This window comes from Clostridium prolinivorans (assembly GCF_004011155.1).
GTDB classification, from domain to species: Bacteria; Bacillota; Clostridia; order Clostridiales; family Clostridiaceae; genus Clostridium_AT; species Clostridium_AT prolinivorans.
This window is the reverse complement of record NZ_RJWG01000003.1, coordinates 57,277-114,947: the sequence shown is the minus strand read 5'-3', so window position 1 is coordinate 114,947 and position 57,671 is coordinate 57,277. Positions and strand designations below refer to the sequence as shown.

The following is a 57,671-nucleotide window of genomic DNA, read 5'->3' as shown; positions in this document are numbered from 1 at the left end:
TCTTCTTATACCTATAATAGTTGCCCCTGTGTTTTGCCAAAATTTCACTTCTCCTATAGTTTTACCTATTAATTTTGAATTATCAGGTACCTCTACTTCTATAGGCAAAAATGGATTAGAATTTTTAAATCTTTCTGAATAATCAATAAGCTTATCTATATATAAATTTAACTGTTCTTCAACCTTTTTTCTTTCATTTTGTAAATTTTTTATATCTTTTTTAAGTGATTCCATTGAATCTTTATCTTTAAATTTTTCTATAAATTTAAATGCTTCTTCTTTTGATTTTACAAATATGCCACTTCCTTGAACAACTTCTACTATTTTCATATCTTCTAATAGTATAACTGCTCTTCTTATAGTCTCTGGTGATACATTATATTGACTTGCAAGAGTAGATCTTCCATAAATTTTTGTACCAATTACAAATTCTCCCTGAGCTATTCTACTAGCTAAATCTATAGCAATCTGTTGATATACAGGCTTAATTATAGTATCTTGCGGCATTTTTACTCCTCCGTATTTTACTTGTATCTTATTTAATAATATTATTACCACATATTAAAATTATTTTCAAATTATATATTTATAAGATTATTAAAATACTGTATAATATAAATGATTTTATTTAAAAAATAAATAATATTATATTTATTTTTATGCTTTTAACATATTAAAATTTTTAATATGTTAAAAGCAATATTTGATAATGGACTTATTTATAAAAACTAACGAACTAAATATCTAATTTACTAATTTGAGAAAGAAGTGAACTATATGAATTTTTTTAAAAATAAAAACACTAAAAAGATTTTATCTATTTTTCTTGTAATTATTTTATTTTTAGGGCTTTTTTTAGCAGGATATGGTTATTATCAATTAAACAAAATTAAAATAACCAAAATATCTAAAAGTAATGAAGATTTAGGCATAAATACAGATACTGAAAATGACCAAAAGGTAGAAATGGATGATGATATTGTAAATATTGCTTTATTTGGAACAGATAGAAGAAGTAAAGAAGAAAGAGCTAGAACTGATACTATTATGATAGCTACAATAGATAAAAAACATAGAAAAATAAAACTTTCTTCTATAATGAGAGATAGTTATGTAAATATAAATGGACATGGAATGGACAAGATTACTCATGCTTATTTTTTCGGGGGCCCTCAGCTTGCTATAAGAACTATTAACGAAAACTTTAAAATGGACATAAGAGATTTCGTTCTTGTAGATTTTTTTAGTTTAGAAAAAATAATTGATGCCTTAGGTGGATTAGTTGTAGATGTAAAAGATTATGAAGTAAAAAGTTTAAATGAATGTGTAAAAGAATCTGCTGCTTTGCAAAATGTTAAGCCTCATTATGTTACTTCTGGAGGAGTACAGCTTTTAGATGGTATTCAGGCAGTTGCCTATGGCAGAATAAGAAATGTAGGTAATGGTGATTATGAAAGAACTGATAGACAAAGACTTATTTTATCTTTAATTTTAGATAAAATTTCTGATGCAGGCTCATTAAAGTTTCCTTATATTGTTTCTCAAATGTTGCCTTATGTAGAAACAAGTATGGATAAATCAACTATGTTAAAGCTCGGTTCTCAGGTTTTTGCAGGAAACATGATGAATATAGAGCAGCAGAGATTTCCTCTTATTAAAGCTTCAAGGGATATGACTATTGGTGGAGTTTATTATCTATGGCTTGATATAGATGCTACTGCAAAGCATATACATGAATTTATATATGCTGATGTAATACCTGAGGTTAAACCTTCTGATAAAATATCCTCACCTCCATCATCGTCTTCTTCAAAAAATAAAAAAACTACTTCAACTTCTAAAAAAACTACTTCTAGTACGTCTACATCAAAAAAAACTAATACACAAACTAATAATTTAAATACAAATAATGAAGTCAATACCCAAAATAATAATAATGAAACTACTAATACTGAAATTAAAAAAACTACAGAATCTACTAATAATACTTTAAAAGAAGAACCTGTAGATAATACTAACTCTTTAGATCAAAATCCTGATACAAATTCTGGAACAACTTCTGAAACAAAAACTCCTTGAACTTAAAATAAAAGTATGCAAATTTGCATACTTTTATTTTTTACAAGAATCTCTTTCAATTATTTGATGATTTAATACAAAATGATGTTGTACAAGTTCTGCTCCATTAATAAGCTTTATTAACATTCTCATGCCTACAGAACCCATATCATACATTGGTTGAACAACCGTTGTAAGTTTTGGATAAAATATAGATGCACTATATATATCGTTAAAACCCATTACATCTACATCATCAGGAACTTTTATACCCTTTTCTCTAAGAGCATTTATAGCTCCCATTGCAAGTTCGTCACTTGCACAAAATACAGCATCTAATTCTACATCTTTACTGCTTAATATAGTATTAATTCCTTCATAACCATCATCAGCTTTTAAGCCGCCGAAATAACACAGTCTTTCATCAAGTTCTAGTCCATGTTCTTTAAGCGCATTTTTGTATCCAGAAAATCTAAAAGCAGAAGCATGAACAGCATCTTCATGTGTACCTATGTATGCAATTTTCTTATTGCCTCTATCAATAAGATACTTTGTAGCATCAAAAGCTGCTTTATCATTATTAATAGTTACACTAGGGAAAGTATTTGCCTTATCAGTAGTTTCAACTAAAACTACTGGAAGTTCAAGGTTCTTTATAAGATCAATTACTGCTGGTTCTAGTGAATTACTCATATAAAGTGCACCATCTACCATTTTTTCTTTTAATACTCTTAGATATTCCATTTCTTTATCTATATCTAAGTCAGTATTACAAAGTATTATATTGTAGTTGTATATGTTAGCAACATCTTCTGCACCTCTTACTATTTCTGGATAAAATTGATTGGATATATCTGGTATTATAATACCTATAGTTCTACTTTTTTGTGTCTTTAAACTTCTTGCAACTATATTAGGTCTGTAGCCAAGTTTTTTTATTGCTTCTTGAACTTTCTTTTTAGTTTCTTCATTAACTACATCAACATCATTTAAAACTCTGGAAACAGTAGCAATAGATACCCCTGCTTCTTTTGCAACGTCTTTGATTGAAGCTGCCACAATATCAACTCCTAAATTATATTATATGTATATTATAAATTATAACCATAAAAATATTTTGTTACAAGTTAATCTAAACTATTTTTTATATATTATTTTATCCCTTTATATAAAATTTATTATAAAATTTTATATAATAAAATTTTTACTCAATTACCAGAACCTTAAACGCAGCAAAAAATATTTTATCATGATATGGCATAAAATCCAATACTTATTTTACTTTTTTTATAATATGTTATTAACATTAAGTATATTTAATATGTAAATTAAAAGCTTATGCTAAAATTTTTTAGCATAAGCTTAAATCCTATATTCCATTATAAATTTATTTTGAACTTGATTTCCATTTGTCTATTTGATTTTTCATCAGTATAAATCATGTATTATTAAATGATAAATCCACTCCTTCATGAGTAAGTAGTTTAATCTTTTTATCAATACCGCCGGAATAACCAGTAAGTCTGCCATTTGTTCCAACAACGCGGTGGCACGGTATGATGATGGATATAGGATTATGAGCAACAGCTCCTCCAACAGCCTGTGCAGACATTCTTTTCTTTCCCTGTTTTTCCGCAATTTGCTCTGCAATCTTACCATAGGTTGTCGTACTTCCATATGGGATTTCTTTAAGGATTTCCCACACACTCTGTGCAAAATCACTTCCAATTGGAGCAAGCTTAAGTTCGCTTATTGCTGGATTTTCTCCTGCAAAATAGCGATCAAGCCATTTCTTTGTTTTTTGGAATATTTCTAGCTTATCTCTCTTAATAATTTCTTCTTTCAAAGATCCAAGATAATATTTCTGTCCTTCAATCCATAAACCTATCAGTGCATTATTCTTAGCTGCAAGTAACATTTTCCCTAAAGGTGATTCATAATATGTTTTATATATCATTTTTTCACTTCCTTTATTTAGCATAGTGTTTTATTTTAAAAATTGCACCTGCCTATTAGCCATTCTAATACTTTCTTTTTAATTTATCATGGTTTTATGAATTCATTGCTTGAATCTTTAATACATTTGTTTATTGTTATTATATCAATGTGTGTAAAATTTGACGCTTACATAGAATAGAACTTTCACAAGCATAGGCACACAAAAGAAAGAGTATACAGCATCTTTGCTATATACTCTTTCTTTTTTATTTAACTACTTCAACAGCTAAATTTATTTTTTCTCCATTAATATTAGCTTTATTATATTCTCTATCAGCATCATAAATTACTTCTACTGCAAGAGTTTCTTTTTTAATATGATTTTCAAACTTTTTAATTATATTTTCTAAATTTTCGTTATTAGCTACATAAAGCTTAATTTTATCAGCTACTTCAAAGCCGCTCTCTTTTCTCATGTTTTGAACTTTACTTATAATTTCTCTTACATGGCCTTCTTCTTTAAGTTCTTTAGTTATATGTGTATCAAGAACAACTCCTATCTGCCCTTCTCCTGCAAAAGCATATCCTTCAAGTCCTTGCATAGTTATAAGCAAATTATCACTGTTAAGTTCTATTTCTGTTCCTTGAACATTTATAACTACATTGCCTCCATTTTGAATTGTTTGAGCAAGCTCCATCTGATTTCTAGATGCAATTTCTTTTCTTATAAAAGGTATAAGTTTACCATAAGTTTTACCAAGCACTGGGAGGTTTGGCTTGATTTCGAAGTTAACATATTTAGAAAGATCTGCTCCAAGCTCAAGTTCTTTTATATTAAGTTCATCCTTTATAATATCGCTATAATATTCTGGAAGTATTTTTGTGCTTAAAAGCATCTTTGATAAAGGCTGTCTGTTCTTTATGTTAGCAGAATTTCTTGCACTTCTTCCAAGTTTAACTACACTATAAGCTAAATCCATTTCTGCCTCTAAATCTTTATCTATAGCATCTTCATTAACTTCTGGCCAATGACAAAGATGAACACTTTCTGGAGAATTTTTATCTAAATTTACAACTAAATTTTGATATATTTCCTCTGTTATAAATGGTACAAACGGTGCTGCAACTAAAGTTAAAGTTTTAAGAACTTTATAAAGTGTTACATAAGCTCCTATTTTATCATCTGTTAACTCTTCAGTCCAATATCTTGATCTATTTCTTCTTACATACCAATTAGAAAGTTCATCAACAAAATTTTCTATAGATAAAGCTGCTTGAGTTATTCTATAATTTGATAAATGCTCATCTACAGTTTTAATTAAAGTGTTAAGCTTAGATATTATCCATCTATCCATTACATTTTGGCTTACAAAATTTTCATATTTTGTTGGATCAAATTGATCTATTTCAGCATACAAAACATAAAAAGAATAAACATTCCAAAATGTGCTTAAAAATTTTCTCTGAGCTTCTATAACTGCTTCTTCATAAAATCTTGATGGAAGCCATGGTGCACTTGCGGTATAGAAATACCATCTTGTAGCATCAGCACCTTCATTATCGAGAACAACCCATGGGCTTAATACATTCCCCTTATGCTTAGACATTTTAAGCCCATTCTTATCAAGTACATGACCTAAAACTACGCAATTTTCAAATGGATTTGTATCGAAAATTGCAGTTGATATAGCAAGCAGTGTATAAAACCATCCTCTTGTCTGATCAACAGCTTCTGATATAAATTGTGCTGGAAAATTAGCTTCAAAAATTTCCTTGTTTTCAAAAGGATAATGATGCTGTGCAAATGGCATAGAACCTGAATCAAACCAGCAATCTATAACATCTGGTACTCTCTTCATTTCTTTACCACAATGAGGGCACTCTAAATATACATTATCTATATATGGCTTATGAAGCTCTATATCTTCTGGTACATTTTTACCTTTAGCTCTTAATTCTTCCTTGCTTCCTATCATTTCTCTATGGCCACATTCACATTCCCAAATTGGAAGTGGAGTTCCCCAATATCTTTCTCTTGAGATTCCCCAGTCTATAACATTTTCAAGGAAATTGCCCATTCTGCCAGTTCTTACATTATCAGGGAACCATTTTATTTTATTGTTATTTTCTAAAAGTTTATCTCTAAGAGAAGACATTTTTATAAACCAAGATTCTCTTGGATAATATAAAAGCGGAGTATCACATCTCCAACAAAATGGATATGAGTGAGTAAAGCCTTCAGATTTATAAAGTATATTTTTTTCTTTTAAATATTCTATTATTTTAGCATCAGCTTTTTTTACAAATAATCCTGCCCAAGGCTCTACTTCAGGTACAAATTTCCCTTCAGAGTCTACTAAATTAATAAGTGGCAAATCATATTTTTTACCCATTAAATTATCATCTTCACCATAAGCAGGTGCTATATGTACTATACCAGTACCGTCTGTTAAAGTAACAAAATCTCCATGAATTACATAAAAAGCTTTTTTATCAACTTTAGCAAACTTGAACATTTGCTCATATTCAAGTCCTAAAAGTTCCTCTCCTTTAAATTTTCTAACTATTTCATATTCACAATCAAGCTTGCCTAAAAGTGCTTCTGCAAGTATTAAATGCTCATCATGATGAATAACTTCTACATAATCATAAGATTTATTTACGGCTAAAGCCACATTACTTGGAAGTGTCCATGGAGTTGTTGTCCAAACAAGTATATACTTATTTTGTCCTTTAACCTTAAATTTAACATACACAGAACTATCTTTAACATCTTTATATCCTTGTGCAACTTCATGAGAAGATAATGCCGTTCCACAACGTGGACAATATGGAACTATTTTATGACCTTTATATATAAGCCCTTTTTCCCACATTTGTTTAAGTGCCCACCATTCTGATTCTATATAATTATCATGATAGGTTACATAAGGATTTTCCATATCTACCCAGTATCCAACTCTTTCAGTCATTTCTCTCCACTGCTCTACATAGGTAAATACACTGCCTTTACATTTTTTTATAAAATCTTCAACCCCATATTCTTCTATTTGTGGTTTCCCTGAAATTCCAAGTGATTTTTCAACTTCAAGCTCTACTGGAAGTCCATGAGTGTCCCATCCAGCTTTTCTTAAAACTTTATAGCCTTTCATAACTCTATATCTTGGTATAAGGTCTTTCATAACTCTTGTTATAACATGACCTATATGAGGTTTACCATTTGCTGTTGGAGGTCCGTCATAGAATGTAAAATATTCACCATCAGGATTCATATCAAAATTCTTCTTAATTACATCTTTTTCTTTCCAAAGCTTTAATACATCTTTTTCCATATCAACAAAACTCTTTGAAGAATCTACCTTTTTATACATAACCTCGACTCCTTTCACATATTATTTAGATTATTTACATATTTGGCTGAAAAAACTCATATAAAATAAAAAACCTCATCCCAAAAGGACGAAGTTAAACTTACTATACCACCTATGGTTCAAGCACTGACATACTCTATCCTTTAACGCAGGATTACGGATGCACTTACTATTAAGAAAATACATATATACTTATACTAAAGCATTTTCTAAAACATATTTCAGCTCTCAGCTCAGAGGTGATTTTCCTTAAAACTTCCCTGCAGGTTTTCACCTTAAAAGCACAAATCATTATAAGATAAATAATATCAAAAATAAAGTGCTTTACTCCTGCTCTCTGTAAGTTCCGTAATTAAGTACTTTTCCTCTTCAAAGCCTTTATATTATTCGATATTATTTTATTACAGCTTAGGCAAATTGTCAAATTTTTTGTTAAATTTTTTAATTTATCACTTATTTTTATATTTAGTTTTAAATTTTTTATTTAATTAATAGTTTAAATATATTTATTATTGACTTTTAAATATCAATTTTAAGCTAAACTCTTATAAAACAAATATTTGATACACTTTTATTAAAATAAGAATTAATAAAATTTTATTTTAAAATATTTTTGGCATTTATGAAATCGGCTTTTAGGGTATAATATAAAGTATGTTGTATTTTAATATTAATAAAGGGGTGTTTTTATTATGGAGATAACATGGCTTGGACATTCTTCGTTTTTGATTAAAGATTCGAAAGGAAGAACTCTTTTAACAGATCCTTTTGATGAAAGTGTAGGTTATAAAGTTTTTGAAGGTCATGCAGATGTTGTTACTATAAGCCATCATCATTTTGATCATGATTATATAGAAAAAATAACAGGAAATCCTGCTATTTTAGATAAAGTAGGGTTTTTTAATTTATGTGATATTGATATAAAAGGTATACCATCTTATCACGATAATGTTGAAGGAGCTAAAAGAGGAGAAAATATAATATATGTTTTTAAAATGGATGATTATAGAATTTGTCATCTTGGAGATTTAGGGCATGTACTTTCTGTACATGATGCAGATGCTATTGGTGAAATTGATATTCTTTTTGTACCTGTAGGAGGGAATTTTACCATAGATGGTAAAGAAGCGGCTGCTGTATGTAAGCTTTTAAATCCTCATATAGTTATACCTATGCATTTTAAAACTTCTGCTCTTACTTTCCCTATAGAAGGAATTGAAAATTTTCTTGCTCATATGAAAAATGGGGAAAATATTCATAGTACAACTTTAAAAATCGAAGGAAATCTTGAAGATAGAAATATAGTTAAAATTTTAGATTTTAAAAATAAATAAATTTTATTTTTATTGTTTTTAATTTATTCATTTTAATACAAAATTAACTATTAAGCCTAACACTTTTTAAAAATAATAAGAAGGAGATTTACTCCTTCTTATTATTCATGTTCAACATGCGAAAGTGCTGAACTAAATATACTTTTTATATGGTCATCATCTAAAGAATAATATACTACCTTTCCTTCTTTTCTAAATTTAACAAGTCTGGCAGCTTTTAATACTCTAAGCTGATGAGATATAGAAGACTGACTCATTCCTAAAAGTTCTGCAATATCACATACACATAACTCTTTTATTAAAAGCGCGTATATTATTTTTATTCTTGTATAATCACCAAATACTTTAAAAAGTTCTGCAAGTTTTATAAAAGTATCATCTTCCAACATATTTTCTTTAACACAAGCTACACAATCTTTATGTATCTCCGTACAATTACATACTTCTATTTCATTACTTTTCATAGTACACCTCAAAGTGAAAAATATTTTTAAAAATATTATATTACTAATAAGTATTTACTGCAACTATGATGCTTTTCCATTTTTTATAGTAACTTCTATTCTTCTATTTTTCTGCCTGTTTTGTGCATTATCATTCGGTGCTATTGGTTTATGCTCTCCAAACCCCATAATTTCAAACTTTTTTGGATCAAGCCTTTTATCCTCTGGGAGTTCTTGAGTAAAATATCTTACAACACTTATAGCTCTTTCAGTTGAAAGTTCCCAATTATCTTTAAATTTACTATTTGAAATAGGTACATTATCCGTATGACCTTCAATTAATATTGTGTTATTATGTTCTCTTAATATATCGGCAAGTTTTTCTAATGTACTTATAGATTCACTTTTTAATACCGCTTCCCCTGAGTCAAATAAAACTTTATCTTTAAATCTTAAAAGAACTCCTTCTTCAACTTGTTCAACTTGTACATCTTGAGATAAACCTTTTTTATCTATAAGTTCTTTTACTTTTTTATATATATCATTCATCTCTTGCTCTTGCTGAACATCTATTGCATTATAAATATCTAAATTAGACATTGAATCTCCAGCACTGCTTTCAGGATTTATACTCCCTGATTGACCTATAATTCCCATAGAATTAAAAGCTGCAATAACCTGTTTAAATTTTTTATTATCTATAGTTGACATAGAATAAAGCAAAACAAAAAAGCAAAGAAGTAATGTAACTAAATCGGCGTAAGTATTAAGCCATTCTCCACCGCCTTCATCATCATCATCTATATTAAAATTATCATCTGCCATAACGCTACCTCCTTCCTTTATTATTCTTGTTCTTTGTTATTTTTTGTTTCTATATTTTTAGCAGTTTTATCGTCTAAGAAAGAAAGCATTTTTTCTCTTATAGTATTAGGATTTTCTCCAGCTTGAATGCTTAAAAGTCCCTCAATAATCATTTCTTTTTGATAAATTTCTTCTTCTGTTTTTGCTTTTAATTTTTTTGAAGTAGGTATAAATACTATATTTGCTAAAATAGAACCATAAAAAGTTGTAATAAGAGCAACAGCCATTTGAGGTCCTATAGTAGAAGGATCGTCTAAAGTTTTAAGCATATTTACTAATCCTATTAAAGTACCAATCATACCAAATGCTGGAGCAAGAGCTGCACCTGCATCAAGCATAGCTCTATTACTTTTATGTCTATTTATAATACCTTTGATTTTTAATTCCAAAACATTTTTTATAGTTTCTGGTTCTGCTCCATCTACTATCATCATCATTCCCTTTTGAATAAATGTATCTGATATAGATTGAATAGTATCCTCTAAAGACAATAATCCCTCTTTTCTTGCTTTCATTGACCATTCTACTAAATTATTTATTATTTCTTCATTATCTACTTTTGTTTCCTTAAATAATATTGCAAATAATTTAAAAAAGTTTTTAGCATTTTTGCCTTTAGCAGTTATTAAGAGGGTTCCTATAGTTCCGCCAACAGTTATATATACTGAAGGTAAATCTAAAAAAGTTAATAGTGAGCCACTTGATAATATTCCATAAACTGTAAATCCAACTGCTAAAAGCATTCCTATAATTGAAGTTAAGTCCATAGTTTTCCCCCTTGCATTTTTCAACAATTTTGTATATTCTACATATTATTATCGTAACAAAATATATTTTCTTTAGTATTTGTCGATTTGTAAATAAAAATAGAAACAAGTTCATTTTAACCTTATAAACGAACTTGTTTCTACAGCTTTTACCTGACAGATGAGAGTTATTGCTGTGCTAAATATAACATAAACTTTAAATATATAATTTAGCAAAATAATAATCCAAGAAGGGAATATCTTTTATCTGACCTGTGAGGATTATTATTCTGCTAAAGATATCATCTCAAACTTTAAATATATAATTTAGCAAAATAATAATCCGAGCAAGGAATATCTTTTATCTGACCTGTGAGGATTATTATTTTGCTAAAGATATCATCAAACTTTAAATATATAATTTAACAAAATAATAATACAAACAGTGAATATCTTTTATCTGTTTGTATTATTATTTTGTTATAAACCTACACTATATCTAAAGCTACAACTTCTAAACTCTCAATACTCTCTCTTACATCTATTATTCTTTGATTTGAAGAACCTCTAAATTTAAGCCCTTCTTCTTTTTTATCTTCCTCAAACTTCCCATCTACTAATACATCTATATATTTTAAAAGCTCACTCCAGCCCTTTCTTTTATGTTGATTTTCTAAAATATATTCAAATGTATAACCAGTATAGCACCATATATTTAAGCCCATTTTTTTTACTTGTTTTGCTATATAAGCAAATTTATCTGCTTGTTCGAATGGTTCTCCCCCTGAAAATGTAACACCTTTTAATAAAGGATTTTTTCTTATATCTTCTATTATATCGTCCATATTAATTAATACCCCATCCGTATAAGAATGAGTATGAGGGCTAAAGCAGCCTTTACAATTATGAGGACAGCCTTGGCTAAAAAGCACCCTCCTAAGTCCCGGTCCATTGACTAAACTTTCTTTTAATATAGCTGCTAATCTTATTTTTTTATCTTCCAACACAAACATCCCCTAATTTAAAACATCAGAATATATTTTTTTATGATCATCTTCATGAGATATTCTGTCCGCTCTCTCTGCTACCTTTCCTGCCCCAAATCTTTCATCTAAACTTAAATACCCAGTTACTCTAGATATACCTTGTATATTTAAACTCCCACACTTACATACTTGTTCTCCATTTTTTAAATAATTCCCGCAATCTCTGCAATATCTAATATGAAAATTTATGCCAATATAACTTATATTAGTATTTTTATAAGCATAATTTAATATATCCATAATTACATCATCTGTAGGATAATCATCAAGTTCAATATAACTTATATGCCCTGCATTACAAAGCTTATGATAAGGAGCTTCTATGTCTATTTTATCTTTTATAGATATAGGAAAGTTTACAGGAATATGATAACTATTTGTATAATAATCTTTATCTGTTACTCCTTTTATTTGACCAAATATTTTTTTGTCCTGAACTATAAATTTTCCACTTAATCCTTCTGCAGGAGTTGCATAGCAAGACCAATTAAGCTTAGTTTCCTGTGTAAGCTTGTCTGTATAATTTCTTATATGTGATACTATTTTTAATCCTAATTTTCTTGCATTTTCATCTTCACCATGATGTTTACCAATTAAAGCAATAAGTGTTTCTGCAAGTCCAATAAAACCTATTGACCAAGTGCCCTGTTTTAATATAGGTTCTATAGAATCCTCCAGTGAAAGTCCTTCTGATCCTTTCATAAGTCCTTGACCTGCAACAAAAGGTAAGTCCTTTACCTTAAGCCTTTTAAGAACATCATATCTATGCATTAAAGATTCCCTTGCTAATTCTAATTTGCTATCTAAAAGCGAAAAGAACTTATCTATATCCCCTTTAGCTAATATGCCTAATCTTGGAAGGTTTATTGTTACTGGAGCAATATTCCCTCTACCTTTAACTCCAGGTTCACCATTTACATTTGACATTAAATAGGTTCTGCACCCCATTGTAGCTGGCATATATCCTTTATCGTAATATTCTTTATTAAAATCAGCATCTATGTTCATAAATGTTGGGTTCATACGTTTAGATGCAACCCTGCAAGCTAACTTAAATAAATAATAATATGGATCGTTAGGTTCTCTATTTACTCCTTTTTTAACCCTAAAAATTATGTTAGGGAATATTGGTTGTTCACCTTTACCTAATCCTTTTTCGTATTCTTCAAGAAATGTTTCACAAATTAAAGCAGCATCCTTACTATATGGTATTCCCAAATTTATAGAAGAAAAAGGAACTTGTGAACCTGCTCGTGAATGCATAGTATTAAGATTATAAACTATTCCCTGCATTGCCTGATGTACAGTTTTTATAAGCTTTTTTTCTACTGCTTCTTCAAGCTTTTCTCCTTCTAAACCAAACTGTTTTAATTCCTCTCTTATCTCTTGTCTTGTAGGTTCTACAAACACAGCCATATCATTATCAAAGTCAGGATGGGATTGCCCTCCAAACATATCATTTTGTGTTGACTGCAATAATATACAAGAAAGTTCTGCTGCTGATTCTATTCTCTTTGGTTTATTAATAGTACCATATCCAGTATTAAATCCTCTTTCTAAAACTTCCTTTGTTGGTATATGTAAACAATTAGTAGTTAAATTATATGAATCTAAATCATGGAAATATAAATCTCCATTTTCATGTGCCTTAGCTAAGTGTTTTGGCATCATAGCTAAATTATGCCATTTATTTGATTCACTTGCTATTCTTAAAAGTTTTGAACTAAAATTATTACCAACATTAGCATTATCTCTATCCGTTTGTATACCAATTTTCTCTATAGCTTTCATTAAGTCAGATTTAATTTCTCTAACTTTATTTCTCTCTTTTCTATAATTGGAATATGTATTTTTTAAAATTTTATGATTACTTTTAGAAAGTACATCTTCTACTATGTTTTGTATTTCTTCTACTGCTATTTCTTCTTTATTTAAATTTTCTATTTCTTTTATAGCTTTTTTAGTAAGCTCTATAATTTCACTTTCTTTTATATTATAAGCAATTTCTTCTGCGGCTCCTTTTATGGCATTAGTTATTTTTATAGAATTAAACTCAACCCTTCTACCATCTCTTTTTACAACATATAGCATTTTAAAACCTCCCAATATACAACATATTGTCATTTGTTTATTATAATTCAGAAATTTTATTATGACAATTTTTTAAAAAACTATTTAATTAAATTACCTTCTTTTAGTATTATTTATCTTCCATTTTTATCATTTTTATAGTAAAAAGACTTGTTGCAAAAAATAAATTTTTATTTGCTATAATAAAAATACAAAATATGGAATATACTAATGAAATATTATATAATTTAAATATGATTGGAGTGATAAAAAATGAAAAAAAAGATAAGCATTTTAATTACAATATGTATATTCATAATATTATTTAATGGATGTGCAAAAAATAATGAAGATAAAAAGTCTGAAACTTCACAAACTTCTTCTAATAATTTAAATAAATCTTATAATGAAAGTACAAATAAATCTTTTGATAATGATGTTAAATTTTATGCTCCCTTTACAGGAGAAGAAGTAGATGAAAAAACTTTTGAAAATATACCTTTTATGGCTATAATTGAAAATTCAAAGGAAGCCAGACCTCAATCAGGTCTTGACAAAGCTGATATTGTTTATGAAACTATGGCAGAAGGAGGGATACCAAGAACCATTGCACTTTTTCAGAAAAATAGTCCTAAAAAAATTGGACCTATAAGAAGTGCAAGAGCTTATTTCCTTGATATATCCCGTGAATATAATCTTCCATTTGCTCATTGTGGGGCAAGTGATGAAGCTGATAATATAATAAAGGAAAATAACCTTATGTCTCTTAATGAATTCTTTTATACAGGTTTTTATTGGAGAGAAAAAGATAGAAAAGCTCCACATAATCTATATACATCAGCAGATAAAATAAGAGATGCCATTGTTTCAAGAAATTATAATAATTCTCCTAATGTTAAACTATCTTTTGATAAAAATTATTGGGATAATACTGCATTTCCTTGTGCAAATAACATATTATTAAATTTAAGTAATTATTATACAACAAATTATACATATAAAAATGGTAAATATTATAAATATATGAGCTCAAAACCTGCTTTAAATAAAGAAGATAACAATCCATTAGCTTTTACTAATATAGTAATTCAAATTACAACAATACAAAAAAAGAAAGAAAATATACTTATGGATATAAATTTAATAGGTGAAGGAACAGGTTATGTAATAAGCAATGGAAAATATATAAAAATTAACTGGTATAAAAATAATATAAATTCTCAAACTGTATTAAAAGACGAATATGGAAAAAATGTTCCTTTAAATCCAGGTAATACTTGGTGGAATATAATAGATAAAAATAATATAGTAAAAATAGAATAAAGGATTTTAGCCTCCTTTATTCTATACTAAATTTATTTTAATAATTTCATCATAATAACATAAATCTCTTATAATATCATTTGCCTTGATATGTCTTGGAACAAGAATGGTATAAAGACATGTTTGATGTTCTGTTTCTTCATCTTCTTCTATTTCAAATTCTATATTTTGAACCTTTATATTTCTTCCTTTAAAATATTCTTCTAATTTCTTAACCATTTCTCCTCTATTTTTATATTCAATTTCAAATTTAATAATTTTTGCTTTTTCAAATATCCGTGCTTCAACTCTCTTTAGTGAAACAAGTACTATAAAAACACTTACAGCTGAAAGTATGCTTAAAAAATAATATCCTAATCCAACTGCAAGTCCAATGCAGGCAACTACCCAAATGCTTGCTGCTGTAGTTAATCCTTTTACAGAACCTTTTTCATGTATTATAGTTCCTGCACCTAAGAATCCGACTCCTGTTATAACTTGTGCTCCAAGCCTTCCTATATCTGCTTTTAAAGCATTAGCTAATGTTGGCTGTGCAAGTATCATTTTGGAAGTTTCTTCTATAGCATAAAGCTGTATCATAGATGTAACAGCAGCCCCAATACATACTAATATATGAGTCCTAAAACCTGCTGGCCTATTTTTATATTCTCTTTCATAACCTATAAGACCCCCTACTATTATAGCTAATATAAGTCTTATGATAACTTCATACCAAGTCATTATACAATCCCCCTATTATAATATTATGTTGCTATTTTTAAAAGTAGAAGTGGTCTCAATTATTTTTATATTTAAATCTTTTAAATATTCTATACTTTTTTCAAATTAACTTCAATATCATTTTTATATTTTAATAGACAAAATTCAAAACATTGAAATCAATTTTTTATACAAAATTTCATAAAAATTAGAGATAATAAAAAGTAATATTAAAAACCTAATAACTTTTTATTATCTCTTTTATTGTTTTTATTATTGATTTTTACATATTTTATTTAGCTTTAATTCTCCATACAACGCTTTTAAAATCTCCTTGTAAATCTGGAATTGGAACACCTATATTCATTAATTCATCTCCACCATAAATTCCATCTTTACCTTCTATTACATAATTTTTATTTGGATCTAATCCTCTTAAAGTTAATCTTCTAACTGGTGCATTTGGCTCAGCAAGAATTTTAAAGTAAGCAGCAAATGCATTTTCTTTATCTTCAGAAACAAATATCCAAGCAGTTTCATTGCCTTCAAATGGACTTTTGAGTCTATACATATCACCAAATTGGATAAATTCTCTTAGTTCTTTATACATAGCTATTTGTTCTTTTACTTCCTTCTTTTCTTCATCTGTAAACTTTGTCAAGTCTAATTCATAGCCAAAATTTCCTGACATAGCTACATCTCCTCTCATTTTAAGAGATGTATTTCTAAATACTTGATGATTAGGTACTGCGGAAACATGTGCTCCTATAGTGCTTACTGGATAGACAATACTTGTACCGTATTGTATTTTTAATCTTTCAACAGCATCTGTATCATCACTTGTCCAAATTTGAGGCATATAGTACAATATTCCTGCATCAAAACGTCCTCCACCTCCTGAACATCCTTCAAATAAAACATCTGGGAAACTGCTTGTTATAGCATCCATAACTTTATAAAGTCCAAGCATATATCTATGTGCTGTTTCTCTTTGCCTTTCTGGAGGTAATATTGCCGAACCTATTTCAGTCATATTTCTATTCATATCCCATTTTACATAATTTATTGGAACTGTTTTTAAAATTGATGAAACTGCATTTATTATATAATCGCATACATCTTCTCTTGATAAATCTAAAATTAATTGACTTCTAGCCGTTGAACGAGGCCTGTTTAGAACATGTAAACACCAATCTGGATGCTTTCTATAAAGATCACTATCTGGCGAAATCATTTCTGGTTCAAACCACAATCCAAACTGAAGCCCTAAATTATGGACTCTGTTTGCTAAATCTTCTAATCCATTAGGAAGTTTATTTTTATCAACTACCCAATCTCCTAAAGAAGATGTATCATCATTTCTATGTCCAAACCATCCATCATCAAGTACAAAAAGTTCTATACCTAGTTCTTTTGCATCTTTAGCAATATTCTCTATTTTTTCTGCATTAAAGTTAAAATATGTTGCTTCCCAATTATTTACAAGAACTGGCCTTGTCTTATCTCTAAATTTTCCTCTGCAAAGTCTTGTACGATAAAGCTTGTGATATGTTCTAGACATTTCACCTATACCATTACTAGAATAAACCATTACAGCCTCTGGAGTTTGAAAAGACTCTCCTTTATTAAGTAGCCAAGAAAAATCGAAAGGATTTATTCCTATTGATAATCTTGTAGTTTTATACATATTAATTTCTGCCTGCGCTAAAAAATTTCCACTGTAAACTAAATTAACTCCATAAATTTCACCATATTCTTCTGTACAATCTTTACTTAAAAGTGCTACAAAAGGATTATGCTCATGACTGCTTGCACCACGTCTGCTATCTATAGCTTGTATTCCAGGTCTTAGAGGTTCTCTTACAATATGTCTTTCTCTTGCCCAAGATCCAAATAAATGCATAAAATCAAAATCATCTCTTGGAAAATCAACACTCATACTTAATCCGCGAAGAAGTTTCAAATTTTCTTTTCCTTCATTTATAAAACGAACACTTCTAGTTATAGCATTAAAATCTTCAAATGCAGTATATAATAATACTACTTTAAGTCCAATTAAATTATCAAACAAAACTATTTCTAAAGTTTCTGCTTCATCTTCATTTTCTACATAAGTAGCTGGCAGCCCTTGAAGTTTTGGTTTTCCTTTAAAAATTCTATGTGATTTATATCTTAAATCTGTTATTGTTGTTCCATTTTCAAGCTGAAATTGATAAGCTGGAGTACGAAAATCTGTATTCCCATAAGCAGGATACTCCTGAGGTAAAGTATCTAATGAAAATGTTTTGTCATTTATATCTGGATTAGCAGAGAAAGATGTTCTTTCTTTAAGCATCATGATATTATCAGAATTAATATTTTTTACTCTTTTACCCCAATATAAATGTGCTAAATATCCATCTTTATAAATTTGCATAGCATAACTTGTATTTCCTGCCTGTAGATGAAATATTTTATTTTCCTCATCATATAATATACTCATTTTTATCATTCCTTTCACAGAATATATTTTTAGCTTTTATTAGTTTATTTTATCAAACTTTTATGTAAAACGTATACATTAAAAATCTATGAATTATTATAATATTCTAAAAACATAAATAAAAAGGTAATGAAAAATAGATTATGTATAGCTTTAATTGCAAATTAATTTCTATTTTTCAATAACCCCATATTTATTCCAATATTATCTATATCTCCTTTTTTAATAATAGGTACATTAATTATAATATTAGTTCCTTCATTTAATTTACTAACAACTTTTATACCATATTTATCCCCAAAAAACAGCTTAATTCTTTTTATTATATTACTAAGACCATAGCCTTTATCAATATCTTTATAAGATGTAATGGTGTTAAACATATCTGCTATATCTTTTTTTATTCCTATTCCGTCATCTGAAACTACAACTTTTACTTTATCATCTTCAGTATAAATGCTTATAACAATAATTCCGCTTTTTTTAGGTTTTATTCCGTGCACCACAGCATTTTCTACTATTGGCTGAAGTAAAAGTTTAAGTGTATAAAATTCATAAATTTCTTCTTCTACCTCAAATATAGCGTCAATTTCTATATTATATACATACCTCATTAAATCAATATATCTTTTAACCATGTCTAATTCTTCTTTAAAACTTGATATAGTTTTACCTCTACTTAATATGCCTTTATAAAAATTAGAAAGATTCTCTGCTATATCTACTATTTCCATTTTCCCTTCTTTTTTAGCTGTATAGCTTACCATAGCAAGAGTATTGTAAAGCAAATGAGGATTAATTTGCTCTTGAAGAAGTTCAAGCTTTACTTTGTTTATCATTATTTCTGACTTATATTCCTCTTCTATTAAATCATTTAATCTTTTAACCATATTATCAAAATGTTTATCTAGTTGTCCAAGCTCATCATTTCCTTCAAGACTTATTCCTGTATTTAAATTATGTTCACCTATCATATTGGCTTTCTTTACAAGAGTTTTTATTCTTTTATTAAATATATTAGATATTATATAAGCAATAAAAATACATAATGTTAAAGCAATTAAAGTTGAAATTGCAGTTATAATAAGCATGGATTGAGTTTTTTTAGTTATTTCATAAAAAGGTACTAAATATAATATTCTCCATCCAGTACTACTGGATTTTAAAGAACCTACTAAAAATTTATTCCCGTTTATAGATGTTGTATTTATACCTTCAGGAAGATTTTTATTTTTTAAGCTTTCAATATAATTAACTTCATTTAATTCTTCATTACCTACTGAAATTATTTTATTATAACTGTCATCTACATAGTAAATCTTATGAAATTTACTTCTAACATTTGAAGTAATTACACCTTTTATTCTATTAACAGGAATATAAACTTTAATAAGTCCTTTAGTTTTGGAATCTTCAAAATGTATAAGTCTTCTACTTAATGAAATATATGAAACGCCATTTATTTTTTCACCAGATTGCCATTTAAAAGCTCTTGTTTCTGATTCAAATTCTTTATACCATTTTTCATTTTTTATTATGCTTAAAGGTTTAGTATCACCTCCAAAAGCATTTATGGTGTTATTATCCAAATATAATTTATATAATATATTACCTCCATAATAATAAGAATTTTTTATTTCAGGATATTTGTTATCATTTTCAATATAGCTGCATAAAAGTTGTATTTTTTTATTTATATCTGCCGCTATACCTATATTAGTAACTTGAGTATCCATTATCTTTTGCAGCTCATCACTCATAAAAACTAAGTTAACTCTATCCATATATATTTCAAAAAAATAATCTAAACTATTATTTAATTGCTCCATGCTTTGCTTAATGTTATTTTTTTCACTTTCTATAAGATACTTTCTTGAAAAATAAGTTGATGTTAACCCTATAAGCAGCGTAGTTAAAACAATTAATATAGAAAATGATATTATTAATTTTTTTATTATTGTTGTATTATTAATATAATTTATTATTATATTTTTAGCATTTCTTATTTTCATGATTTATACCTTTCTCTATATTCCTTTGGTGTTAAAGATGTATATTTTTTAAATACACTGCAAAAATACGCTGTATTGCTAAAACCTAAAGTTTCTGATATGTTATAAATTTTATTTCGTATATCTAAAAGCATCTCCTTTGCCTTTTCTATCTTTAAATTTGTTATATAATCTGTTATAGTTTCATTAGTTTCCTGCTTAAAAATATAACTTAAATAATTAGGACTATAATGGAGAAAATCTGCAATATTATCAATTGTTATTCCTTTTGTGTAATTTAAATCTATATATTTTTTTATTTCTTCAACAATAATTTTGTATTTACTACTTGCCTTGTTTTTCAAATATTTATTAACAGTAGTAAGAATTTCTAAAATCCAGCTTTTAGCTTCAAAAATAGTTTCAAATTTGGATAATTTATCCCATATTATTTTTTCATCTTTAAATATTATATTTAAATTTTCATTATTTTCATTAAGTACAAATATTACACAAGTTATTACAGAAAAGCAGAGATTTCTAACATATTTTTCTAAATCTTCATTATTATTTTGTTTTATAATATTATCAACAAATTTAATAATATCTTCTTCCTCACCAGAATTAAGCAGAAATTTTATATCCTTTGCCATTTTATTCATATCTATATCTTTACTAAATACGCCGTTTGGAATGTCTTCAGGTTCTAAAACTTTCCCTTTTCCAAGAGTAAATTTATACCTCATTGTATAAATACATTGCTCATATAAATTTTTAATTTCTTTAAGTTTTTCACATATACTGCTTTTAGAAACAGTAACACTTATATCAGATAAATTAAATTCTTCTATAATTTTTGCTGAGAGCATTTCTGAAATTTTACATAAATCATCCTTTTTTTCTTCACTTATTAGATATAAAAAATGAGAGTCATCAAGTCTTATAACAGGAAATTCTCCAAAATCTTTAGAAATTTCTTTGAGTTTTTCATAAACTTTTATTGTGAAAATTTGTTTTTGTTCTATAGTTTTGTTTCCTATAATATTTTCATAATCATCTATTTCTACAAAATTAACACAATAAAAACCTTTTTTAATATTTAATCCTAAGTACTGTACTTTATCCCACAAGTCTTTATAGTCTAATATACTTCCACTAATAATTTCTCTTATTAAGTTATCAGCAAGCTGAGGTTTACTGCTTTCAATTATTTTCTTTAATTCTTCATATTCTTTTTTAAAGTCAGTTTCGTTAGTTATATCGTTAATTGCATTTTTTAAAGCTTTTTCAATTTCAGTTTTATCAAGAGGTTTTAATATATATCCATAGGTATTTAAAAACAAAGCTTTCCTTGCATACTCAAATTCATCATATAATGAGCAAAATATAATTTTTATATTAGGATATTTTATATTAATATTTTTAGCAAGTTCAAGTCCGTTCATAAAAGGCATTTCAATATCACTTAATATAATATCAACTTTATTTTCTTTTAAAAATTCTAAGGCATTTACTCCATTATCACATTCACCAACAATATTTATATTAAGTCCTTCAATGCTCTGAAGCATTTCTTTAATATTTAATCTATCTATTTCAAAATCATCTACTATTAATAAATTAAACATATATATATTCACCTCTTATTCTTTTGAAACCACTTTTTCATATCTTCTTTTGCCTCATTATATTTGCCTTCTTTAATAAATAAATCATATTGTTCTTTCCAATTTTTCTCAAATTCTAATTCGTTTTTGGAACTCAATATTTTAGCTATACCATTATTTTGAAAATTCCCCCAAAAATATATGGAATTATTAGAAACGTTTATCCCTCCATCACCATAAGCTGCTATACCTTTTGTATCATATCCTCCAATTGCAACTTGTCTATTTGCCATATATTTATCTAATTTAATAGGATAATTTTTTCTGCTGTCAAGAGGATTAAAATCTGAAAACACAGGTGCACATACTGCAGCTTTTGATGTAAAAAAAGTTAATTCTGAAGAATTTCCAGAGGGAGCCCAAAGGCCATAATATTCAGGTCCTTTCTCTCCATCTTTTGTACCATTTATAAGAGAATTTGCAATTTCTTTATTTTTAAATGTTTTTTTACCATCTTTATTTTCCCAAAGTCCTGAACTTTCAGGGCCCCAAGTTAAAATATCCAAACCTTCATCAGAATAAAACCAATCGAAATACTGTGTAAGCCTTTTAATATCTTTAAAATCTTTACTTATAAGAAATCTATAAAATCCAGGCTGTATTATATCATAAAACCCCAAATCAGTATGTTTTTTAGGAAGAGGTATAAATCGTATTTTATACTCAGGATTTATCTTTTCTAATAAATTAGCCGCACTATTTATGTCAGGAATAGTTATACCTGCACAAACTTTACCTGAGGAAATCTTTTGCTGCATTTGCTCTTCACTTTGCAATAAAAAAGATTTATCTAAAAGTCCTTCTCTGTACATATTCCAAAGCATTTTCATATATTCTTTTGCTTCTTTAGTCCCAAGAAAACCAGATACATCACCTTTTGAATCTACTCTCCAATGCCCATAATCAAACATTGCACCCAAATGAAAACTACTCCATCCCATACTTGAAAATGGAATTACATCTTCTTTACCTTCTTTAATATTAAGCTCTTTTACTTTTCTTAAAAAATTCATAAATTTTTCAGGAGTATCTATGGGAGGTTCAATATTATAAGCACTAAGCGGTGGTTTTTTACCTTTATCCATATATTCCTTTGCAATTTCATCAAGAGGAGTAAATTTATAACCTAGCTTTTTGAGTATATCCTCTCTTACCCAAAGAGAATGCATATATGGTAAATTTAAAGGATCATCTTTAAAATTTTTATCAAAAGGAGTAATTTTTATCATAGGTATTTGATACTTTCTATCATTATTCATATATCTATACCACATATCTTGCGGGAAATATTTATTATAATTTTTCATATCTTTTATATATTCTGTAAGATCTTTATATCTTCCGGTTGACACAGCATAATCAGCTGTATCTTGAGCTGCTACAAGAACATCTGGCATATCGTTAGCAGCAATAAACATATTAAGCTTTTCTTTTGCAGATATTTGATTACTAGGCTGAAGCACTTCTTTTACTCTGATTTTAAACTTTTCTTCAATATATTTTGTAACAACATCATTAGGGTTATCTATAGCATTAGTTACTTGCATTGATATACCAAAAAATATTGAATATTCCAAAAATTCTTCTTCTGAATTTGATTTTTTTAAATTTGAAGTATTATTTTTACATGCTGTAAGAGTTATGCATAAAATAGAAAATATTAAAATCATATTTTTATAACTTTTTTTCAACATTTTAAAGCCTCTCTTTTCATATATAATCAAATATTGCTTTTAAATTTATATAAATATTAAAGTATCTTATAATATTTTATCATATATTTTATATTGTTCTAATATAAACCTTAAAAGCTGTGTTTTAGAAAGTAATTTTATCTAAAGCACAGCTAAGTATTGTTTTATTAATTTTTTGATCCAGTTGTTGCAATACCTTCAATAAATTGTTTCTGAAATATTATAAATATTAAAAGCATAGGCCATATAGCTATCATAGAACCTGCCATAAGCTGAGGGAAATTAGTTGAATATTGACCTTGAAGTGATGCAAGTCCAGAAGATAATGGCATTTTATCTATTGACATATTTACTATTAAAGGCCACATTAAATCTTTCCACGCAAATAATGAAGTAAATATTCCAAGAGCTACTAATCCAGACTTTGTAAGAGGAAGCATTATTTTATAAAATATCTGCCATCTATTACAGCCATCTAATATTGCAGCTTCTTCTAATTCATTTGGTATACCAAGGAAAAATTGTCTAAGTAAAAATGTACCAAATGCACTTACTACTCCAGGGACTATTAATGCTTTAACTGTATTTAACCATCCTAATTTTGAAACTAAAAGATACTGAGGAATTATAAATATTTGTCCGGGAACCATCATTTGAATAAGTACTATCATAAATAGTAGATTTCTTCCTGGAAAGTTGATTCTAGCAAAAGCATAGGCAGCCATAGCGCTAAAAAATAATGAACCTGCTATTCTTCCTATAAGCATTAATATAGTATTTATATAAAATTTAGGGAAAGGTAATAAATTCCATACATCTTTATAATTACTCCACTTCATACTTTTGGGAAAAATAGTTGGTGGTATTGTAGTTGATTCTGTAAGAGTTTTTAAAGAAGTTAAAATCATCCACAAAAAAGGAAGAAGCATTGCTACAGAACCAATTATAAGTATTATGTGTATAATAAAATTGTTTTTCTTAGACTTTACACTCATTAATTACACCTCCAATTTTTATTGATAATGAACCCATTTCTTTTGGAAATAAAGCTGAATTACTGTAATAACCATAATTATTGCAAGTAAAAATATTACTATAGTTGATCCATATCCTTTATCATTCATAACAAATGAATATTTGTAAAATAGATATACTAAAGATTGAGTTTTTTCTAAAGCTATATTTCCTTTATCAATCATCATAAATATATGATCAAAAACCTGTAGTGAACTTATAACAGTAGTAATCACAACAAAAAACATAGTTGGTGATACTAAAGGAAGTGTAATTGAAAAAAACTGGCGAATTGGGCTTGCACCATCAATTTCTGCTGCTTCATAAAAAGTTCCTGGTATTTCTTGAAGGCCTGCAAGAAGTATAACCATGTTGTAGCCTAAATTACTCCAAATACCAACAATTATAATTGAAATAAGCGCTAATTTAGGATCTGTAAGCCAATTAGGGCCTTTTATTTTAAATATAGAAAGTATATAATTAAAAAGTCCAAATTCACTATTATACATCCATCTCCAAACCATAGCTATGGCTGCTGGAGCTGATACCATAGGTAAAAAATAAATTGTACGGTATATTGATTTCCCTTTAATATGAGAATTTAAAAGTACGGCTATTATTAAAGATAAAATTATTCCTACAGGAACTGCTATTATTGCATATTTAAAAGTATTCATAGTTGCTTGTATTACAACTTTATCATGAAATAATTGTTTATAATTATCTAATCCAACAAATTGATTACTTCCAAAATCTCCAGTTTTATTTAAGCTTAACCAAAAGGTTTGAATTATGGGCCATATATTTAATATTATAAGTCCTATTATTGTAGGGGCAATCATAATATAAGCCCATCCATAATCTTTTAAATCTTTTTTGCTTAATTTAGGTGTTTTATATATAGGTACTGAAGTATTATTATTAACCTGTGCTTTCATCTTCCCATCCCCTTACATTTTTAGTAAAAAAACTTACTAATATCTTATTTTTTATAATACGATAGCAACCAGCAGATACCTCTACTAATTGCTATCAATTAATCAAACTATTTTTCAGTTGCTAAAAGTTCATCAATCTGCTTTGCAAGTTGATTACATCCATCTTCAACTGTAAGTTCTTTCATCCATACTTTCTTTAATATATCTGTTTCATATTCTTGCCATTTATTTCTTGTTTTTGAATTAGCCATAATTACAGCATAATCTAACATTTCTGGATAAACTTTTAAATTAAATTCTTTTGAAAAATCTATCCAAGGTTGTTCTGTTCCTTTAAATGCTGGTATTGCTGCACCCTTTTCAGCCTGAATTGTATTAGCTTCTTTAGTTCCTAAAAATTCTAAGAACTTCCATACTTGTTCTGGATATTTAGTTTTAGCATAAGCAGCATTTCCAAGTCCATTGTATATAGTAGCCTTTTGTTTTTCATGTGGAATTACAGCTACATCACAATTTTGTCTAACATAATCATTTGCTTTAAATTCACTTACCATCCATGAACCAAATAATCCCATAGCAGCTTTTCCTGACTCAAAGTATTGAGTAAAACTAGTATCTGCAAACTTATCTTGAGTTGGAGATACTTTATACTTTTGGCTTAAATCAACAAGCCATTGTATTGCTTCTTTAGATTCTGGTAAAGAATATCCTGATTTTTTCTTATCTTCTGAAATTATATATCCGCCATTTTGATGAATAAAATTATAGTATCCTTGTTGTGCATCTGCTGGAGCTAAAAATCCATAAACTCCTTTAGATGAGTCAGTTAATTTTTGAGCTGCTTCTAAAAGCTTATTCCAATCCCAAGTTTCATCTGGATAAGGAATTTTCTTTTCATCAAACATAGTTTTGTTATACCAAAGAGCTATTGTATCGTAGTCCTTTGGAATAGCATAATTTTTTCCATCTAATGTATATAAATCTACAAGTCCTTTGGGGAAATTATCCATATTAATATCTTTACTATTTTTGATTTTGTCGCTTAAATCTAATAATTGATTTCCTGAGGCATATTTTACAAAATTATTTGAATGCATCCAAAATACATCTGGCATAGCTCCGCCTGATGCAGCAGCATCTAGTTTTGTCCAATACTGATCCCAAGGTGTTACTTCTACTTTAACTTTTATATTTGGATTTTTAGCTTCAAAAGCATCAGCTATAGCTCTCATTCCTGGTTCCTGATTCTTGTCCCAAATTGCATAAGTAATAGTTACAGTGCCTGATGAAGAACTATTATTGGATTTATTGCTGTCTGCATTTTTAGAACTGCATCCTGTGAATGTAGTAATTCCTGCTGTTAAAGTTAATGCAATAGCAACTAATTTCTTCAAATTTTTTTTCATCCTTAAATCCCCCTTGTTTATTATATTTTGTTTACGATTACATTTTATCAACAAATTATGTATAGGTATACAATGAAATCCTATGAAAAATTATAATATTCTATAAAGATTATAATTTTTTATGGTATAATTTTCTAATGAGATGTTTATAATTTAATAAAGTTAGGAGTGATAAAAATGGAACATAAAATAAGAACAACAAAATCTCAAGAATTCATAGATATCACAAATATTGTAAAAAACGAAGTAATAAAAAGCAATGTAAAAGATGGAATTGCTGTAATATTCATTCCTCATACAACAGCTGCCGTAACAATAAATGAAAATACAGATCCTAATGTAGTATTTGATATATTATCAGATTTAAGTGAAGTATTCCCTAAAAAAAGTAGTCATAAACATTTTGAAGGGAATTCTCATGCACATATAAAAGCTTCTTTATTAGGAGCTTCAGAAAGCATAATAATTGAAAACGGAAGTTTAAAACTTGGAACTTGGCAGGGAATTTACTTCTGTGAATTTGATGGTCCCCGCAATAGAAAAATTTATATAAAAATTATAGAAAATAATAAAAATTAATATAATATAAATTTACAAATTAATATTTTGGATATTTTATGGAAATTAAAGAATGATTAAGAATATTAAAGAAAATTAAAGATTATCTGATAAGTATTTAATATTACTATTCTTTTGATATTTTAAATTATATTAAAAATAGTATATAATTAAATAAAAGAATAAAATTTAAGGTTGAGATTTTGAGAACCTTAGGTACGCTGTGAAGTGGTCCTAGGGTTCTTTTTGTCTTTTTACACTAATTAAGTTGGGGTGAATAATATGTATGATGTTGTCATTATAGGTGCAGGTGTAATAGGCTGCTCAATAGCAAGAGAACTTTCAAAGTTTAATCTAAAAACATTAGTTATTGAAAAAGAAGAAGATGTGTGTTCTGGCACAAGTAAAGCAAATAGTGCTATCATTCATGCTGGATTTGATGCAATTCCAGAAACACTTAAAGGTAAGCTTAATGCCAAAGCCAATCTTATGTTTGATAAACTAGCTGAAGAATTAGATTTTCCTTTTAAAAGAAACGGATCCCTTGTACTTTGTTTTGATGAAAAAGATATGTATAAACTTTATGAACTTAAAGAACGAGGAGAAAAAAACGGTGTACCAAATCTAAAAATCATTACTGGAAACGAAGCTAGAAAAATGGAGCCTAATATAACAGATAAAGTTGTTGCAGCACTTTATGCCCCTACAGGAGGAATAGTTTGTCCTTTTAATTTAACTATTGCTATGGCAGAAAATGCTAATATGAATGGAGTAGAATTTAAATTTAATTCAGAGGTATTAACTATAAATAAGATAAATGATGAATTTGAAATTAAAACTAAACATGAAGTTATAAAAAGCAAAATTATTATAAATGCTGCAGGAGTTTATGCTGATAAAATAAATAATATGATAAGCAAAAATAAATTTACTATAATTCCAAGAAAAGGAGAATATAATTTATTTGATAAATATGTTGGAAATTTAACCAATAGAACATTATTTCAGCTTCCAACAAATCTTGGGAAAGGAGTTTTAGTAACCCCTACCGTTGATGGTAATCTGCTTATAGGCCCTAATGCTGTAGATATAGATGATAAAGAAGATTTAAGCACTACTAAAGAAGGCTTAGATGAAATAGTAAAAAAGGCTTCTTTAAGTATAAAACAAATTCCTTTAGGAAGTATAATAACTTCCTTTAGCGGATTAAGAGCAAGAAGCGATAATGATGATTTTATAATTGGCGAATCTTTAGATGTACCAAATTTTATAAATGCTGCAGGTATTGAATCTCCTGGGTTAACATGTTCTCCGTTAATTGGACAAATAGTAGCTCAATTAGCAGCTGATAAACTTAAAGCAACTGTAAATAAAAATTTTAATCCAAAACGAAAAGGAATAATTAGATTTAATGAATTATCTCTTGAAGATAAAAAGAAAATTATAAAGGAAAGGCCTGAATATGGAAGAATAGTTTGCAGATGTGAATATGTTACTGAAGGTGAAATACTAGACTCCATAAAAAGACCTTTAGGAGCTAAAAGCCTTGATGGAGTTAAAAGAAGAACTAGAGCTGGTGCTGGAAGATGTCAATCAGGTTTTTGTATATCAAGAATTGTAGAACTTTTGCAAACAGAGCTTAATATTCCTATCACTGATATTACTAAATTTGGCAGAAATTCTAATATATTAATAGGAATAAATAAAGAAAATATTTAGCTGACTATAAAAGATATTATACGAGGAGGAACGGCTATGAATTATGACTTAGTAATTGTAGGTGGAGGGCCTGCAGGCCTTGGAGCAGCAATAGCTGCAAAAGAAAACGGTATTGAAAGTATTCTTATTATAGATAGAGAAGCCGAACTTGGAGGAATACTTAATCAATGTATTCATAATGGTTTTGGACTTCATACATTTAAAGAAGAGCTTACAGGTCCTGAGTATGCTCAAAGGTTTATTGATAAAGTTAAAAATTTATCTATAGATTATAAATTAGATACAATGGTGTTTGATATATCACAAGATAAAACAGTATATGCAATTAATCCCTTTGAAGGTCTATTAGAAATAAAAGCAAAATCAATAATTCTTGCTATGGGATGTAGAGAAAGACCTCGTGGGGCTTTGACTATACCTGGTACAAGATGTTCTGGAATTATGACAGCAGGTTCAGCGCAAAAATTTGTAAATATAAAAGGTTATATGCCAGGAAAAGAAGTAGTAATATTAGGTTCTGGAGATATAGGACTTATTATGGCAAGAAGAATGAGTCTTGAAGGAGCCCATGTTAAAGCTGTACTTGAACTTCTGCCATATTCTAGCGGATTAAAGAGAAATATAGTTCAATGTCTTGACGATTATAATATACCTTTAAAACTTAGCCATACAATAGTTAAAATACATGGAAAAGATAGACTTTCTGGAGTAACAATAGCAAAGGTAGATGATAAAAGAAAACCTATAAAAGAAACTGAAGAATATATTCCTTGTGATACTTTACTTCTTTCTGTTGGACTTCTTCCAGAAAATGAACTTTCAAGAAAAGTTAAAGTAGATTTATCTCCAGTTACAGGTGGAGCTATAGTAGATAATTTTCTTCAAACAAATATTGAAGGCATATTTGCCTGTGGGAATGTATTACATGTACATGATTTGGTTGATAATGTTACTTTAGAAAGTTATAATGCAGGAACAAATGCCAGTTTGTATATAAAAGGATTGCTTAAAAATGATAAAAAAATACCTTTAAATGCAATAGATGGAGTTAGATATACTGTTCCTCAATTTATATCTCCAAATGCAATAGAAAATAATATTACTGTAAGATTTAGAGTCAGTGATGTATTTAAGAACTCTTCTGTAGCTGTTTATTTTGATGAAATTAAAGTAATTAATAAAAAGAAAAAAATATTTACTCCTGGAGAAATGGAAGAAATAAAACTTACAAAAGATATGTTCTTAAAATATCCTAATGTTAAAACTATCACTTTTAAAATAGAAAATACTATTAAAAACTGATTTTATATGCACTTTATTTAGAACTGAAAGGAGTAGTTTGTATGGAAAAAAGAGATTTAATATGCATTGGGTGTCCTATGGGCTGCAATTTACTTGTTGAAATTTACGACAATAATAATATAAAAGTAACAGGAAATTCATGTAAAATAGGAGAAAATTATGCTATAAAGGAATGTACAAATCCAAGAAGAATTGTTACTACTACAGTCAAAGTAAATGGAGGAGTTTATCCTACAGTTTCTGTAAAAACAGAAACTGATATTCCAAAAGATAAAATTTTTGAATGTATAAAATTGCTTAAAGATATTACTGTAAATGCCCCTATTCGTATTGGAGATATTATATTTAAAAATATTTTAAATACAAACGTTAATGTTATAGCCACAAAGAATGTTGATAAATTAAATTGTTAAAATTTATTTTTAATAAAAATAGTTGTAAGTAAAAATTTGTTATCATAAAATATATAAAGAGGATTAAGGAGGTGATGCTAATTTTGCAAAATTTTAGAGAAATGCTAGAAGATAATCCTGTAATAGGTGCTATAAGATGCGATAAAGATTTAAATTTAATATGCAAAAGTAATGCAAAAATAGTTTTTGTACTTTACGGAAACATTTTAGATATAAAAAATATATGCAATACTTTAAATGAAAATAATAAAATTATATTTATTCATCTTGATATGCTTGAAGGACTTAAATCTGATCAAAAAGCTGTAGAGTTTATAAAAGAAAGTATTAATCCTTATGGAATTATATCTACTAAAGGTATAATATTAAAACACGCTTCACAGTTAGGAATGGCAACTATTCAAAGGATATTTATGCTCGACTCACTTTCCTTTGAAACAAGCATCAAAAATATTCATATGTTTTCCCCAGATGCTGTAGAAGTACTTCCTGGTGTAGCTAACAAGGCTATATCTTCTTTACAAAAGAAAATTACTCAGCCTATAATAGCAGGAGGTCTTATAAAAAATAAAAAAGATGCTATAGAAGCACTTAGTTCAGGTGCCGTAGCTGTATCAACATCTTCTTTAGAACTTTGGGAAATTAAATAGCATGGAGGTTTTTTAATTATGTGCAAATATGTAATGGCATTAGATCAAGGAACAACTAGTTCAAGATGTATTATTTTTAATGAAAAAGGATTAATTGAAAGTGTAGCTCAAAAAGAATTTACCCAAATTTATCCAAAAGCTGGATGGGTTGAACATGATCCAATGGAAATTTGGTCAACCCAAGTCAGCGTTGCCGTTGAAGCTATGCAAAAGCTTAAAGTTTCATCTTCTGATATAGCTGCCATAGGTATAACAAATCAAAGAGAAACCACAGTTGTTTGGAATAAACATACTGGAATACCTATTTATAATGCCATAGTTTGGCAGTGCAGAAGAACTTCTGACTTTTGTGATGAACTTAAATCTGAAGGATTTGATAAAATTATTAAAGAAAAAACCGGCCTTATAGTTGATGCATATTTTTCTGCAACAAAAATTAAATGGATACTTGATAACGTACCTGGAGCAAGAGAAGAAGCAGAAAAGGGCAACTTATTATTTGGGAATATAGATACATGGCTTATATGGAACTTCACTAAAGGCAAAGTTCATGTAACCGATTACTCAAATGCATCTAGAACTATGATGTTTAATATTCATACATTGCAATGGGATAAAGAAATACTTGACAGATTAAATATACCTTATTCAATGCTTCCAGAAGCTAAACCATCAAGCTGTATATATGGATATACAGATCAATCTCTTTTAGGTGGAAAAATCCCTATAGCTGGAGCTGCAGGAGATCAGCAAGCTGCTTTATTTGGACAAACATGCTATAAAGCAGGAACAGCTAAAAATACTTATGGGACAGGATGTTTCTTACTTATGAATACTGGAGAGAAAGCCGTTAATTCAAAAAACGGACTTTTAACTACTATAGCTTGGGGTGCTGATGGAAAAGTCGAATACGCTCTTGAAGGAAGTATATTTATAGCTGGTGCTGCTGTTCAATGGTTAAGAGACGAACTAAAAATGATAGATAAGGCTTCTGATTCAGAAGAATTTGCATCTTCTGTTGAAGATACTAATGGAGTCTATGTTGTTCCCGCTTTTGTAGGACTTGGTGCCCCATATTGGGATCAATATGCTCGAGGTACTATAGTAGGCCTTACAAGAGGTGCTAAAAAAGAACATTTAATAAGAGCAACTCTTGAATCATTAGCTTATCAAACATATGATGTATTAAAAGCTATGGAAGAAGATTCTGGAATTAAACTTGAAGCTTTAAAAGTTGATGGCGGAGCCTGTGCTAATAATTTCTTAATGCAGTTTCAATCAGATATATTAGGTGTTCAAGTTGATAGACCTGAAGTTATAGAAACCACTGCATTAGGTGCAGCATACTTAGCAGGGCTTGCTGTAGGGTATTGGAAAGATAAAAATGAAATATCTAAAAATTGGGCAATTTCAAGAAGCTTTAATCCTAATATTGATATTGATAAAAAGAATGAATTGTTAAAAGGCTGGCATGAAGCTGTTAATAGATCATTGGGCTGGGCTAAATAAATTTTTAGTAAAATTTTAAAAATTAATCTGGGGGTAATTTTAAATGTCTCATTTTATTGCTGAATTATTAGGTACTATGATTCTTATAATCCTTGGTAACGGTGTTGTTGCTGCAGTATGTTTAAACAAAACTAAAGCACAAGGAGGAGGATGGCTTTTAATTACTATTGCCTGGGGCATTGCAGTAGCCATTCCAGCCTGGATATTTGGAGGAATAAGCGGAGCTCACTTTAATCCTGCCCTTACTATAGCACTTGCATCTATAGGAAAATTTCCTTGGGAAGAAGTCCCATTATATATAATTGCACAACTTTTAGGGGCATTTTTAGGAGCAGTAATTGTTTGGATTCAATATTTGCCCCACTGGGCTGAAACAGAAGATAAATCTATAAAACTTGGAGTATTCTGTACAGCACCAGCTATAAAAAATACAGGTGCAAATTTTATATCAGAATTTATAGCTACTTTTATACTTGTATTTGGAATATTAGGTCTTGGAACAGTTAATATGGCTCCTGGACTTGGAACTTTAGGAGTTGGACTTTTAATATTGGTTATTGGTACATCTCTTGGAGCAACTACAGGTTATGCCATTAATCCTGCAAGAGATTTAGGACCACGTATAGCTCATGCAATACTTCCTATAGCTGGTAAAGGAGACTCTGATTGGGGTTATTCATGGATTCCGGTTGTAGCTCCAATATTAGGGGGAATAAGTGCTGCTTTACTATTTAATGTAGTATTTTAATTAGTATTTTATTTGAAATGTTAATTAAATAATAATTAAATATACCCTTTGCCAAATACATTAATAAAAATATTATATTAAATTTAAAAGATGATTTCTGTATTAAACAGAGCTCATCTTTTTTTAATTTAATCGCTGTTCTTCTATATTAATTTATATGATTATCCCATAAAATCATTTTTTCTCAAAATTGATCACTGTATGTGGAAGTAAATCAATAATAAACATACTGCTCATTATATAGTGGAATTTATTTTCAGATTATTAAATTTTAATAATTTATATAATTTAAACAAGTAAAAAAATATATTTAATATTTTAATCAGCTAATTAGTAATTTATATTTTTTATAAATTTAAAAATTATTTGATTTTATGTTTTTATTTTACTGAATAATATAATTTAATTGTTCAAAGAATATAATCATAAAATAAAAAAACAGGAGTTGATAATATGAGTACTGGAAAAAGCTCAAAAGGAATTGTAGGTAAAATTCCTATGGCACATAAACGTAAAGGACCTGTTGGTGAAGGAATAGATTTTACTAAATATAATTTAACTAATGGCCATGACATAGATAAAACTATAAAAAACAGGAAGGAAGATTAGTTAATGCACGCTGTTGTTATAGATATATATACTTCAGAAGCTTATATAGCTTTAGAAGATGGTACTAATGCCTGTATAGGTTTATCTCATGTGCCTTATAATATTAAACCTGGAAGTAAAATAAATGTATCAATAAATACTATTAATATGTCAAATCATAAAATGCCAAATATATTATTTTAATTTTAGGTTGTAATTTTTTTTAAATTTTAATATAATAATTATAAATTAAATATTTGTGCTAGGGGTGCCTATTGGCTGAGAAATGAATTATTTCATTAACCCTTATACCTGATCTGGATAATACCAGCGTAGGAAAGCGATTTTGAGAAGATTAAAACCGTATTCCAATGCTAGGAATGCGGTTTTTTTACCTCTTAGCACAATTAAGATGGAGGGATTTTATGTTAAACAATATTTTATTATCAGTTTTTTTTAAAGGCTTTACCTTAAATTTTAAAGGTATAGATCTAAAAAGTATTAAAGAAGGCTTTGCAGATGCTCCAAAACATCCATTAGCTATTTTTTCTTTGATTGCTATTGTACTTTTAAGTTTCCTTTTTATTAAATTAAGAAAAGTTAAACTTAATACAAAAATTATTACTCATATAGGTGTGGCCCTTGCTTTAGGTACAGTTTTAAAAATGATTAAATTTTATCAAATGCCAAATGGAGGAAGCGTTTCTCTAGGAAGTATGGTGCCTATTTTTTTAATTGCATTATTTTATGGTCCTGAAATTGGTATTTTAACAGGTTTACTTTTTGGCATATTAGACTTTTTACTTGGTCCATATATAATGCACCCTATTCAGGTACTTTTTGATTATCCTTTAGCTTTTTCTGCTCTTGGAATTGCAGGATATTTTAAAGATAAAAATAAAATTCAAACTATTTTAGGGGTTATTTTAGCATTATTTATTAGATTTTTGTTTCACTTTATATCTGGTATTATCTTTTATGGAAGCTATGCTGAACCTGGACAATCTGCTGCAGCTTACTCTTTTTGGTACAACCTAAGTTATATAGGTCCTGAAGGTATTCTATGTATAATAGTATTAGCATTTTTACCTATTAAGCAAATATATAAAATATTAGAAAAAACAAGTTTATCTAATTAAACATATTAAATTAAACATATTTATTGAAGCAAACTGGCCGCAATAGCATGAGGCTTTCTTATCAATAACATAATAAAATTTATAAAAAAACTAGTCATTATGCTTTAAAATTAAGTTAATGGCTAGTTTTTTATTTTATTAAGTTATATAACTTTTTAAATAAATAATAATTAAGAAATTGAAATTGCATTTACAGGACAGGATTGTTCAGCTTCTTGTGCAGCCTCAACTGCATCTTCTGGTATTTCACCTGTAATAGCTCCAGCTTTACCATCATCCTCCATTTTAAATACATCTGGGCATAATGATGGACAAAGTTCACAAGATATACAACTTTCTTTATCTACATAAGCTCTCATAGTAAACCTCCTTAAACTTCCTTTGCATTATGAGTTATATATTTCAGTTTTATTTTTCCCTAAACAAAACTAATTATTACAAAACTTTATGACGCTAATTTAGCATATTTTCATTTTAATTTTTAAATAATACTGAAAATTTGTTTTTAACTAAGTTTCATAAAATTTGTAAGTATATCATCATATTCTAAAGTTCTATTTATAAAATCCTCTACTTCTCCAGACTCCATTTTTTCTGCTAAATCTAAATTTATAGGAAGTTCTGCAATTAAAGGTATACCAAGTTCTTTAGCTTGTTCTGAAGCAGATTTTTTACTAAATACTTGAAGTTTTTCACCACAATTATTACATTTTATATAAGACATATTTTCAACTACCCCATAAACTTTAATATTAAGTTTTTCTGCCATAATTACTACTTTCTTAACTATCATAGTTACCATGTCCTGAGGAGTAGCTGTTATAATTACGCCATTTAAAGGAATATTTTGCATTACAGTTAAAGCTAAATCTCCTGTGCCTGGAGGCATATCTATTAAAAGATAATCAAGATCTCCCCACTGTGTATCTCTATACATTTGAGTTAATGCTCCAGTTAAAACAGGTCCTCTCCAAATAACAGGCTGTTCTTCATCTTCTGTAAGTAAATTTAATGATATTACTTTAATACCTGTATTAGTTTCTACTGGTACAAATATAGGTTCTTCTTCAGTTCTGCCTGAAAGAATTCTTGCTCTTTTTTTGTTTATTCCAAAAAATCTTGGCATAGAAGGACCTGTAATATCTCCATCTAAAACTCCAACCTTATATCCAAGATTTCTAAGTTTTGCAGCTAATATACCTGTTACAGTAGATTTTCCTACTCCACCTTTACCGCTCATAACTCCTATTATATTTTTTATATTTCCATAATTAGGTACAATCATTGAACAAGATTTTTCATTATTTTCGCACTTTCCTTTGCTTGCACAGCTATCACATTTGCTCATAACTTTCCTCCTTGTTTTTTAATCAAATTAATATTTTATTAATTATCATATTTTATTTTCCTAAAGTATTATAACACAACATATTAAATAATTTTGTGATTTAAAACAAATTTTATTCATATCTTAGTGCATCTATAGGATCTAAATTAGCAGCTTTTCTTGCCGGATATATTCCAAAGAAAATACCAACTGCTGAAGAAAATACAATTGCTCCTATTATAACACCTATGGAAAGTGATGGAGTTATATTAGCAAATTTACCAATTATATAGGCTCCTGTTATGCCAGATATCATCCCAATTATTCCACCTATTACTGATATTATTACTGATTCAGTTAAAAACTGTAAAAGTATTGCATTCGTTGTAGCTCCTATAGCCTTTCTTATTCCTATTTCTCTTGTTCTTTCTGTTACAGATACAAGCATTATATTCATAACTCCTATACCTCCTACTAAAAGAGATATAGCTGCAACAGCTCCTATAAAAGCTGTAAAAATTCCTAAAACTTTATTTACCTGGTCTAATTGTTTAAGAGCATTTTCAACTTTATATTTATCCTGTCCTCTATTATTATGTCTGCTTTCTAATACATTTTTTACTCCATTTCCTGCTGCATCACCGCTATCTTTGTTTATTGCCATAAATGTAAGTTTATCAATTAAAAATTCATCAGGATATATATTTCCTACAAAAGTTATTGGAGCATATATAAGAGAAGGCATTTGACTTGTATCAAAAGAAAATCCTCCCATATCCAGTTTATATACACCTATAATGGTAGCTTTTGAAGGAGATATTTTATTACCTATTTTTATGCTTTTTCCAACAACATCAGTATAACCAAAAAGTTCTCTTGCTGAATATTCATCTATAACTATAACTGCTCTTCCTTCTTCATATTCTCTTTCATTAAAAGGTCTGCCATATATTATTTCAACATTTTGTATTGGGAAAAAATCTGTATTTGCCCCTGTTATATTCGCCCTTTTAGTCTTTTTTTCTGATATTGATACACCCATTTTTGATACTACTGGACTTATATATTTAATTGTGTCTACTTTTTCTTTAATCTGTTCTACATCTTTATATGTAATATAGTCGCTTCTTTCAGCTTTAGTAGTATCAACAGAAACATTTATTGTAGAAGAGCCTATTTTTTCAAATTCTCCTGTTATTGTATTTTGACCGCCCTGTCCTAAAGATACTATAGTTATAACAGAACTTATTCCTATTATTATACCAAGCATAGTAAGGAAGGAGCGCATTTTATTAGATATTATACTTTCTATTGCCATTTTAAAATTTTCTAATAAGTTTGATAAAGTATTCAAATGCAAAACCTCCTTACAAAATTATCCTATCTTTAACTTCATAATCATCAACAATTTCACCATCTCTAAATCTTACAATTCTCTTTGTATGTTGAGCTATATCTGGTTCATGTGTAACCATTATGATAGTTGCTCCTTCATTGTTTAAATCTTGAAAAATCTTCATTATTTCAACTGAAGATTTTGTATCTAAATTACCAGTAGGTTCATCTGCCATTATTACAGCAGGGCTATTTACAATAGCTCTTGCAATAGCTACCCTTTGCTTTTGTCCTCCAGATATTTCATTAGGTTTATGTTTTATTCTATCGCTAAGTCCAACTTTATCAAGAGCTAAAAGAGCTTTTTCTCTTCTTTCTTTTTTTGGTACTCCTGCATAAACCATAGGAAGTTCTACATTTTCAAGTATAGTCATTCTAGGTAGTAAATTAAATGCTTGAAACACAAATCCTATTTCTTTATTTCTTATATAAGCTAATTCTTTATCTGTTAAATTAGATACATTTTGCCCATTTAAAATATAAGTACCGCTATCCATTCTATCAAGGCATCCTAAAATATTCATCATTGTAGATTTACCTGAGCCTGAAGGCCCCATTATAGATGTAAATTCTCCTTTTTCAATTTTAAGATTAATACCTTTTAAGGCAGTAAAATTTATTTCGCCTGTTACATATCGTTTAACTACATCTTTTATTTCTAACATTATTTATCATCTCCTGAAGATTCCTTAACAAGAGTTCCATTTTTTATTGTTTCAGAAGGATTTAATATTACCTTTTCGCCTTTATTTAGTCCTTCTAAAACTTGAACTTCCATATCAGATTGAAGTCCTAATTTAACTTCCTTTTCTACAGCTTTATCTCCTTCTATAACATATACAAAAGTTTTATCTTCTTTAGTTGTTTTAATGCTTTCTGCAGGAATTTTAAGAGCATTATCTACTTGACCTAAGAGTATATCTACATCTACATCAAAATCTATTTTTAATTCCTGAGCTTTATCTAAAATATCTATATCTACCCCAAGAGAAGTATCTGTACCTGTTGCAGAAACTGTTTTCTTAGCAGTTGGATCTATAAAAGAAACTTTGCCTTTATATTCTTTATCTCCACTTTTTATTATAGCTTCCTGTCCCTCTTTAATTTTTCCAGCATCATATTTACCAACATACATTACGGCTTTTAAATTTTCTACATCTTGGATAGTTATTGCAGGCTGAGCACTTGCAATAGAAGAAGTTCCTTCTGTAATATTTAAAGAAGTTACTACTCCATCTATATCTGATATTATCTTATCTTGAACTTTTGAAAGATTTTGCTTTGCACTATCTAATGCAACTTTAGCAAGTTCTATAGAATTATCTGCCTGTTTAAATTGTTCATCTGATATAGGTTTTAATGAATCTTTAGTTGCTTTTAACTGTGCCTTTGAAGATTCAACATTTTGTTTTATAACAATAGGATTTTGTGGATTTTTACTATCCAAAAGCAATGCCTTATCTTGAGGACTTCCACTTTCTTGTATGTTTTTTATCTGCTTATCTAATTCAGCTATCTTATTATCTAAATCAGCTATTTGTTTATTTAAATCAGCTATCTTATTTTTAATATCATTATTATTATTTGTTAATATTTTTTTAGACAATACAGCATTGTCGTATTGAATTTGTGCTTGTTTAACAGCAGAATTTAAGTCTTGAGTTTCATATTCTACGAGGACTTGTCCTTTAGTAACTTTATCCCCTAATTTAACGTTTACTTTTTTTACTTTTCCTTGAAGTGGGTAATAATCTTTACTATTTTTTGATTTTATAGTAGCAGTAGTTGAAAGATAGGATTTTATTTCTCCCTGTTCTACAACACTCGTTTTAACACTTACAAAATTTTGTTCGTTCTTTTTAGATAAATTTAAATATAATATCCCTCCTACAATAAATATTATCACAATCGAAATTGTAATCTTTTTCTTCATAAAAATATTCCTCCATATTGTTTATTTAAAAAGTTAATTTGTTTTAATTATTTTATTTTACAAATTAAATATTTATTTTTCTATAAAAATTTTTAAATTTAATATTTATTTAATAAATTATACATAATTAAAAAAGGCGTTTTCAGTAAATTTAACTTGAAATACGCCTTTTTAATATTAGAAAGTATTGGGCTTATTTTCAGAAGTATATACTTTTGTATTCCATCTTCCATCATTATGTTCATCTGCTACTTGGATATAATATTTTTCTTCCTTCTGCTCTTTTTTATCCCAAAATGTAATTTCACACTTATATAGATTTGTTTTATATCCTACTGTTTTTACACTCATTATAATATCGTATTCTTTAGAAGTTTCTCCCGATTTAGGAGAGCTCATAAGTTCAACATTATCTGTTTTAGCTTCTAAATCATTTTTAAATTTTTCTAAATCCATTGAAAGTATAAATTTTGCAGCTTCTACATCACTATATATATTTATACCAATTGACTTACCTTGTGCTTTTTCATTAGAAAATTTAATAACCTGATCTAGAATAGTTCCATAATAAATTTTATTAAATTCTCTAGGCTTTCTAATATTCCAAAAATTTTTAATTATATCATTATCAATTCTTTTAGATACACTATAAATTTTATCCTCACTATAAAGATTCCCTGTATCTTTTTTATCTATACCTGCTATATAATTAAATTTATATACTTTATTTCTTCCTTCTTCCATTTGAAATACATAATCAGGCTCTAAAGCAGATTTGTTTTCTACTGGTTTAGCTTGTGATAGTATATCATAAAGCTCTAAAATAGCCTTTGGGTCTGTAACAACAAACCTAAATCCAGGATCTCTTGTATTTTGAATTATTATTTTTTTAATTTTACCTTGTTTTATATATTCAAAATCATTATTTTTCATACCTAATTTAACTTTAATATTATCAACCTTATCACATCCATAAAACATTGTAGTTAAAAAAATTACTAAAATTAAACTAAGTATTTTTTTTATCTTAATCAAGTTTATTTCTCTCCTTGTTTTTATATATCGTTTTTATTAAAAAACTTTATTTTTATGCTGTCAAAATTATAAATTAAGATACCTAATAAAATTATAAATAAACTAATAAATTGAGAGGTTGAAAATATCCATATACTTCCTCTTGGATCATCTCTTATAAATTCTATAAGAAATCTTCCTATACCATATATTATTAAATATAAAGAAAATACTCTTCCATCTTTTCTTTGTTTTTTACTATACCAAAGTAAAAAAAATGCAAGTAAAAAATCAAAAACAGATGAAAAAATTTGTGTAGGAAGTACATATACATCAGTAGGACCTAATGATCCTTCTTTAAATTTAACTCCTAAAAAACAAGTAGTCTGCTTTCCATAACAACATCCAGCCAAAAAACATCCTATTCTCCCAAAGCCTTGAGCTAGTGAAACACTTGGAATTGCAAGATCAAATATCTTTATAAAGTCCCAGTTCTTTCTTTTACAATAAATGTATACACCAATAGCTCCTCCAATTATAGATCCATATACCACAAATCCGTTACCAAAATCCTTTAATAATGAAGGATTATTTATAATATTTTTTAAATCTGTAATTATATATAAAAGTTTCCCTCCAATTATTCCTAAAATAACCGCTAATATCGCCATATTAAGTATACTGTCTTCATCATAACCTATTTTTTTAGCTCTTTTGTTAAGCAGCAGTACAGCTGATATTATACCTATTGCTATCATAGTTCCATATCCATATATAGGTATACCTAAAATTTCAAATAAGATTGGTCTCAATATTTACTCCCCCTTTAATGTTTTTTATAAAAATAACGAAAAAAGAGAAGCATCAGCTTCTCCTATATGCCTTAAATAAATTATAATACTTTACAAATACTAAATCAATGTATTTAATAATTTTCAAAAGTTTCAACTATGACTTCAAACATTTTTGCCATGTTTTCTTTAAAATTTTTATCTCTTACATAAAAAGCAAATCTAACAAACTTATCTTTATCTTTTAAAAAATATTCATATGCTTTAAAGTTTGCATTCTCAGAAGTTTTCATAGTATATATAACTAAATATCCTTCATATCCTTTAATATTTATAGGTTCTATACTATATTCAGTATATTGTGCAAATCCAGCACTGGAGTTTTTGCTTTTATCTAAAAAGTTTTTTAAATCTCCCTTCATATTCCATACTTGTACAAATCCATGAATTACTGCATCCTCAGAATTAAAATCATTATGATACAATATTTCGTTCCCATAAAAACTTTGTTTCTGTGTTTTCCATTCTGAAGGAAGTTTATAATTAAATTTTAATTCAGGAACTTCATATTTTAAAAGAGAATTAACACTATTTTGTATTAATACTACATTTTTGAGCCTATTATCAAAATTTTTTTCAAATCCAAATAATATAAGCATAAGACCAATTATTATTATTGTAACCCCAATTCTTTTTCTATTTAATATAATAAATTTCATTATCTTCCTCCAAATAGTTTTACATTTTATAATTTAAAACTTAATTTTATTACTATAAAATAATATTTCTATAATTAAATAGTTTTAAAATTTATAATCTAAAAAATTATTAATATAAAAATTTGATATAAATTTTTTATTTTTGATATGTACCAATTTAAGTAATAATAAAGAATGAAGAATGAAAATTTTAAAAAATTTATATTAATTACTTTACATTCACCCTTCATTCTTATATAGAATAGAGTAAATTCATTAAAAAACTGCCATATAATTTTTGTTTTTTTAACATTTTATTTAAAGGTGATGCAAATGTTATTACTTAATAGGTACTACTATCGTTGAATTTCTAAAATCATAGAACATAAGCCAATAACCATAACTATCTTCTGATTCCTCACCTTCTTTTAAAGGAACCCAAGTTACAAAACCTGATCTTCCTCTAAAAGGTTGATCTTTTCTAGATTTAGTGCCTAAAATTCCATATACTATATATTTCATATTATTATTTTTATCAAGCTTATAACCAAGTATAAAATGGTTAAATTTTTTAATATATTCAAAATAATTTATCATTGGATAATAAGCTATAGTATATTTATTATAATCTTTACAATTTATCATATCTTCCAAAGAATTTACAGGTACTTTATACCATATACATCTTTTTATTTCACTGCATACACCTTCTAATTCTTCAAATCCTTTTGCTGCTTCTATAAAGAAAATACCAGCTTTATCCTTTGGATAATCTTTTTTACTTCCAGCTTTTTCTTTACATTCATTCTTTTTTATTTTTTCTTTTTTCTTGTGTCTGCTTTGCTCAATTTCTTCCTCTTTTTCTTCTTCTATTTCATTAGAAGTTGTTTCAGTTGTTGAAATATTTTTTAAATTTTCTATAGAAATATCTCTTTCTTCTTTTATTTCTTTTTCTGTCTGTCCTTTTGTTTCATCATCTTCTACTGGTTTTTCTTTTATTATTTCTTCATTTATTACATATTCTTCTCTTAATTTTTCTTTATTCTTTTCTTCTTCTATCCTTTCTTCTACTTCCTCTTTTACTGGTTCCTCTTTTATTATATCTTCTTTTCTTAATTCTTCCTTTGCAGCTTTTTCTTCCTTATTCTTTTCTTCCTCTATTTCTTTTTCATATTCTTCAAAAATATTATTTTGCTCTTTATTAATATTTTCTTCTGTTTCTAATTCTAAAGTCTTATTTAAATTAATAACTTCTTTATTTTCTTCATTTTTCCTAAGTTTTTCTTCAATGACTTGGAAATTCTTCCATTCTGGAATTTCAGTACTTGCAAAGCCACTCATAATGGATACTATGTTAGTATTCATAAATTTAACTATGCCTGCTCCAACAATTTTATCTACATTTATGCCGCAATTAGCTACATTATCTGCTTGATATTCGTAAGCTATTTCTGCCCTGCCGTAGTCATCTATGTTCAATTCTCCAAGTTTTATTATTTTCTTTACTTCTTTCTTATCGCATATAAGTATCATGTAGTAAGGGGTACTTTCTTTTTTTAAATTTTGAACATAGTAAGATATCTTGCATTTATCATTCTTAATTTCTAATTTAGCATAACCAGAAGGTGATTTATCAGAGGCCAAGGCATAACCTTTTTCATCTTCTTGTAGTATTATAAAATATCTACTATAACTTCTTTTTTGTGCCAAATTCCGTCCCTCCAAAAAATTTATTCATTACATTATATGAAACCTTTATCAAAAAGTGACCTATTATAAATAAAAATAACCTATACAAAAGTTTTTTTACTTTTGTATAGGTTATTAATTTTAAAATTTAATATTATGTTCAGTATAAAAACTAAATATAATATACTAAAATAATAATCCTATAATTAAATATATTTTATTTAACTAAATAATATTAATATTTTACTAAAATTTTTAATTAAATTTTAAAAGTTTTGTATATATATAGTTATCTCACAAAAAATCTTTTTATTAAATATTAAATACTATATACAGGTGTAATAAAAATTTAGAAACGTTATAAAGATTTATGGTACTGGCAATATACATTTAAATATACAGATATAATAAAAATTTAGAAACACTATAAATATATACTGAAAATTAATTTACAGCTTATTGTGAGGTAATCATATCCATACATTAAAAATTTATTAATTCATATATGCTGTTTGATAAATTAGCAAACTCCTGCAAATTTAAAGTTTCACCTCTTCTTTTAGAATCAATGCCTGAATGTTCAAAAGCTTTTTCTAAAATTTTATTATCTAATTTTAAACTTTTCATAGCATTCCAAAGAGTTTTTCTTCTCATATTAAAAGCTTCTCTAACAATTTTAAAAAATAACTTTTCATCTTTAACACAAACTCTCTTTTGGGGAAGCTTATCTAATTTAATAACTATAGATTCTACTTTAGGTTGAGGAAAAAAAGAACTAGGCGAAACTTTTCTTATAGTCTTTATATCACAATAATATTGAACCAATATTGAAAGAGCACCATATTCTTTTGTAGAAGGTTTGGCAGCAATCCTTTCTCCTACTTCTTTTTGAATCATAATTGTAATAGATTTAAAATTATAATTTCCATTTAAAAGCTTAGCTATTATAGGTGTAGTAACATAATAAGGAAGATTAGCTACAACTTTAACAGATTTTTCTTCACCTATTATTTCGTTAAAGTCCACTTTTAATGCATCTTTATGAATAATATTAAAATTATCAAACTGCTCTAATTCTTTATTTAAAATTGGTATAAGAGCATCATCTAATTCAATAGCATAAACTTTTTTTGCTCTTTTTAAAAGCTCTTTTGTTAAAGTACCTACTCCAGGTCCAATTTCAATTATAAAATCCTCTTTGTTAACTTCTGCACCTTCAATAATATCGTAAAGTACAGTTTCATCTATTAAAAAATTTTGGCCTAAACTTTTTGTAAATCTAAAACCATATTTTTTTACAATATCTTTAGTATCTAAATTACTCATTATCTCTCTCCTTGTATTCCTATATCTTTACAAGCTTTAATAAATTCTTCACGGGTTATTCCATAGTTATTAAGCCTTGTTATAAATTGATTTGAATTACAATAACCTATGCCTAACCTTTTCCCAAGTGATTCCCTTTTTTCTTTTGATTTATTATCTCCTGTAAGTCCAAAAAATATTAAATCTTCAATACTAAATTCACATCTTTTCCCCTTTATTTCACATTTAGCATCTTCTAGTGCTTTTAAAATAACTTCTGGTGAGGCATTTTCAACTCCTATATCTCCATTTTTAGTACCATCCTTTTGAGTTATATAAGCATGTTTTATGCCTTTAACTCTTTTAGATATTATTCTTCTTATTTTTTCTCCCGCAAAGTCTGGATCAGTAAGGACTATAACTCCTTGTCTTTTTTGTGCCTCTTTAATTCTTTCAATAATTTTAGCATTTATTCCAAAGCCGCCAACAGCTATAATTTCTGCATCTACAGCTCTTTTAACAGCAGTTACATCATCTCTTCCTTCAACAACTATTACTTCTTTAATCATATATTTTCACTATTTACCTCCATTTTGTTTTATCTATTATATTCTGTGGCAAACTTTTTAAAAAGTCAATACATAAAAATATAAGCTTACTAGCCTTATGACTGATTTATGATAATGTTTTAACATATCACAATTTCTGTTAATAGAATGGCTTAATATATAGAATAACCCAAGATACTTATTTTAAATAGATAAAAATATTAAAAAAGCACCAATAAAAGTACTATTAATATTATAAAAATTTTTAAGCTATTTTTAAAAATAGCTGGCAGACGTAAAAATAGGAGTTTAATAACTCCTATTTTTAGATAATAAGTTCAAATCAACTTATTTATTATGTTAATTTTATTCTAGAATATAAACTTTTACATTTCTTCTTCCCCACTGCATACATTCTCTGTTTGTATTGAAAAAAACATCTATCTTTCTTCCCTTAATCGCACCACCAGTATCCTCTGCTATAGCGTATCCATAGCCTTCAATATATAACTTTGTACCATATGGAATTATTCTTGGATCTACAGCTATAGTGCTATAACCATTTGGATCTCTTTTAGCCCTAGTACCTGTTGAAGTTATTCCAAATCCAGAATCTCCAGGATTTTTACCTGTACTTTTAAAATCTGCTGTATATGCAGTACTTTGAACTGTAAATGCAGTTTTTACTCCTTCATTTTCTAGTTTATTAGATGTTTTTTTATTAAGTCCACTTCCACCACGGGAAAAAGCTAAAGATATATTAGGTTCTTTAGTACCTGTAGCGATTATTTTTGGTACTGGTTCTTTTTTTACTTTTTCACTTATTACCTTTCTTTCTACTTCCTTTCCATCTTCATATATAACATTAGTCGTAGTAACCAGTTCTCCTTTTTCTCCTTCTTGAACTATTTTTGTTTTTCCTTTTTCAAAACTTTTATCATTCTTTACTACTGTTGAAAAATCTATTGGTTTAGTTTCTTCTATAACCTTAGATTCAACTCTGGTAACTACTAATTTTAACCCATTAACTATGGGTACATCCTTTGATGGACTAATTTTATCGCTATCTTTTATTATTATTCCTTCTGTTTTTAAAACTTCTTCTACTGTATCTTCTGCAGTTTTAATATTTAAGTTTTGTCCATCTACTGCTATATTAATATTAACAGCTTTTTTAATGTTTATTTTATTATTTTTCTTAAGTACGTTGTCTAAACTTGGCGTTGTCTTATCTTTAGGCCCTAAAACTATATTATTAGATTCTAATGCATCTTTAAAAGTCTTTTTGAAAGTAACTATTTTAGTTTCTTTACCATCTATAGATACAATTACAGTTTTTTTGGCTGTATCTAAACTTATTATACTTCCCATAAGCATTAATAATAAAATAAATATTGTTTTAAAGCCATTTGAAAAACAATTGTTGAAAGTATTTTTCAAATTATTCATTTTTACTACCTCCTTAAAATGAAAGCAAAATTAAGACTTACTTTCATTTATTAGACTGATAAAATGCATAACTATGCATAAGAAAAATATTATATAATTGCGGTTTGATTTATTTATACAGTCTAAAAAGAGGATTTTAAAATTCAACGCCGTAGTATATCCAAATAATATATAAATATACATTTTTAAGTTGTACATTTAATTATATGCCAATTTATTCATTTTTAATCACCTAAAAAAAATAAACAGGAAAAATCCTGTTTATTTAAGCTTAATATATTTATTTTTTATCTAATTTCAACATACTTTTAACATTATTAATAGTAATTTGAGATATTTCTTCTTGAGAAATTCCTTTAATTTCTGAAATTTTTTCTATTATATATTTTATATAATCTGATTTATTTCTTTTACCTCTAAAAGGTACAGGAGTCATATAAGGGCAATCTGTTTCAACCAATATTTTATCCATGGGCACTTCTTTTGCTACTTCAACTATTTTTTTAGCATTTTTAAATGTAACTACTCCAGTAAAGCCAATATAATATCCAAGCTTTAAACATTCTTTTGCAAATTCTACACTTCCTGAAAAGCAGTGTATAACTCCAGTAACATCTGGGAACTCTTTTAATATATTTAGTGTATCTTCATGAGCTTCTCTATCGTGTATAACAACAGGAAGTTTCAATTCTTTAGCTAAATTCATTTGAGCTTTAAAAACATATTTTTGTATTTCTCTTTTAGGATTTTCTTCATAATAATAATCAAGTCCAATTTCCCCAATTGCTTTTACCTTTTTACTTAAAGCAAGATTTTTTATTTTTTGTAAAACTTCTTCATTAAATTCATTAGCATGTTCTGGATGAATTCCAACTGCTGCATAGAAAAAATCGTATTTATTTGCTAAATTTATAGAATCCTGTGAACCTTTTAATGATGCACCACAATTTAAAACCCCTATAACTCCATTTTCTTTTATTTCTTTTATAACATTATCTCTATCTTTATCAAAACTTTCATCATCATAATGGGCATGAGAATCAAAAATTTTTATCATAAGCAATTTAATCTCCTTTTCTATTGTATATTTGATTTTATTTATATATTTTATATTTTATTTAATATCTTATAAAGTATTATACTCTAATTATTTTATTAATTAAAATATCAAAATTTAAATATTTTGTTCCAAATATTGAATATATTTTAAACAATTAGGCAAAATATATATTAATAGGTATAAAATATATCTATTATAGTTTTATACATTTTTAGGAGGTTTAATTAATGCAAGGAACAGTAAAATGGTTTAACTCACAAAAAGGATTTGGATTTATTACAACAGATGAAGGAAAAGATGTATTCGTTCATTATTCCGGAATTGAATCCAATGGCTTTAAAACTCTTAACGAAGGAGATAAAGTTTCCTTTAACTTAACTCATGGTTCTAAGGGCGATCAAGCAGTAAATGTAAAACAAATCTAATACTTTAAGAAGCAATTAAAAATTTATTTATTAATATATTCATTTTGCAATGCTTATTATATTAATAATGCTTCTATAAAAAAGAAAAGGAACCATCTTTTTTATAAAATTAATTTTATAAAAGACAGTTCCTTTTTGTTATTAAAAATTTATATATTGGCTTTTTCTTCTATTAATTTTGCAAGAGAATGTGCCATTTTATCTATTTCCTCTTGATTTTCTCCTTCAAGCATAACTCTAACTAATGGTTCAGTTCCAGAAGGTCTTATTAGAACTCTTCCAACTCCATGAAGTGTTTCTTCTATTTTTTTTATTTCTTTTATTATTTCTTCATCTACTTCATGTATATCTTTTTTATCATTTGGAACTTTTGCATTAACAAGTACCTGTGGAAGTTCTTTCATAATAGATGCAAGTTCTGAAAGATTTTTGCCGCTTTTTTTAACTATAGAAGTTAATTGAAGCCCTGTTAAAATTCCATCTCCTGTTGTATTATGTTCTAAAAATATAACATGTCCAGATTGTTCCCCTCCGAGCACATAGCCTTCATTTACCATCTCTTCTAAAACATATCTATCTCCAACTTTAGTCTTAACTGTATTAATACCCTCTTTATTTAATGCAATATCAAGGCCTAAATTACTCATAACAGTTACAACAACTACATTTTTATTGAGTTTTCCTTGCTCTTTTAAATACTTTCCGCAGATAGCCATAATAAAATCTCCATTAATTAAATTACCTTTTTCATCAACAGCAAGGCATCTATCTGCATCTCCATCAAAAGCAAGGCCTAAATCACACCCTTTTTTAACTACATATTCCATAAGTTCTTCTGGATGCGTAGAACCACAATTTTTATTTATATTTATACCATCTGGATCATTATTTATCACAACAACTTCTGCACCTAAACTTCTAAAAGTTTCAACAGCTGCTTCATAAGAAGCTCCATTAGCACAATCTAATGCTATTTTCATTCCTTTAAAATCTACATCAATTGTAGCTTTTAAAAAGTCTATGTAGTCTTCAAGTGCTGAATCTTCTATAATCTTTCTTCCTAAATCTCCACCTATTGGTGAAGGTACTCCTTCAAAGTTGTTTTCTATTACGCTTTGAATTTTATCTTCTAATTCATCTGAAAGCTTATATCCTTTATTATTAAAAAATTTAATACCATTATATTCTACTGGATTATGTGAAGCTGATATTACAACTCCTGCATCTAATCCATATTTTCTTGTAAGGTATGCCACAGCTGGTGTTGGTATAACTCCAACGCATACAGCCTCTGCTCCAACAGAAAGTATTCCTGCAACTAATGCAGATTCTAACATATGACCTGAAATTCTAGTATCCATTCCAACTAATATTTTAGGTTTATGAGCTCCTTCTGTAAGAACGTAAGCACCAGCTCTTCCAAGATTATATGCAAGCTGTGCAGTAAGCTCGCTGTTTGCAATTCCTCTAACTCCATCAGTTCCAAACATTCTACCCATATCTTCTTACCTCTCTTTATATTTGTTACGCATACACACAGAACAATTATATATTATATAGAAATTTATTACAATGGAAAAAAGAGGTAAGATTTCCTGTGTATTATTTAATAACAGTATTAATTTTTTCTTTAGTGTGCTTTATAATTTTAGACGCATAGTCTGCACCTTTTTCTAATGCTTTTTTATTAGCTTCATAAAATTTTTCTTTGCCATGCTCTTTAAGTGATTTTAAAACAGTTTCCATAGATACTATTTTTGTTTTACTAATTAGTGCTCCTAAAAGCACCATATTTGCTATGGTTTTACTCCCAATTTCTTCTGCTATAGTTTGAGCTGGTATACTTATTATTTCTATGTCCTCTCTATTTGAGGTTCTATTTATTAAATCGCTATCTATAATTAACAAACCATTAGGTTTTACAGAATTTTCAAATTTATCTAAAGAAGGTATATTCATAACAACAAGAGTTGAAGCTTCATTTACAATTGGAGAATCTATTGCTTTATCTGTAAGTATTACAGAACAATTAGCAGTTCCTCCTCTCATTTCTGGTCCATATGAAGGAAGCCATGAAACATTAAGTCCCGACTCCATACCTGCATAAGCTAAAAATTTTCCCATAGATAAAATTCCTTGTCCTCCAAAGCCTGCAAATAATATTTCTTGTGATGACATTATTTCATCCCCTTTTTTATTTATTCCTTGCTTTACTAATTATTTAGAAACAGTATCTTTTTTAACACCAAGCGGATAATATGGTATCATGTTTTCTCTAAGCCAGTTAAAAGATTCTTGTGTAGACATACCCCAATTTGTAGGGCAAATTGATAGTACTTCTATTAATGAAAACCCTAATCCTTTTATTTGATTTTCAAAAGCTTTTTTTATAGCTTTTTTAGCTTTTGTAATATTAGGAATACTATCTACTGATACTCTTTCAATATAGCAAACCCCATCTAACGTAGAAAGCATTTCCGAAACCCTTATAGGATATCCTGCTGTTTTAACATCTCTACCATAAGGTGATGTTTCTGTCACCTGTCCTGGAAGAGTAGTTGGAGCCATTTGTCCACCTGTCATTCCATATATGCAGTTATTTACAAATATAGTGGTTATATTTTCTCCTCTTGCTGCTGCATGAACAATTTCTGCTGTTCCTATAGCAGCTAAATCTCCATCTCCCTGATAAGTAAATACAACACTATCTTTATTAGCTCTTTTTATACCAGTAGCTACTGCAGGTGCTCTTCCATGAGCTGCTTCAAACATATCACAGGCAAAATAATTATAAGCTAAAACAGAACATCCTACTGGAGCTACACCTATTGTTTTATCTAGAATATCAAGTTCATCTATAACTTCTGCTATAAGTCTATGAATTATTCCATGGGTGCATCCAGGACAGTAATGAGTTGGTACATCTAAAAGAGCTTTTGGAGCTTCAAATACAACTGCCATTATTTTCTCCTCCTTTAGTTAAATTATGAATTTTGTTACTATCTTTTTTATTTAACTCTATTATTTCTTTAATTTTATTTAAAATTTCTACGGGACTAGGAACCATACCTCCAGTTCTACCATAAAAATAAACTTTATTTCTCCCATTTACAGAAAGCTTTACATCTTCTACCATTTGCCCTAAACTCATTTCTACTGAAATATATCCAAATTTTGTTTTATTTATTGTCTTATCAAAAGCTTCTTCTGGGAACGGCCATAATGTTATAGGCCTTATAAGACCTAGATTAATTCCATTTTTCTTAGCCATTTCAATAACGTTTTTGCATATTCTTGAAACAGTACCGTATGCAACCATAATTAAATCACATTCTTTTTCACAATTATATAACTCATACTTAGTTTCTTTTTCCCTTATTTCGTTAAATTTAGCTTCAAGCTTTAAGTTATGTCTTTCTAATTCTTCTGGATCTAAATATAAAGAATTTATAACATTATGTTTTTTTCTTCCTTTAAGACCATTAGCTGCCCAATCTTTATTTTTAATTTCTCTTTTATTTCTTTCTTTAAATTCTACTGGTTCCATCATTTGTCCAAGCATTCCATCTCCCATAATCATACAAGGAGTTCTGTATATATCAGCTACATCGAAAGCTTCTTGAACTAAGTCTACCATTTCTTGAACAGAAGCAGGTGCATAAACTGGCATATGGAAATCTCCATGAGCCCCTCCCTTAGTAGCTTGAAAATAATCTGACTGTGCTGGTTGTATACCTCCAAGACCTGGACCTCCTCTTACTATATTTACAATAACACAAGGAAGCTCAGCTCCAGCTATATAAGATATTCCTTCTGATTTTAAGCTAATTCCAGGACTTGAAGAAGAAGTTAAAACTCTAACTCCACTTCCTGCTGCTCCATATACCATATTTATAGCTGAAATCTCACTTTCAGCTTGAAGGAAAGTTCTTCCAAGTTTAGGCATCATTTTAGACATATACGCTGCAAGCTCCGTTTGAGGAGTTATTGGATATCCAAAAAAACATTGACAATTAGCTCTAATAGCAGCTTCTCCTATGGCTTCATTGCCTTTTATTAATACTTTTTCTCCCATATAAAATCCTCCTAACGCTTATTTTATAACAGTTATTACACAATCAGGACACATTTTTGCGCAAGAAGCACAGCCTATGCATTTATCCATATTTTCTTCGCTTACTCCAGCAGGATGATATCCACCAAGATTTAACTTATCTCTAAAACTTATAATAGTTTTAGGGCATACATTTATGCAATTCCCACAACCTTTGCATCTTTCTTCTCTAAAAATAACTCTCGCCATAAAATTCCCTCCTGTTTTTATCTCCAAGGTGGTTTCATATAAATATCTATTGGAAAAATTTTACCACTAACTTTATTTTCGATTTTTTCTTTTAAATCCCTCCTGCAAACTGTATATTTATAAGGAATTTTTAGTTTTTTAGATAAATTTAAAACTTCTTTATCTCCTTTTAATATATCTTCTGCCGTAGTTTCATAAGATAAATTAGTATTTGATATTAAATGTGTAACTTTTAACCTTGAAGAATTTTCTATGCTTTTTAAATATTCTTCTGTTTCTTCTAAATTTGAAGTTTGTGGTCTATTATTATTAACCACAAAATACATTTCATAAGGCTCTTCTTTAAAAAATCTATTGTATTGCCCAAGTACTATAGCTCCTGCATCGTCTCCACCTATATCCATAACAACTTCAAATGATTTATCATTAAATATAGAAATAAGGTCTGGAGGCACTACAGCAAGCTCTGCATTAGAATAATGCGGATTTGATGATATCACCTTAATTCCATATTTTTCTTTTAAATATTCACTTATATCTCTTACACAAAAATATGGATTAACTATATCAATATCTGCTAGAACAGTTTTTTTATTTTTTTTTGCAAGATTTATTGCATAATTTATAGCTATCTCTGTTTTCCCACTTCCAAAATGTCCTGTAAAAATTCTTATTCTTGCCATTTAATCCTTCCCTTCTTTTTCATTATACTACTATTTGTTTTTAAATGCTAAAAATTATTAATTAAATGGTGCCCATTCTTTCATAATTATTTCTGCTACTCTTAATCCATCAGCAGCAGCTGACATTATACCTCCTGCATATCCTGCTCCCTCTCCTGTTGGATATAAACCTTTTAAAGATATACTTTGAAAATTTTCTCCTCTTTGAATTCTTATAGGTGCAGAAGTTCTAGTTTCTATACCTGTAAGAACGACATCATTGTGAGCAAAACCTTTTATTTTTTTATCAAAATTTATTAAACCATCTTTTAAAGATTCTATAACAAAACTTGGAAGACACTCTCTTAAATCTTTAAACTCATATCCTGGTTTGTAAGTTGGAACTACGCTTTTTATACATTTACTTACTCTGTCATTAAAAAAATCCCCTACAAGCTGAATTGGAGCTTTATACCCTCCTCCTCCTGCATTATATGCTAAAGATTCATAATATCTTTGAAATTCCATACCTTTTAAAGGATTAGTACCTTTAAAGTCATCAGGACTAACTGCAACTACTAATGCAGAGTTTGCATTAATTTTATCTCTTTTGTAATAACTCATTCCATTAGTTACAAGTCTTCCTTCTTCAGAAGCTGCAGCTACAACTTCCCCTCCCGGACACATACAAAAACTATATACTGCTCTTTTAGTTTTTTCACTTATATGTGTGAGTTTATAATCTGCAGCCTTAAGTCTTTTATGTCCAGCAAATTTTCCATATTGGCTTTCATCTATTAAACTTTGCAAATGTTCTATTCTAACTCCAATAGCAAAAGGCTTTGGAGTTAAATCTATTCCTCTTTTATAGAGCATTTCATAAGTATCTCTTGAACTATGTCCTATGGCTAAAATTAAATTTGTACAAGGTAATGTTTCTCCATTTACTACTATTTTTACTAGTTTACCATCTTTAATAATCAAATCCTCTAAAGTACTATTAAATCTTATTTCTCCTCCAAAACTAATTATTTCTTTTCTTATATTTTTAACTACATCTTTTAAAATATCTGTTCCTACATGAGGTTTACCGCTATATATTATTTCTTTTGGAGCCCCATATTTTACGAAAGTTTCTAAAATATAGCTGCATCTAGGATCCTTTATTCTTGTTGTAAGTTTCCCATCAGAAAAAGTTCCTGCTCCTCCTTCTCCAAACTGAACATTAGAATTAATATCTAATTTACCAGTATTCCAAAAATTTTCTACACTTTTAGTTCTTTCATCTACATTTTGGCCTCTTTCAATAATTATGGGTCTATAACCATTTCTAGCCATTAAAAGACCGGCAAACATTCCTGCCGGTCCCATTCCAACAATTATTGGTCTTTCCTTAAGTTTTTTAGTACCAAGTGGAAATGTGCTTATGTGTTCGTTATTTTCAAATTTAACATCTTTATCATTAAGTTTTTTAACTAATTTTTCTTCATTATCTGTTTCTACCTCTAAAGTATAATTAAATTTAATGTTATCTTTCCTTCTTGCATCTATAGACTCCCTTAATATTTTATAATTTTTAATAGAATCTTTAGATATTTTAAGTTTTTTGGCTGCTTTATCTTTTAATAAATCTATTTCTTCATCTATATTTAATATTATATTGTTAAGTCTTATAGACATATCCTATTGTCCTCCCTGAATTGGTGTTGTATTTACATTTTGTGATGGATCATTAACTGTCTGAGTTTCTTTTTTCTTTAAAACAACCTTTATAGTTTCTGGATTTACAGTTATATTAGAAAGATCATATGGTATTGAAGTATTTACTTTTATACTATATTCTCCTTCAGAATTTAACGAACTTAAATCTACAAAACAATTAATATTTTCATTATTGATTTTATCTATTACGCTCTCTAATCCTAATACAGTAATATTAGCTTTTACACTGCTTAAAGATGCTGTAAAATTATCATTCAAATTTTTTATAGATATATCCTTTGTAAGTGTTTTGCTTTCTACTTTTTCAACTATAGCTTTCACTTTAATAATATTATCGTTATTTAATAAAATTACTCCTTCTTTAGGTATTATTTTAACTGGTATTTCTTGGCTTGAAGTTATAGAACTTAAGTCTATAGGTTCTGTTTCAATATATGTTATATTATTTGTATCATTTTTTAAAACTACTTCTATTTTATCAGGTACTGCAGTTAAAGATTTTAAATGTATATCTTTGTTTAGAGTTCCTTTAGTATTAATTTTTACAGGAAGAGTTTTAGTCTCTTTTATAGGTATTTTAACTTCTACAACATTTATATTTAAATTTACATTTTCTACTTCTTTACCTGAATCATCCACAGCTTTAAGAGGCAATCTTAAATTTAAATCTTTATCTAAGTTTTCAATATTTTTACTAGCTTCAGCTCTTACAACTTTATTAACATATCTTGCTGCTCCACTTACAGATACTTCTGTTGGACTAATACTCTCTTCTAAAGCATAAAACCCCTCTTTTAATTTTCCCTCTATATTAAACTTTACAGGTACAGTTTTTTCAACATAATCATCAAATTCAACTTTTATATAATAAGAGCCACTATTTAACACAGTTACATTTACCGGCTGTCTTTCTATTATTACTGGAATTCTAATTTCGCCTTTTGAAAGAGCATACATGCTCATATCTGCTACTACCTTAAATTGATCTTTATTAAGTTCTATATCTGAAGGAGTACCTTTAACATTTAAAGTTACCATAAATTTTTGCCCTGGTAAAATAGCAAGTTTTCTTTCTGTTACCGATTGAACATTTACTAGATCTACTGGTACTGTAACAGTTCTTGTAACAGCATAATCTCCAACATTAACTATGTAAAGCCACAAAGAAAAGGCTGCTATTACACAGCATATTTTTATTAGCCACGTATTTTTTTGCTCCATAATACCATCCTTTCCTTAACAGTCAGCTTTTTGTTTTGTTTAGCTTTAAGTATTCTTATAAGTATATCTTTAAGTCTTTCTTTAGTGTAATTTCTTGTAAGTTTCCCATTAACAGCCAAAGAAATTGTCCCTGTTTCCTCTGAAACAATTATAGTTAAAGCATCTGAAACTTCAGATACTCCTATTCCTGCTCTATGTCTAGTACCTAACAATTTGCTTATATTTTCATTATTTGTAAGGGGAAGAAAACAACCTGCAGCTACTATTCTATCATTTCTAATAATTGTTGCACCATCATGAAGAGGTGTATTAACTACAAATATATTTTCAAGAAGTGCAGCAGAAACTAATGCATCTAATTTTGTTCCAGTATTAATAACTTCTGCAAGACCTGTTCTATTTTCAATAACAATAAGTGC

The 57,671-nt window shown here is 28.0% G+C and carries 53 protein-coding genes and 1 riboswitch (2 of these 54 only partly in view); of the genes, 14 read left to right on the top strand and 39 right to left on the bottom strand.

Annotation, left to right across the window (positions count from 1 at the left end):
- Positions 1-507 carry the 5' portion of a TrkA C-terminal domain-containing protein gene (locus tag EGD97_RS04745; RefSeq protein ID WP_127836596.1) on the bottom strand. The gene continues 117 nt to the left of window position 1, outside the view, so the window shows 507 of its 624 coding nt (coding positions 1-507); its start codon is at positions 505-507; its stop codon lies beyond the left edge, outside the window.
- Positions 508-777: 270 nt separating this feature from the next.
- Between EGD97_RS04745 and EGD97_RS04740 the strand changes: the two genes are divergently transcribed.
- Complete coding sequence (locus EGD97_RS04740) at positions 778-2,079, top strand: LCP family protein (RefSeq protein WP_127836595.1); 1,302 nt, start codon at positions 778-780, stop codon at positions 2,077-2,079.
- A 33-nt stretch (positions 2,080-2,112) separates the two neighbouring features.
- Here the strand turns inward: EGD97_RS04740 and EGD97_RS04735 are convergent, their stop codons facing one another.
- The 3 genes from EGD97_RS04735 to ileS form a co-directional block, all read right to left on the bottom strand.
- Positions 2,113-3,117 (bottom strand): LacI family DNA-binding transcriptional regulator, encoded by a 1,005-nt coding sequence (locus EGD97_RS04735; RefSeq protein WP_078682322.1) that lies wholly within the window; start codon positions 3,115-3,117, stop codon positions 2,113-2,115.
- 379 nt (positions 3,118-3,496) lie between these two features.
- Entirely contained in the window at positions 3,497-4,015 is a 519-nt protein-coding gene (locus EGD97_RS04730; RefSeq protein WP_127836659.1) for a methylated-DNA--[protein]-cysteine S-methyltransferase, read from the bottom strand.
- A 247-nt stretch (positions 4,016-4,262) separates the two neighbouring features.
- On the bottom strand, positions 4,263-7,367 hold the full coding sequence (ileS, locus tag EGD97_RS04725) for an isoleucine--tRNA ligase (protein WP_127836594.1): 3,105 nt from the start codon (positions 7,365-7,367) through the stop codon (positions 4,263-4,265).
- Between the two features lie 692 nt (positions 7,368-8,059).
- Between ileS and EGD97_RS04720 the strand changes: the two genes are divergently transcribed.
- Complete coding sequence (locus EGD97_RS04720) at positions 8,060-8,701, top strand: MBL fold metallo-hydrolase (RefSeq protein ID WP_127836593.1); 642 nt, start codon at positions 8,060-8,062, stop codon at positions 8,699-8,701.
- Positions 8,702-8,802: 101 nt separating this feature from the next.
- Here the strand turns inward: EGD97_RS04720 and EGD97_RS04715 are convergent, their stop codons facing one another.
- The 5 genes from EGD97_RS04715 to EGD97_RS04695 form a co-directional block, all read right to left on the bottom strand.
- On the bottom strand, positions 8,803-9,165 hold the full coding sequence (locus tag EGD97_RS04715; protein ID WP_078682310.1) for an ArsR/SmtB family transcription factor: 363 nt from the start codon (positions 9,163-9,165) through the stop codon (positions 8,803-8,805).
- Positions 9,166-9,228: 63 nt separating this feature from the next.
- A complete protein-coding gene (locus tag EGD97_RS04710) occupies positions 9,229-9,969 on the bottom strand; it encodes an OmpA/MotB family protein (RefSeq protein WP_078682309.1) in 741 nt (246 codons plus the stop codon).
- A gap of 20 nt (positions 9,970-9,989) precedes the next feature.
- Positions 9,990-10,775: a motility protein A gene (locus EGD97_RS04705; RefSeq protein ID WP_078682308.1), complete on the bottom strand. Its 786-nt coding sequence runs from the start codon at positions 10,773-10,775 to the stop codon at positions 9,990-9,992.
- Between the two features lie 467 nt (positions 10,776-11,242).
- Positions 11,243-11,758, bottom strand: coding sequence for an anaerobic ribonucleoside-triphosphate reductase activating protein (gene nrdG, locus EGD97_RS04700; RefSeq protein WP_407643126.1), 516 nt, complete (start codon positions 11,756-11,758; stop codon positions 11,243-11,245).
- 12 nt (positions 11,759-11,770) lie between these two features.
- Entirely contained in the window at positions 11,771-13,891 is a 2,121-nt protein-coding gene (locus tag EGD97_RS04695) for an anaerobic ribonucleoside triphosphate reductase (protein ID WP_127836591.1), read from the bottom strand.
- A gap of 252 nt (positions 13,892-14,143) precedes the next feature.
- Between EGD97_RS04695 and EGD97_RS04690 the strand changes: the two genes are divergently transcribed.
- Positions 14,144-15,193: a DUF3048 domain-containing protein gene (locus EGD97_RS04690; protein WP_127836590.1), complete on the top strand. Its 1,050-nt coding sequence runs from the start codon at positions 14,144-14,146 to the stop codon at positions 15,191-15,193.
- Positions 15,194-15,214: 21 nt separating this feature from the next.
- Here EGD97_RS04690 and EGD97_RS04685 read toward each other — a convergent pair whose 3' ends face one another.
- The 8 genes from EGD97_RS04685 to EGD97_RS04650 all read right to left on the bottom strand — a co-directional run bounded on the left by EGD97_RS04685 (position 15,215) and on the right by EGD97_RS04650 (position 27,084).
- Entirely contained in the window at positions 15,215-15,913 is a 699-nt protein-coding gene (locus EGD97_RS04685; RefSeq protein WP_078682304.1) for an MgtC/SapB family protein, read from the bottom strand.
- A 271-nt stretch (positions 15,914-16,184) separates the two neighbouring features.
- On the bottom strand, positions 16,185-18,374 hold the full coding sequence (locus EGD97_RS04680) for an alpha-galactosidase (protein ID WP_127836589.1): 2,190 nt from the start codon (positions 18,372-18,374) through the stop codon (positions 16,185-16,187).
- A gap of 164 nt (positions 18,375-18,538) precedes the next feature.
- Positions 18,539-20,386, bottom strand: coding sequence for a sensor histidine kinase (locus tag EGD97_RS04675; protein ID WP_127836588.1), 1,848 nt, complete (start codon positions 20,384-20,386; stop codon positions 18,539-18,541).
- Positions 20,383-21,993, bottom strand: coding sequence for a response regulator transcription factor (locus tag EGD97_RS04670; RefSeq protein ID WP_127836587.1), 1,611 nt, complete (start codon positions 21,991-21,993; stop codon positions 20,383-20,385). Before EGD97_RS04670 ends, EGD97_RS04675 begins: the two co-directional genes overlap by 4 nt.
- A gap of 8 nt (positions 21,994-22,001) precedes the next feature.
- Positions 22,002-23,726 (bottom strand): type 2 periplasmic-binding domain-containing protein, encoded by a 1,725-nt coding sequence (locus EGD97_RS04665; protein ID WP_078682300.1) that lies wholly within the window; start codon positions 23,724-23,726, stop codon positions 22,002-22,004.
- Between the two features lie 167 nt (positions 23,727-23,893).
- Positions 23,894-24,721 carry a carbohydrate ABC transporter permease gene (locus tag EGD97_RS04660; protein ID WP_127836586.1) on the bottom strand — a complete coding sequence of 276 codons (828 nt, stop codon included), beginning with the start codon at positions 24,719-24,721 and terminating at the stop codon, positions 23,894-23,896.
- Positions 24,722-24,739: 18 nt separating this feature from the next.
- The gene (locus EGD97_RS04655) at positions 24,740-25,678 is read right to left on the bottom strand and encodes a carbohydrate ABC transporter permease (RefSeq protein WP_127836585.1); all 939 of its coding nucleotides are present in this window, start codon (positions 25,676-25,678) and stop codon (positions 24,740-24,742) included.
- Positions 25,679-25,785: 107 nt separating this feature from the next.
- A complete protein-coding gene (locus EGD97_RS04650) occupies positions 25,786-27,084 on the bottom strand; it encodes an ABC transporter substrate-binding protein (protein WP_127836584.1) in 1,299 nt (432 codons plus the stop codon).
- 177 nt (positions 27,085-27,261) lie between these two features.
- Here EGD97_RS04650 and EGD97_RS04645 point away from each other — a divergent pair, with 177 nt between their 5' ends.
- From EGD97_RS04645 to thiT, 10 genes are all read left to right on the top strand, one after another.
- A complete protein-coding gene (locus tag EGD97_RS04645; RefSeq protein WP_127836583.1) occupies positions 27,262-27,663 on the top strand; it encodes a secondary thiamine-phosphate synthase enzyme YjbQ in 402 nt (133 codons plus the stop codon).
- 261 nt (positions 27,664-27,924) lie between these two features.
- Entirely contained in the window at positions 27,925-29,361 is a 1,437-nt protein-coding gene (locus EGD97_RS04640) for an NAD(P)/FAD-dependent oxidoreductase (protein ID WP_078682295.1), read from the top strand.
- Between the two features lie 36 nt (positions 29,362-29,397).
- Complete coding sequence (locus tag EGD97_RS04635; protein WP_078682294.1) at positions 29,398-30,663, top strand: NAD(P)/FAD-dependent oxidoreductase; 1,266 nt, start codon at positions 29,398-29,400, stop codon at positions 30,661-30,663.
- Positions 30,664-30,704: 41 nt separating this feature from the next.
- Positions 30,705-31,076 (top strand): DUF1667 domain-containing protein, encoded by a 372-nt coding sequence (locus EGD97_RS04630; protein WP_078682293.1) that lies wholly within the window; start codon positions 30,705-30,707, stop codon positions 31,074-31,076.
- An 83-nt stretch (positions 31,077-31,159) separates the two neighbouring features.
- A complete protein-coding gene (locus EGD97_RS04625; protein ID WP_407643124.1) occupies positions 31,160-31,726 on the top strand; it encodes a glycerol-3-phosphate responsive antiterminator in 567 nt (188 codons plus the stop codon).
- An 18-nt stretch (positions 31,727-31,744) separates the two neighbouring features.
- Entirely contained in the window at positions 31,745-33,235 is a 1,491-nt protein-coding gene (gene glpK, locus EGD97_RS04620; RefSeq protein WP_078682292.1) for a glycerol kinase GlpK, read from the top strand.
- A 43-nt stretch (positions 33,236-33,278) separates the two neighbouring features.
- Entirely contained in the window at positions 33,279-33,983 is a 705-nt protein-coding gene (locus EGD97_RS04615; RefSeq protein ID WP_078682291.1) for an MIP/aquaporin family protein, read from the top strand.
- 453 nt (positions 33,984-34,436) lie between these two features.
- A complete protein-coding gene (locus EGD97_RS12355) occupies positions 34,437-34,592 on the top strand; it encodes a hypothetical protein (protein ID WP_164850158.1) in 156 nt (51 codons plus the stop codon).
- A gap of 3 nt (positions 34,593-34,595) precedes the next feature.
- Entirely contained in the window at positions 34,596-34,775 is a 180-nt protein-coding gene (locus tag EGD97_RS04610) for a hypothetical protein (RefSeq protein ID WP_078682290.1), read from the top strand.
- A gap of 50 nt (positions 34,776-34,825) precedes the next feature.
- Positions 34,826-34,927: riboswitch (TPP riboswitch) on the top strand.
- 69 nt (positions 34,928-34,996) lie between these two features.
- Positions 34,997-35,710, top strand: a complete 714-nt coding sequence (gene thiT, locus EGD97_RS04605) for an energy-coupled thiamine transporter ThiT (protein WP_127836582.1) — start codon at positions 34,997-34,999, stop codon at positions 35,708-35,710.
- A gap of 170 nt (positions 35,711-35,880) precedes the next feature.
- Here thiT and EGD97_RS04600 read toward each other — a convergent pair whose 3' ends face one another.
- The 13 genes from EGD97_RS04600 to EGD97_RS04540 all read right to left on the bottom strand — a co-directional run bounded on the left by EGD97_RS04600 (position 35,881) and on the right by EGD97_RS04540 (position 48,916).
- Entirely contained in the window at positions 35,881-36,069 is a 189-nt protein-coding gene (locus EGD97_RS04600) for a ferredoxin (RefSeq protein ID WP_078682288.1), read from the bottom strand.
- A 146-nt stretch (positions 36,070-36,215) separates the two neighbouring features.
- Positions 36,216-37,058, bottom strand: a complete 843-nt coding sequence (locus EGD97_RS04595) for an Mrp/NBP35 family ATP-binding protein (protein ID WP_078682287.1) — start codon at positions 37,056-37,058, stop codon at positions 36,216-36,218.
- Positions 37,059-37,170: 112 nt separating this feature from the next.
- Positions 37,171-38,355 carry an ABC transporter permease gene (locus EGD97_RS04590; RefSeq protein WP_078682352.1) on the bottom strand — a complete coding sequence of 395 codons (1,185 nt, stop codon included), beginning with the start codon at positions 38,353-38,355 and terminating at the stop codon, positions 37,171-37,173.
- A gap of 49 nt (positions 38,356-38,404) precedes the next feature.
- Positions 38,405-39,097, bottom strand: coding sequence for an ABC transporter ATP-binding protein (locus EGD97_RS04585; protein ID WP_078682286.1), 693 nt, complete (start codon positions 39,095-39,097; stop codon positions 38,405-38,407).
- The gene (locus EGD97_RS04580) at positions 39,097-40,365 is read right to left on the bottom strand and encodes an efflux RND transporter periplasmic adaptor subunit (RefSeq protein WP_078682285.1); all 1,269 of its coding nucleotides are present in this window, start codon (positions 40,363-40,365) and stop codon (positions 39,097-39,099) included. Before EGD97_RS04580 ends, EGD97_RS04585 begins: the two co-directional genes overlap by 1 nt.
- Before the next feature lie 177 nt (positions 40,366-40,542).
- Positions 40,543-41,400 carry a hypothetical protein gene (locus EGD97_RS04575; protein WP_078682284.1) on the bottom strand — a complete coding sequence of 286 codons (858 nt, stop codon included), beginning with the start codon at positions 41,398-41,400 and terminating at the stop codon, positions 40,543-40,545.
- Positions 41,401-41,420: 20 nt separating this feature from the next.
- Positions 41,421-42,191, bottom strand: a complete 771-nt coding sequence (locus EGD97_RS04570; protein ID WP_078682283.1) for a prolipoprotein diacylglyceryl transferase — start codon at positions 42,189-42,191, stop codon at positions 41,421-41,423.
- Positions 42,192-42,304: 113 nt separating this feature from the next.
- Complete coding sequence (locus tag EGD97_RS04565) at positions 42,305-42,889, bottom strand: PsbP-related protein (protein WP_127836581.1); 585 nt, start codon at positions 42,887-42,889, stop codon at positions 42,305-42,307.
- A 318-nt stretch (positions 42,890-43,207) separates the two neighbouring features.
- The gene (locus EGD97_RS04560; protein WP_127836580.1) at positions 43,208-44,578 is read right to left on the bottom strand and encodes a DUF7922 domain-containing protein; all 1,371 of its coding nucleotides are present in this window, start codon (positions 44,576-44,578) and stop codon (positions 43,208-43,210) included.
- A gap of 462 nt (positions 44,579-45,040) precedes the next feature.
- Positions 45,041-45,883: a 16S rRNA (adenine(1518)-N(6)/adenine(1519)-N(6))-dimethyltransferase RsmA gene (gene rsmA, locus EGD97_RS04555; protein ID WP_127836579.1), complete on the bottom strand. Its 843-nt coding sequence runs from the start codon at positions 45,881-45,883 to the stop codon at positions 45,041-45,043.
- On the bottom strand, positions 45,883-46,431 hold the full coding sequence (gene rnmV / locus EGD97_RS04550; RefSeq protein WP_078682279.1) for a ribonuclease M5: 549 nt from the start codon (positions 46,429-46,431) through the stop codon (positions 45,883-45,885). The genes rsmA and rnmV overlap by 1 nt, the downstream gene beginning before the upstream one ends.
- 345 nt (positions 46,432-46,776) lie before the next feature.
- Positions 46,777-47,859 (bottom strand): 3D domain-containing protein, encoded by a 1,083-nt coding sequence (locus tag EGD97_RS04545; protein WP_078682278.1) that lies wholly within the window; start codon positions 47,857-47,859, stop codon positions 46,777-46,779.
- Between the two features lie 280 nt (positions 47,860-48,139).
- On the bottom strand, positions 48,140-48,916 hold the full coding sequence (locus EGD97_RS04540; RefSeq protein WP_127836578.1) for a TatD family hydrolase: 777 nt from the start codon (positions 48,914-48,916) through the stop codon (positions 48,140-48,142).
- Positions 48,917-49,146: 230 nt separating this feature from the next.
- Here EGD97_RS04540 and EGD97_RS04535 point away from each other — a divergent pair, with 230 nt between their 5' ends.
- Positions 49,147-49,344 carry a cold-shock protein gene (locus tag EGD97_RS04535; protein WP_127836577.1) on the top strand — a complete coding sequence of 66 codons (198 nt, stop codon included), beginning with the start codon at positions 49,147-49,149 and terminating at the stop codon, positions 49,342-49,344.
- Positions 49,345-49,493: 149 nt separating this feature from the next.
- Here EGD97_RS04535 and glmM read toward each other — a convergent pair whose 3' ends face one another.
- The 9 genes from glmM to cdaA all read right to left on the bottom strand — a co-directional run.
- A complete protein-coding gene (gene glmM / locus EGD97_RS04530) occupies positions 49,494-50,843 on the bottom strand; it encodes a phosphoglucosamine mutase (protein WP_127836576.1) in 1,350 nt (449 codons plus the stop codon).
- A gap of 103 nt (positions 50,844-50,946) precedes the next feature.
- Entirely contained in the window at positions 50,947-51,522 is a 576-nt protein-coding gene (locus EGD97_RS04525) for a 2-oxoacid:acceptor oxidoreductase family protein (protein WP_127836575.1), read from the bottom strand.
- A 39-nt stretch (positions 51,523-51,561) separates the two neighbouring features.
- The gene (locus EGD97_RS04520) at positions 51,562-52,305 is read right to left on the bottom strand and encodes a thiamine pyrophosphate-dependent enzyme (protein ID WP_078682273.1); all 744 of its coding nucleotides are present in this window, start codon (positions 52,303-52,305) and stop codon (positions 51,562-51,564) included.
- Positions 52,289-53,419, bottom strand: coding sequence for a 3-methyl-2-oxobutanoate dehydrogenase subunit VorB (locus tag EGD97_RS04515; protein ID WP_127836574.1), 1,131 nt, complete (start codon positions 53,417-53,419; stop codon positions 52,289-52,291). The genes EGD97_RS04520 and EGD97_RS04515 overlap by 17 nt, the downstream gene beginning before the upstream one ends.
- An 18-nt stretch (positions 53,420-53,437) precedes the next feature.
- Positions 53,438-53,647: a 4Fe-4S binding protein gene (locus tag EGD97_RS04510; protein WP_078682271.1), complete on the bottom strand. Its 210-nt coding sequence runs from the start codon at positions 53,645-53,647 to the stop codon at positions 53,438-53,440.
- Positions 53,648-53,664: 17 nt separating this feature from the next.
- On the bottom strand, positions 53,665-54,330 hold the full coding sequence (locus EGD97_RS04505) for a P-loop NTPase family protein (protein WP_127836573.1): 666 nt from the start codon (positions 54,328-54,330) through the stop codon (positions 53,665-53,667).
- 57 nt (positions 54,331-54,387) lie between these two features.
- Positions 54,388-55,989, bottom strand: coding sequence for an NAD(P)/FAD-dependent oxidoreductase (locus tag EGD97_RS04500; RefSeq protein ID WP_127836572.1), 1,602 nt, complete (start codon positions 55,987-55,989; stop codon positions 54,388-54,390).
- 3 nt (positions 55,990-55,992) lie between these two features.
- Entirely contained in the window at positions 55,993-57,252 is a 1,260-nt protein-coding gene (locus tag EGD97_RS04495) for a CdaR family protein (protein ID WP_127836571.1), read from the bottom strand.
- Positions 57,228-57,671 carry the 3' portion of a diadenylate cyclase CdaA gene (gene cdaA / locus EGD97_RS04490; protein WP_078682351.1) on the bottom strand. It continues 384 nt past the right edge of the window, so 444 of the gene's 828 nt are visible here — the last part of the coding sequence; its start codon lies beyond the right edge, outside the window; the stop codon is at positions 57,228-57,230. Before cdaA ends, EGD97_RS04495 begins: the two co-directional genes overlap by 25 nt.

Coding starts and splice junctions, on each gene's coding strand:
- EGD97_RS04740 (WP_127836595.1), top strand. CDS start 778: ATGAATTTTTTTAAAAATAAAAACACTAAAAAGATTTTATCTATTTTT.
- EGD97_RS04730 (WP_127836659.1), bottom strand. CDS start 4,015: ATGATATATAAAACATATTATGAATCACCTTTAGGGAAAATGTTACTT.
- ileS (WP_127836594.1), bottom strand. CDS start 7,367: ATGTATAAAAAGGTAGATTCTTCAAAGAGTTTTGTTGATATGGAAAAA.
- EGD97_RS04720 (WP_127836593.1), top strand. CDS start 8,060: ATGGAGATAACATGGCTTGGACATTCTTCGTTTTTGATTAAAGATTCG.
- EGD97_RS04715 (WP_078682310.1), bottom strand. CDS start 9,165: ATGAAAAGTAATGAAATAGAAGTATGTAATTGTACGGAGATACATAAA.
- EGD97_RS04710 (WP_078682309.1), bottom strand. CDS start 9,969: ATGGCAGATGATAATTTTAATATAGATGATGATGATGAAGGCGGTGGA.
- EGD97_RS04705 (WP_078682308.1), bottom strand. CDS start 10,775: ATGGACTTAACTTCAATTATAGGAATGCTTTTAGCAGTTGGATTTACA.
- EGD97_RS04695 (WP_127836591.1), bottom strand. CDS start 13,891: ATGCTATATGTTGTAAAAAGAGATGGTAGAAGGGTTGAGTTTAATTCT.
- EGD97_RS04690 (WP_127836590.1), top strand. CDS start 14,144: ATGAAAAAAAAGATAAGCATTTTAATTACAATATGTATATTCATAATA.
- EGD97_RS04685 (WP_078682304.1), bottom strand. CDS start 15,913: ATGACTTGGTATGAAGTTATCATAAGACTTATATTAGCTATAATAGTA.
- EGD97_RS04680 (WP_127836589.1), bottom strand. CDS start 18,374: ATGAGTATATTATATGATGAGGAAAATAAAATATTTCATCTACAGGCA.
- EGD97_RS04675 (WP_127836588.1), bottom strand. CDS start 20,386: ATGAAAATAAGAAATGCTAAAAATATAATAATAAATTATATTAATAAT.
- EGD97_RS04670 (WP_127836587.1), bottom strand. CDS start 21,993: ATGTTTAATTTATTAATAGTAGATGATTTTGAAATAGATAGATTAAAT.
- EGD97_RS04665 (WP_078682300.1), bottom strand. CDS start 23,726: ATGTTGAAAAAAAGTTATAAAAATATGATTTTAATATTTTCTATTTTA.
- EGD97_RS04660 (WP_127836586.1), bottom strand. CDS start 24,721: ATGAGTGTAAAGTCTAAGAAAAACAATTTTATTATACACATAATACTT.
- EGD97_RS04655 (WP_127836585.1), bottom strand. CDS start 25,678: ATGAAAGCACAGGTTAATAATAATACTTCAGTACCTATATATAAAACA.
- EGD97_RS04650 (WP_127836584.1), bottom strand. CDS start 27,084: ATGAAAAAAAATTTGAAGAAATTAGTTGCTATTGCATTAACTTTAACA.
- EGD97_RS04645 (WP_127836583.1), top strand. CDS start 27,262: ATGGAACATAAAATAAGAACAACAAAATCTCAAGAATTCATAGATATC.
- EGD97_RS04640 (WP_078682295.1), top strand. CDS start 27,925: ATGTATGATGTTGTCATTATAGGTGCAGGTGTAATAGGCTGCTCAATA.
- EGD97_RS04635 (WP_078682294.1), top strand. CDS start 29,398: ATGAATTATGACTTAGTAATTGTAGGTGGAGGGCCTGCAGGCCTTGGA.
- EGD97_RS04630 (WP_078682293.1), top strand. CDS start 30,705: ATGGAAAAAAGAGATTTAATATGCATTGGGTGTCCTATGGGCTGCAAT.
- glpK (WP_078682292.1), top strand. CDS start 31,745: ATGTGCAAATATGTAATGGCATTAGATCAAGGAACAACTAGTTCAAGA.
- EGD97_RS04615 (WP_078682291.1), top strand. CDS start 33,279: ATGTCTCATTTTATTGCTGAATTATTAGGTACTATGATTCTTATAATC.
- EGD97_RS12355 (WP_164850158.1), top strand. CDS start 34,437: ATGAGTACTGGAAAAAGCTCAAAAGGAATTGTAGGTAAAATTCCTATG.
- EGD97_RS04610 (WP_078682290.1), top strand. CDS start 34,596: ATGCACGCTGTTGTTATAGATATATATACTTCAGAAGCTTATATAGCT.
- thiT (WP_127836582.1), top strand. CDS start 34,997: ATGTTAAACAATATTTTATTATCAGTTTTTTTTAAAGGCTTTACCTTA.
- EGD97_RS04600 (WP_078682288.1), bottom strand. CDS start 36,069: ATGAGAGCTTATGTAGATAAAGAAAGTTGTATATCTTGTGAACTTTGT.
- EGD97_RS04595 (WP_078682287.1), bottom strand. CDS start 37,058: ATGAGCAAATGTGATAGCTGTGCAAGCAAAGGAAAGTGCGAAAATAAT.
- EGD97_RS04590 (WP_078682352.1), bottom strand. CDS start 38,355: ATGGCAATAGAAAGTATAATATCTAATAAAATGCGCTCCTTCCTTACT.
- EGD97_RS04585 (WP_078682286.1), bottom strand. CDS start 39,097: ATGTTAGAAATAAAAGATGTAGTTAAACGATATGTAACAGGCGAAATA.
- EGD97_RS04580 (WP_078682285.1), bottom strand. CDS start 40,365: ATGAAGAAAAAGATTACAATTTCGATTGTGATAATATTTATTGTAGGA.
- EGD97_RS04565 (WP_127836581.1), bottom strand. CDS start 42,889: ATGAAATTTATTATATTAAATAGAAAAAGAATTGGGGTTACAATAATA.
- rsmA (WP_127836579.1), bottom strand. CDS start 45,883: ATGAGTAATTTAGATACTAAAGATATTGTAAAAAAATATGGTTTTAGA.
- rnmV (WP_078682279.1), bottom strand. CDS start 46,431: ATGATTAAAGAAGTAATAGTTGTTGAAGGAAGAGATGATGTAACTGCT.
- EGD97_RS04545 (WP_078682278.1), bottom strand. CDS start 47,859: ATGAATAATTTGAAAAATACTTTCAACAATTGTTTTTCAAATGGCTTT.
- EGD97_RS04540 (WP_127836578.1), bottom strand. CDS start 48,916: ATGATAAAAATTTTTGATTCTCATGCCCATTATGATGATGAAAGTTTT.
- EGD97_RS04535 (WP_127836577.1), top strand. CDS start 49,147: ATGCAAGGAACAGTAAAATGGTTTAACTCACAAAAAGGATTTGGATTT.
- glmM (WP_127836576.1), bottom strand. CDS start 50,843: ATGGGTAGAATGTTTGGAACTGATGGAGTTAGAGGAATTGCAAACAGC.
- EGD97_RS04525 (WP_127836575.1), bottom strand. CDS start 51,522: ATGTCATCACAAGAAATATTATTTGCAGGCTTTGGAGGACAAGGAATT.
- EGD97_RS04520 (WP_078682273.1), bottom strand. CDS start 52,305: ATGGCAGTTGTATTTGAAGCTCCAAAAGCTCTTTTAGATGTACCAACT.
- EGD97_RS04515 (WP_127836574.1), bottom strand. CDS start 53,419: ATGGGAGAAAAAGTATTAATAAAAGGCAATGAAGCCATAGGAGAAGCT.
- EGD97_RS04510 (WP_078682271.1), bottom strand. CDS start 53,647: ATGGCGAGAGTTATTTTTAGAGAAGAAAGATGCAAAGGTTGTGGGAAT.
- EGD97_RS04505 (WP_127836573.1), bottom strand. CDS start 54,330: ATGGCAAGAATAAGAATTTTTACAGGACATTTTGGAAGTGGGAAAACA.
- EGD97_RS04500 (WP_127836572.1), bottom strand. CDS start 55,989: ATGTCTATAAGACTTAACAATATAATATTAAATATAGATGAAGAAATA.
- EGD97_RS04495 (WP_127836571.1), bottom strand. CDS start 57,252: ATGGAGCAAAAAAATACGTGGCTAATAAAAATATGCTGTGTAATAGCA.